Consider the following 42,483-nt stretch of genomic DNA (forward strand, 5'->3'; position numbering starts at 1 on the left):
CAATAACACTAAAACCCGATTTAGTAGCCGCATCGATGAGTTCAACTGTCCCAAGAGTGAAAAGCTCCCTTTCGAACACTCCAGCCGGGCCGTTCATAATTACTGTTCCCGCGTTCCTGATCTCTTTTGAGAATTTCACAATAGTCTCCAGCCCGATATCCAGGATAGGCAGATCAGGATGATGCTTCTTATTCAGGATATCGATCGACTCTTCCACCCTCACCCCATTCTTATCCAGTGCAACATCAACAGGAAGACCGATCCTATCACTGTACTTTTCAAGCAGCTTCCTGCCAAACTCTATCTGGTCGCCATATCCCTGTGACTGAATGAATTCCACATTAGGTTTGCCAATATTAACACCCTTAGCTGCCAGGAGGATATTTGCCACTACACCAGTTAGCAGTACCCTGTCAGCCTTTTCATTTTCCAGCACATATTCAGTGACCTTCAATGAATCATCCACCTTAGCACCACCCAGCACATAAACACATTTTCCACGACCGAGATCACAACTGCGGCTTAACGATGTTATCTCCTTTTCCATCAACCTGCCCGCTATACCGGGAAGTACATTAGTAAATCCCATTATGGACAGGTGTGAGCGATGGGAGACCGCAAAGGCATCGTTTAAGTAAAAATCTGCCAGAGGATACAGGCGCTGCACCATATGGGACCGGGCATGTTCCTCTGTAGTACGTTTCAGGCTTTCCTCTGAAAAGAACCTGACATTCTCCAGCATCAGGATATCACCGCTCTTAAGTTTCCTGATCATTTTGACAGCTTTGGAACCGAAAATATCATCCACATAGGTAATATCCTTGCCAATCAGATCTGACAGGCACCGGGCATGGGGCTCCATTGTAGTAAAATCGCTTTTTCCGGGCCGGCTCTGGTGGCTCATAAGCACCAATTTCGAATCATCCAGTTCTTTAAGTGTAGACAGCGAACCCTTGAACCTTTTATCATCCAGGATCTCATTTCCAGGGCTCATGGGTGAATTCAGGTCCAGCCTGCAAAGAATCGTTTTTCCTGAAAGGTCAAAATTATCAATAGTAAGGTAATCCTTTTCTGGCAAATACTATACCTCGATTGTTGATACCATATATCGAATTATAAATTATAAAGGATAGTAGTTTAAACTTTCGATGCCATGGAAAAAAGTTATATATTGAATATGTACAATCCACCCGCAATCCAAGAAAATGTAATATAATGGTATGTTGAGCGGAGTAAGGGGAGAGGGGGTGGGAGTTAGGGGAAAATAACCTTAACCGCTCAACAATAATTTATATATCTTACATAGTATAAAAATGTTGTGATTAATATACTTCGATAAAATCGAACAGTATATGTTTTACTATTAAAACCTTTATATGTCACCACCACATATAAAACCTGGAAGACCAGGAGTGTCCACAACTATGAACATAAACCGTGAGCAGGTATTGATAGAAGCCCTTCCGTATATTAGAGAGTTCCATGACTCCATCATGATAATAAAAGTAGGTGGACACGCCATGGTCGACCCAACCATCATGGCAGATATAGTCCAGGATGTGGTACTCCTGCGTTATGTAGGCATCCATCCCGTGCTCGTACACGGGGGCGGTCCCGAGATTACCCAAAAAATGGAAATGATGGGGAAAAAAAGCGAGTTTGTGGCAGGACTGCGCATCACAGATGATGAGACACTGGAGATTGCACGCATGGTGTTAGTTGGCAATATCAATACCAGGATCGTATCCCTGATAGGCACCTATGGTGGTAAAGGGCTGGGACTCTCAGGTAAGGACGGCCAGCTTATCATGGCAAAGAAAAAAGGCATCCAGCGCGTCACCTTTGAAGGCAGGGAGCATGAGGTAGACCTGGGGTGGGTTGGAGATGTAGAGGTCATCAATCCCGAGATACTCATGATAGCAGCCGGAAAGGACTACATACCGGTTGTGGCACCCATAGCAGTGGATGATAAGGGTAACAGCCTGAATATCAATGCCGATACTGTTGCCGGAGACATTGCTGCAGCCTTGAAGGCTAAAAAACTCTTACTCATGACCGACGTACCCGGAGTATTGGGCAACCCGGATGATGCCGCCAGTCGCATATCCCGCATCCGGCTGGACCGGATTGAGGACATGATCGAGGAAGGCACTATTGCCGGTGGTATGATACCAAAGATACGCTCGGCAGCAGTTGCGGTAGAACAGGGTGTTGAAAAAGTTCATATCATTGACGGTAGCAAGTCCCACAGCATCCTGCTGGAACTGTTTACCGATTCTGGTATCGGGACCATGATATATAGTTAGTATTGATGCCTTTTCCAGGATACCAGCACTTCCGAACAGCCCTATTATCTATTTAGTATCTTGTAAGATACTAATTGAAGGAATATATTTAATGTTACTTTTTATTTTATTTGACTAATATTTCATTTTATGTACAATCCATAATGTGAATCTTTTTATACTTGAAATACCACTAAGTTGTCATATAATTTATGGTGAATAGAATGACCACAGAAGAGAATACAACACGCATTATAGAGGTATTTAATAAAATTAGCAAGGTTTTTGCGTCTATGGAATGCTTTACTGGAGAAATAAGTTTAAGTAAACCTGAACTTCTGACATTGGAATCTGTTTCTAAACAAAAAGAGCTTACAATGAGCAAACTGGCCAAGAATTTAGACATTGGGTTTAGCACAGCAACAAGCATAATTGACCGTTTGATTGAAAAAAAGCTGGTTGTTCGGGAAAGAAATCATGGCGATCGAAGAGTTGTAAAAGTATTATTATCAAAGGAGGGGACGAAAATTATATCATCATATCAAGAACAGAAAATAATATTTTTCAAGAAGATGATTGAATTCCTCACTGAAGACGAACAGGAAAGCTTTATTTTAGTTTTGGAAAAAATCGCAAATAAAATGTAAAAAGAAGATGAAAACCAAATATGAAACAAAAAACAGTATTGATAACGGGAGCTACTGGATTTATCGGAAGTCATTTAGCTAAAAAACTTGTTGAAAAAGGAGAAAAAATAAGATGCCTTGTTAGAACTTCAAGTCCCAAAATTGCCGTAGATTATCTGAACAAGTTGGATGTTGAATTAGTCTATGGAGATTTGCTGGACTATGAATCTCTCAGAAAGGCTGTAGATGGTGTTGATACCATATTTCATTTAGGTGGTGGTGGAAGAGTAGGAATGAGTAAAGCGATATGCAACAAAATAAATGTTAATGGCACAGGAAATATACTTGAGGCCTGCATTGAAAGCGGAAAAGTCAAAAGATTTGTACATTTAAGCAGTTGTGCGGTTATGGGACATGTATCCGGTGGTGCTGTAGATGAGACATATCCTTACAATCCAAACAATATTGAATATTCCCGTGCAAAAACAAAATCTGAGAAGCTTGTATTGTCTTATTCAAACAAAATAGATATTGTTGTTGTAAGGTTTCCCGGTGTTTATGGAATTCCACTTATTAAAGGTGATGCTGATTACATACAGGGTGTGACTCCTGCGCTTATGATATTTTCTGCAGTAAAAAAAGGAGAGTGGATGTATGTAGGCAACGGGAAAAATCAGGTGCATATGTTTTATGTGGATGATGCCGTCAAAGGCCTGATTCTCGCTACTGATAAAGGAAAGTCTGGAGACATATATATCATTGGCGATAACACTTCAGTTAAAATGACAGAATTGGTGGATACTGTCGCAGATATACTCAAAGTCCCGGCTCCCAAAAAACATATACCTGTTTTTGTTGCCCGTTTCTTTGCAGCATTATTTGAACTTAAAGCCTCTGTTTTTGGAGGAACTCCAAAAATGTCAGGAGAAATGGTAACAGGCTTTATTTCAAATATGTCATTTAGCATTGCAAAAGCTAAGCGTGATTTAGAATATGAACCAAAAGTCGGTCTGGAAGAAGGAATGAGAAAAACTATTGAATGGTACGAAAAGAATGAATATGTATAGATATGCAAATCAATATGTAAAAGAGATTGTCGGAAAAGCCTTGTTTTTCAATATTTCAGCTTTACGGTCTAAACTCGACATGGCGCTGCATGATGATTTAGTTGGAATAATAATTTTGAAAGTTTCAATTTAAGCGCTTTTTAGGTACTTTTCCGACAGTCTCTAAAAAAGTAATATGAACACACAAGATAAAATTTTAAAATTATGAAAAATAATAAGGTGGTGGAAAAACTTATAAATATCACAAACATTGGACATTCAACATTTTTAATAGAATATGGTGAATTTAATATACTTACAGATCCCTTTTTCTCATCAAGCTTTTCAGGTTTGAAAAGAAAAATACTGCCAGCAATATCTGTTGAAAAACTACCTCGAATTGATTTGATATTAATTTCACATACGCATCTGGATCATTGCGATTATGATGCCTTAAATAAAATTGATAAATCCAGTATAGTTATAATGCCTAAAAAGACTTCTTCAAAAGTCAGAAAAATGGGATTTAATATTGTTGAACTTGATTGCTGGGAATCTAATAATATCCAACAACATAAAATAACTGCTGTTCCCGCCAAACATCAAGGCAAATGTGTTGGATTTATTATAGAAGGAAGTAAGACTATCTATTTTGCTGGTGATACTTTTTTTATTCCTTCCATGACTGAAATCGGTAATAAATATAAACTTGATGTAGCATTTTTACCTATTGGGGGAAACAGATTTTTTGGCTTTAAAATGGTAATGGACCCAAAAGATGCAGCACTCGCAACAGAAGAAGTTAAATCAAAGATTGTAATACCTATTCATTTTGGAACATTTGGGAAAATTCCGATGATGTTTAGCATGAATGGAACTACCCATAATTTTTTAAAATATGTGGGAAATAATAAAATCCAAACGTCTATAAAAATACCAAATATTGGAGAAACTTATGGTTTAGTTTGAATGGATATGAAAAATAAAAATATTAAATTGACATGCCTTGATAATACTTTGGATATAGGGGTAGTAATATGAAAAGCAAAATTTTAGAACATAAAATACTGATAATTCAACCGAAGGTGAACCAACCATAAAGGACACATTTCGAAAATTAGGCATTTTCATCGAAGACAACACCTTACCAATTGTCCTGTTAGCAATACTGCTCATAGTGATTTCAATACACGGCGCACAGAACATCGAAATGGAATCGGGTACAGAAACCTTTGTAGAAAAAACTTCAAAACTGTACCAGGACTATGACCACCTCTACCTGAGAATTTTTGCAACCGAATCAATAGCCGTACTTGTCGAGGGCGGGGACGTAACAAGACCTGAGTTGCTAAAAGCTATTGACAGGCTTCAACAGCAAGTAAAGAACATACCAGGGGTGGTGGGGACTGCCAGTGCGGCATCTGTTATCAAGGATACTAACTACCAGATGACAGGACAGCACATAATACCGGACAACCAGGGTGAGATACAATCCATCATAGCAAACCGGTCATCTGACATCGGCATGCTCCTCCCTGACGATACCCATACCATAGTATGGGTGGAGATGGCAGGTGACTCCACCGATAACGAAAGGATCGAGATACTGCGCGAGACCGAAATAGCAGCTGGACAATCGGGTTTTCCGCCTGCATATGGTGTCATTGTGACAGGAGACCCGGCGTTCTCGATTGCAATGAATAATGAGATGACAACAAGCATGGTTCCTTTGCTGATGATATCGGCATTGCTCATGCTAGTAGTGCTGTACCTGGCATTCAGGCATGTCCGCTGGAAACTCCTGCCCCTCCCCATTGTACTTCTTGGTATCATCTACACCTTTGGAGCCATGGGATATCTGAAAATCCCCCTTAGCATGGTCTCCATGTCAGCATTTCCGATTTTGATAGGCCTTGGCATAGATTACGCCATCCAGTTCCATAACCGGATAGAAGAAGAACTGGAACGGGGCGAGGATGAAGCACAGGCTGTTATCGAGACTATCAAACACACCGGTCCGGCAGTGCTTATCGCGGTTACGATTACAGGACTTGGCTTCTTTTCACTTTTCACCTCATCAGTCCCCATGATCCAGGATTTCGGGAAACTGCTGCTGATCGGTATAATCATGTGCTTTTTATCCTCACTGTTCCTGGGTGTGACTGTAATATACGGACTTGATACCCACATAAAAAAGAAAAATAACAAAAAAGGCGTCAATAATCACAATAGTAACTCCCCAAAATTAAAAAAACCATCACCAATTACAAGCTATGGTCCAAAGGAAAGCAAGATCGAACAATTCCTGAAAAAGACAACTGCCATTTCAATAAAACATCCCATCCTTGTCCTTGGAATTGCAGGGCTGATGTGTTTTTCCGGCCTGTATGTAGACTCATTCGTCCCCATACAGACAGATGTGAAAACCTTTGTGCCCCAGGATATGCCCGCACTTATCGATTTAGCTCATCTGGGCGACATTATCGGTGGGACAGATGCCTTGAATATCATAATAAAGGTGGATGATTCTGCCGACCCCGAAGTACTCAGGTGGATGGATGAATTCAGTGAACATGAGGTTGAAAGAAGGGCGCATATATACGATGCATCAAGCATTGTACCCATTATTAAATCAATGAACGGGGGTACCATACCTGATAACAGCGCTGATATAGAACGATTGTACCAGCAGGTACCGCCTATGCAAAAGGACCGCTATGTTCACGGCAAGAATATGCTGCTGCTGAACTTTGGCATAGGAAATGCCGTCACTGATATAGGCCTAAAAGGTGTCAGGGAATTAACAGGTATAGTACGGGAGGATATTGCATGGATGTCCCCTCCGCCTGGAGTGGAAGTGACAATAACCGGGAATTCAGTGGTATTTACCACTGTGATATGGTCACTCACTTCAGGCCGGGTGGCAATGACCCTTACCGGGCTTATATTGGTGTTTGCAGGTTTACTTGTGATATACCGGGACTGGCTTAAGGCCATTACCCCTGTTGTCACCATGTTCATGGTAATCGGATGGGCGGGCGGTATTATGTATTTCACTGGCCTGGAATATACACCCATGACCGCAACCCTGGGAGCACTGATCCTGGGAGTGGGTTCGGAATATGCCATACTGATGATGGAGAGGTACTATGAAGAAAAGGATAAAGGTGCAAACCCGGCTGAAGCAATGTGTGCTGCAAGTACCAAGATCGGAAAGGCCATATTCGCATCAGGCCTGACCACCCTTGTTGGCTTTTCTGCACTTATAGCTTCGCCGTTTTCCATGAACAGCAACTTTGGTCTTGTGACAGTGATGGATGTGGCACTGGCACTACTTGCGACCTTTATGGTATTTCCTGCCGTTATCGTGAAGCTGGATGAGTGGAGGGAGAGGAAAAAAGTAATCCATACTAATAATACCAGGCAGAGGGATAGATTTATGTTCAATTCAACGGATGTGGATGGTCAATGAGTAGAGTACATGATCGTGCATGTATAATGAGTAAAGTACGTAATCGTGCATGTATAATGAGAATATTATCATTTTCAATATTTACGGCAGTACTTGTGCTGTCTGCGCTTGCCGGCTGCATGCTACCAGCCGCTGCAGATGAAGATAATGATGATGATGATATTTTAGACCTGTTGCTTCCCAATTATGTCTTTTCTACGAACTATTATGACAGCTTTGGCACTCCTGACATATATGCCTCGTTACTGGGCGACCCTGAATTTGAACGGGGTGAGACTGTGCAGCTTAAAGTAAATCTTGTAAACAAAGGCGCCATATACGGCTTTAAATATGACACCAGTGTAGGAACAGACAAAGATGACTATTTGCTTTCAATGAAAGAACTGGAATATGAAATGCGCCGCACCACAGCAGTGGGAATTAAAGCAGAAATGATATCCGGGACACCATATATTGAAGTAAAACCGGATACCAGTATCCAGATAATGGAATCCCTTTTCCCAGGGAAAATGCCGAAACATCCGCTGACATTTACTATCACCATATCAAATAAGGCACCAGCAGGTGTTTATTACCTTCAGCTTCCCTTATCATACGAGTACCAGAGACAGGTACGTATAACCACAAACAACGTGGTGCGTCTTGGTCTTACTGGTATGGACCACATTACCCATTACGCCAGTGCAAACAAGACCTTGCTCATCCCCGTCCATGTAAAGGCATCTCCGGGATTCGAAGTGACAGGAATTTCAGGCAACCTTGTGACTGGTGAAAAACAGACCATTGATGTTACATACAAGAATACAGGCGAGCTCACAGCCGAAGATGCCACTGTCAGGATGGTTGTGATGCGCCCGCTAAGTATTGAGCAGTCGGTTGTGCGGTTGGGTACCATAGGGCCTGGCGAGAGCCAGACTGCAAGATTTAACATTCTTGCTGATTCCGATGCCGTAATTAAAACCTACGGTATTGATAGCGAAGTAAAGTATTATGATGAACAGGGAGAAATTACAATATCCGACAACCTTGAAGTAAGTGTACCCCTTGAAGAAGCAGAAAGAAAGATCGGGGCTTTCGAGCTGGCTTTGGCAGGAATGATAATCTTACTGATCTTCATTATCGTAAATGTTTTACGAAATCTTAAGAAATATGAATAAATATAGTAATTAGAGGAACAGGCATGAATTACAAAAAAGATGTTCAGATGATCTTACTCGCCGCTATATCACTACTGATCGTAACTGTGCCTGCACAGGCGGCCTTCCCGGAATATTTCGATGTAGGCGAAAACTACTATACAGTATACGGTGGACCTAATATCAGTGCATCCCTGCTTGGGGACGGAGAATTTTACAAAGGGGACACTGTAACTGTTAATATCAATCTTATGAACCGGGGACTGATCACAGGCTTCAAGTCTGAAAACAGTGTAGATGTTGATGATAACCTTGAAGTAAAACTGCAGAAGACCGAGATGAACTACGAAGCACAAAAGACCACAGCCATAGGAATTATAGCCACTCTCGTATCCCTTGACCCTGCAGTTAAAGTAAAGACCGGATACCAGGAGGCAGGTTCACTGATATCAGGCCAGCAAACCGAAGATCCGGTCCAATTCACCATAGAGATTGCCAAGAATGCCCGGGCAGGTGTGCATCCGCTATTGTTGAACCTGTTATACGGATACCAGGAAAATGTCCAGATCAGCGGGGAGGATGAGACCGAGAAGGGTGATGTGACGGATCTTGAAGTGGGGCTGTGGTACGAAATCAAGAGCCAGAATTTGACCATACCGGTAATCGTTAAGGATGAAGCCGATTTCGAAGTAGTGGAAATCAGCGGTAACATGGTGGCAGATGAGGAAAATATGTTGTATGTCACGTACAAAAATGTGGGTGAGCTGCCTGTTACTGATGCAACGGTGAGGATCAGTGTATCTGACCCTTTCAGCACGACAGATGACCAGGCATTTATCGGCTCACTTGCGCCGGGTGAGAGTGCTCTTGCCAGATTCAACCTGAAAGTGGATGATACGGCCACAACCAAGATGTATGGCATAAACAGTGAGATCAAGTATGAGGATGTGGACGGCCACGACAGGATCTCTGATAATATTAAGATACAGGTGGATACCTTGCCGGCAGTGTCCACTGTCGAAAAATTCAAGGACATACTCTGGATAGGGTTTGTGTTGGTGCTTTTGATAGTGGTTGTTCTGGGTGTGCGCTCATATAAGAATAAGCAAGAATAGACAAGAAGAAGATAAAAAATATAACAACTGGACCGACCAGGTCCAAGTGTTCATTTTTTATCCAGCACATCCCGCATGATCTTTATGGAGCACAGTTCGCCGCACATACTGCAGGTTTCTACGTCCTTGCACCGTGCGTGTATACTGATTGCCCGCTCAGAGTCGATCGCCTGGTTTAGCTGCTTCCCCCAGTCCAGTTCATGCCTGGCATTTGCCATTTTTTCATCCATTTCCCTTGCACGCTGCCGCTGTCCCGCTTTTACCAGATCTATGGCATGGGCAGCGATCCTGGTGACTACGGCACCTTCCCTGATATCTTCCGCATTCGGCAGTGCCAGGTGCTCGGAGGGTGTGGTCATACACAGGAAGTCGGCTCCCGCCATTCCTGCCACAGCACCGCCTATGGCGGCCGTAAAATGGTCATAACCCGGAGCAATGTCGGTGACCAGCGGTCCAAGCAGGTACAACGGTGCGCCATCGCAGATGTGCTTGATCGACCTTACGCCCGAAATGATCTCATCCAAAGGTACGTGCCCGGGTCCTTCCACCATGCTCTGTACTCCTGCAGCCCTTGACCTTCTCACAAGTTCGCCCAGGGTGATGACCTCCTGGAACATGGCACCATCCGAAGCATCTGCTATACATCCCGGCCTCATGCCATCGCCCAGGCTCAGGGTGACATCATATTCCTTTACAATATCGAGCAGGTAGTCGAACTCTGCATAATAGGGATTTTCACGATCGTTATGCAGCATCCACGATGCCAGGAACGACCCACCCCGGCTGACAATATCAAGTATCCTCCCGTGCGATCTTAACTGGTCCAGTGCATTGAGCGTAACTCCTGCATGGACGGTAATAAAGTCCACTCCATCCTCAACGTGCCGCCGGATGGCATTGAACATGTCGTCAGTGGTCATATCAGGAACTGATGTGCAATTGCTGGCTGCCTGGTATACAGGTACTGTACCTATGGGCACATCTATCTCCTTAATAAGCCTGCGCCTTACCTCATCGATATCATCACCTGTTGAGAGGTCCATAACCGCATCGACACCGTACTTAACTGCAGTCCTGGCTTTTTGCATCTCTTCATCCACATCAGTATGCGCCCTGGATGTGCCGATATTTGCATTCACCTTTGTAGAAACACATTCTCCCACTGCCACCGCCCGGACGTGTTCATGCAATATGTTTTTCGGGATAACGATTTTGCCTTGTGACACCAGGGTGGTAAGCCTGGCGGGTTTGATCCCCTCTTTTTGTGCGGCATTGCTTATTTCGGGAGTTGTATTCCCTTTCCTTGCCTGTTCTATTAATGTATCATGCATAATAATTGGACGATATACCATTCTGAATCGAGATAAAAGTTTGGTCTGCTAAATGGTTAAGTTAATCTTTAAGAACTTATAAACTAAGGCCTAAGATTATTGGAGGTCTTTTTATCGAAGACGAATCTACACCGGACACTTCCCAAAAAGAGGAAACCATCAAAGAAGTAAAAACAAAACCCTTCTACGCAATCCTTGGCAGTGGAGGAATGGGTATTGCGGTAGCCAAAGAACTGGACGATCAAGATATAAGCCTGATATTTATTGAAAAAGATGCCAGTAAAGCCGAAACCCTGAAAGAACAGGGATATGATGTGGAAATAGGCGATATCAGTGAGTTCGAAACAATAAAAGCACTGGATATGCCCAGCCTTGAAGTAGCCTTTATTTTAAGTTCAGACGGCAAGGCAAACCTGAAAGCTCTTGCACATATCAAGAAAATCAAACCGGATGTATATACGGTTTCCAGGGCCATTGACCAGAATAACAAAGATAAACTTGAGGCAGCCGGTGTGGATTCGGCCATACTGCCTACACGTGCTGCTGCCAATGTTATAGCCCAGTCAGCAAAAAGAGCAGCCAGCCTGAAGAAAGCACGCGAACTCAAGAGATGTATTGAAAAAATGGATGGCAAGAAACTTGCCATTGTAATGCATAACAACCCTGACCCTGATGCTATATCAGGTGCCATGGCATTAAGTGAGATCGCCAAGAATGTAGGCGTTGAATCCGAGATACTCTATCACGGTAAAATCGGGCACCAGGAAAACAAAGCCTTTGTTAACCTCCTGGATATAGACATTGAGCGGATGGAAAAATACGACCTCTCAAAGTTCTCCAATATTGCCCTTTTTGAATGCGCCATACCAGGCATGAACAATCTGGTACCGCCCGATACCAGGATCAATATAGTGATCGACCATCATCCATTTAACATATCTGAAGTGAAGGCTGATTTCATTGATATCCAACCCGATTTAGGTGCCAGTGCAACCATAATGGCCATGTATTTGAAGGAACTTCAGATCAATTTCAGTAGTGAACTGGCAACAGCACTCCTTTATGGTATCAGGGTGGATACTCATGAATTCAAGAAAAATGCCACCCAATCTGATCTTGAAGCCGCTGCATTCCTGTACCCCCTTGTTGACCATGATATATTAAGCCAGATCGAGACCCCGTCAATGTCAACAGAAACCTTTGACATTATGGGCTATGCCATCCAGAACAGGCAGGTCGTTGGCAGTTACCTTATATCCAATGTGGGGCCGATCAGGGACCGGGATGCCCTGCCCCAGGCAGCAGATTACCTGCTGAACCTTGAAGGCGTTACCACAACAATTATTTTCGGACTTACTGAAGAATCCATCCACATCTCAGGAAGGAGTAAGGATGTCAGGGTCAATATAGGTGAGATCATGCGTGAAGCCTTTGGTGAAGAGCATGGAGGTGGACACTCTACGTCTGCAGGAGCACAGATACCTCTTGGTGTGTTCAGCGGTACAAAGGATAAACAAACCTTAATGAAACTGGCAGAAGAGGCAATTATCAAAATGCTGTTTGATGTTATGGGCATGGAAGAAAAGGAAGAATAAAACGTTCTTCCCTTTCAATTTTCTTGTAGTATATCAAGTATAACTTGATGTACTCAAGAAAATCCGACCGAAGTGAGGATTTTGTTCCCGTATATAATCAATAAGATTATGTACTTATTTCTCTATCAGGCGCATTAATGACTCTTTAAAAGCCTGGGCCTTGCCTATTATAATGTCAAATGACAGTGTCCCCTGGGCAAAGCTATAGATAACAGCTGTGATGGAAAGTATGGCAATGATTGCCAGTACTACTATGGCTGTGGAACTAATCTGACTACCCATAACCTTGAAAGTATCACTACGCCCATCAACCTCAACCAGGTATGTGCCGGGCTTGGACCTGTTCATTGTAAATTCGATTGTCATGATCTCGCCAGGACCAAGGACCAGGTCTTCTGTTACTATTTCTTTACCATTTACTTTCAGAGTCATTGTATCTGCCTCACGGAGCGTACCGAAATTGGCTACTTCTACCGTGATGTTAACGTTCTCTCCCGGCTGCACACTTTTGGGCTCGATTGTCAGGTTCGAATATACAAGTCGTGCACTCGGGTCTGTGATATCAATATCCTTTGAAGCGTCCTGGTAACCTGATTTGGAAGCAGTGATCGTATGGGTACCGATCTGGTCAGGTGTGTGGGTGATATTTCCACTTGCGGGGGTTGTCCCCAAGTCATTGCTGCCGAACATAACTGTAACACCACTAACGCTTTTGCCTTCGGAAGTTACTGATATGACAATGGTCTCGTCTCTGTCCGCTAGCAATGGAGCACTTATTTCCAGCAATTTTGGCTGGTACAGGATTTCTATGTCCTCGCTGTCGCTCTCATACCCGGATTTGGAGGCAGTGACTTTGAACTCACCGGTTTCAACGGGTGTATAGATAAGCTCACCATTGGAATCGGTAGTACCGACCTCGGAATCATCAAAAAAGATAGAAACATCTTCCACTTCATCGCCGTCAGAAGTGACCGATATGGTGAACTCTTCATGTTCATATACACTGTCCGGGATGTCCAGGTCAAGATACAGGGGTTCTTTTACTATGATCTCCTGGAATGGGTAGAACCGGACATCACTATGATCAGCTACCTTGAACTTGATCTCCCCCATTATGTTTATGGTATCGTCTCTGTCGAGACTGAAACTATCTTCGTTTTTCAATACAATTGAAGATGAAGAAAATGATGTTACTTCCATGATACCGTAGGAATCCCCTTTTTCTACTGTGGTAAAACTATCAGATATCTGGAATAGACCGTCTATGAACACGGAATTCGTTTCCATGCCCCTGAATACACTGTCAATATGAGCTACGATTATAGGTATATCGGTCCCATCCACATCTACCTCATAGAGGTAGGTATCCCCTTCACTGGCGATATCAGTGGTAATTTCTTCCCCGTCCTTTAGGAGGGCAAGCATTAACGCACCACCGTCGCGGCTGATCTCGTCTATGCGGAGGCTGTATCCTTCCTCTAAGGTTAGCGAGTTACCGATATGCAGGGTGTGTTTTTTATCTTCGTCGATAAGTATCTTGGATAGCTTGCCTTCCTTGATGAGGCTCCTATCGCTGGAGACAAATGAATTGGACTCGTAGCCTGCAAAATATGTATACCCCATGAACCCGATGGACTGGAACGTATCCCATTCGTCGCCACTGTGTTCGAAGTTCTTTGAGATGGGGTTAGTGGTGTAGGTTAACTCACCGTCATCAACTGATCTCCCGCTACGTTCTATATGCAAGGTCTCATCGCCTTCTCCGGTGTCGATATCATAGAGCAGACCTTCAAAGTTGAAGGGCGTCCACTCGAAGGTGTTTTCCTCTGTCACCGTACCCCTTAGTTCGTAGGTACCGGGTTCTGACATATCAACATAGGGTGCGAACCGCAGTGTACTATCATCAGCCACTATGATATTGATCTTACCCATGAGGTTGAAGTCATCTCCTTTCCCCAGACTTACGGTATTGTCATTTTCCATTTCAATGCCGGTTGAGTCTGCGCTCGTAATCTCCATCAAGCCGAACTCATCCCCAGTACTGACATCAATATAATTATCAGATATCTGGAAGATACCCTCGATCACAATGGTGCTGGTTTCTGTTCCCACAAATACTTTATCAAAGTAGATAGCAATGATGGGAATATCCCTGGCACCCCCCATGTCTTTTTCATAGACAAAGGTGTCATCTTCTTCGACTATATCTTCAACCACCTTTTCGCCGTTCTTGAACATTGCCACCATCACAGCATCGCCACCTGAACCGAATTCAGCGATCCTTAATTCATACCCTTCTTCCAGTTCCAGGGATGTACCCGACCTTAGATTGTATTTCTTATCCGTATCCAGCAGTACCTTGCTTAGTTGTCTCTCGTCCAGCAGGCTGTCACTGTCTGAAGCAAAAGTGGTCTTGTCAGTGTAGCCTGCAAAGTAGCGGTCTGCCATGAAGCCGATGACTTCGTAGGTCTTCCAGATGTCCTGCTCGAAATCGATAGATATAGGGGAAGTCTCGTATATGATGTCGCCCTTGCCCAGTGACTTGCAAATATCCTCAATGGTCAAGGTCTCTTTACCTATGTCATTGTCAAGGTCATAGTAGAAGCCGCTAAAACTCTGGGGGTTCCAGGTGTAGGTGTCCTCTGACATGCCAGCGTCTTTATCCCAGATGCGGTTGCCTGATTCATATGTGGCAGGATTTACTTCAACAGACTTCTCTGTCGTAGCGGAGGCATCCGAGCCATTCACGTCCTGCGCAATGAAATGGTATTTGTATGTGGTAGATGAGGTGGTAGTGGTCAGTGTTTTGGAATAATTGTAAACAATCCCATCCTTTGGGTCGTTAGAGTCAATAGGTGACATATCATATGTGTCAACCTCGTCTATGACCAACCTAACATAGGTGGCAGATTCATTATCACTATCAGTATAGGTTACCTTGAACTCAAACTCCCGGGGTGTTATGCCACTGTCTGGCGTTGCTCCGTCCTCGGAAAGTTCAGGCAGGTTCTTATTATAAATGGAAAAGATACCGGTAGTATTGGTCTTAGTTCCGCTCATGTTATCGGTTGCAGTAGCCCTTATCTGGTAATTGACCCCATTATCTCGCAGAACGGTATTCCAATCACGTAAATAATTATCTCCACTTTTTGATGTATTTGATCCAAGTGAAATCCATTCAGAACCATCGTAGTATTCGAATGTAACGTCTGTGATAATGCCGTCTGCATTGGTAGCGGTTGCATTTAACTGGACCGTCCCGTTATAGGTTTGACCACCCTCAGGGACATTTATCGTTACCACTGGAGGTACATTTGGTGGATTATCCACTATTATACCTGATGTTGTGGTGGAATTTGTTGCACTGTCATCATCTGTTGCTTCAACCTTGATGTCATATGTCCCATTGGGAACACCTAAAGTATCCCAGTTTTTCAAGTAAAAATCGCCATTATTAACGTCGTATGAATTAAGTTCAGTCCATGAACTATCGGTGGAAAGTTTATATTCAAATGTAACATCCGATATTGAACCATCAGAATCAATAGCCGTTGCATTGAGGATAACAAGCTTATCGACTGTTTCCCCGCTACTTGGCGAAACAAGCGAAACTATGGGCTTCTGGTTATTGTCGATGGTAACTGCGGCATCGGAGGTGTCGTTGGCAGTATCTGTATTGTTATCAGTGGCTTCAGCTTTAAAGGAATAATTGTTTCCATTAGGAACACCTGTAGTATCCCAGTTCTCAAAATAATAACTGTCACCTGAACTGGATTTATTGAAACCAATGGATACCCAGCCATATCCGTTGTTGTTATGGAAGAACTCCACCTGGGTAATATTTCCGTCTGTATCTGTGGCAGTAGCCTCAAGTTTTATTGTTCCTGAAATTGAGCCACTGTTTGGAGTAACAACATTAACAGTAGGCGGTTCTGCCTGCACAGTACTTATTATTAAACCGATAAACAACAATCCAATTATTAGACTTCCTATCCTATTCATAATATCATAACCTTTTAATTATTCTAACTAATCATTTACTGACATAAATATATCATCATTCTTTTTGCCCACATCCATATATGCCCTATAAGCCGCAATCAGCGTACCCAAAAATATTGGTGCCATGAAGAACCCACCTATTCCACCCACAAGACCCCCGCCGATGAACGCCAGCATAACCAGAAGCGGATGGATACGGGATGCCCTGCCAATGATATAGGGTTTGAATATCAATTCAGTTGGTGCATACAGGATGAGGGCCGATACTATTACAAACACACTCGCATTCCCGGCCCCGAACTCCAAATACCTGAATATCGCAATAGGCAGCAGCACCATCCAGCCTGCGAATATGGGTATTAAGCCTGCGATCAGTATCAGTGCAGACATTGCAGGGATATGTGGCACCTTGAAATAATAGAACACCCCGACTGAAAGAATGCTGGTGATCATGGCGGCATAAATGTTACCAAGGAAGATGCCTGCCAGGATATAATCAAGGTGCTCCTTGAATGATTCAGCAATTACGAGCTTATCCTTAGGGACCGTATGCATTATGGCGCTTACGAACCTGGAGCCATCCATTAGCAAAAAAAAGCATACAAATACTGAAATGATAACATTGAGCACGAATAAGGCAATCTTCAAGCCCATCGAAAAGGGAATCTGTCCCAACATGGGCAGAATAGTAGAAGATAAGTTTAACACTGCATCCTGTATCAGCTGATATATAGGGTCAGGGATATCCAGTTCATTTATGAAAGTAATTGTCGAATTGACCAACTGCTGTTGGTTCTTGGCCATTATGATCAACTGGTTCACTATCTCGATCATACCCAGTCCCAGGATTCCCATAAGTGGTGTGATTATGGCAACAGTAGCAATCAATGCAGATATCTGCTCACCTACACCTCTTTTTATTAACTCTCTTCTTATGGGTCTGGCAATATAGGCAAACACCAATCCCAGGATGATACCATCCAGTAGCGGGAGGATGATATACCCAAAGGTGGCCAGTATCAATAACAGGACAATAGCTGCAATAATTATCCACCTGTTCTCAATAAGAACAGAAATACCATCCTTTTCTGGCATCCATCTCCTCCTCTTAAATTGTTTAATACTCTTTGCGCTAATAACTGTTAGTAAAGTAACAGCAGGTAATAATATTTATACTTGTCGATTTTTAGAAAAACATTTTAATAAATGTGTGGAGACTGTCTGTCAATCATTCCAGTTTCTTTAACCGATATTGAACCCGCCTGATAAGGCCACGGATAGTCTGTACTTCTCTTGATGTTAATCTTGCACGGCCCAGGATCCTATGTATCATCAATATAGTCTTATCCTTCTTATGCACAGGATAATCAATATCTCCCAGCAGTTGTGTGATATGAGCATACATCAGGTCCAGGTCCGGATGTTGGGCAAGTTTGATACTGCCTGCCTCCAGGTCGCTTAGTTCATAAAGTACTACAGCCACCGCGTGGGACAGGTTCATACTGGAATAATCAGGACTGGTAGGAATACTCATAATTATATCGCATAGCTTTAGTTCATCATTGTTCAAACCCTTATCCTCACGTCCGAACAGGATGGAAACAGAAGCGCTTTTTCCTGTAAGCAACTGCTTGACAGACTCAGGGGAATAAGACGGCATCCTTATATGCTTTTCAACCCTCACACCCGGGTTTCCTGTTGCAGCTATCACCAGGTTGGAACCGGCCACAGCATCCTGGATAGTTGAATGAACAGAAGCATTTTCCATTATCTCCCTGGCATGCATTGCAAAGGCCCTGGCTTCACCTCCCATCTCACAAGGATTGACCAGCGCCAGGTCTGAAAAACCGAAATTCTTCATAACACGGGCCGTGGAACCCACATTGCCCCCGTAAAGCGGTTCTACCAGTACCACACGTATATCCAGACAATCATTGACCATGGTATTTCGTTTGTGCTGTATGCATAAATCGGTTGTGATTTCAGCCCAAATCTCCTGCTGCTCCTGCTTCCCCCTCCAGGACGACATCAATTAATTTACGTGCCCATTCCAGCTTTTTCTTTTTAATGGCGTTTACATGAGGGTCGGAAAAATCAAACCCGATAAGTACTATAGCAGATGCCCCCATTTCCCGTGCAAGGAAAACACAACGATCCCCATCAGTAAACCCGCCAAAGTTGTGAACATTAGCCAGTGGTACAGTCTGGGTGGACCCCACCACATTGTAAAGTTTGGGGACTATTGACACTATAATCGGTATATTATCCCCGTGACCATGGACCACCATCAATGCTCCCATCCGGCTGGCCTTGATCTCGGCTTCCACATCCCCGTCCAGATCAGTCACAATAATGTGGGGCACGATACCCATATCCATAAGTACGGCAGCGGCACCATCGGCAGCAATGATGCAACAATCGTTAGGTTGGACCTCTTGTAGTTCACCTTTCAAAGTAGGTGCATTGCCGCATACAAGCACATCCCTGTCCCTGACCAGTTCTTCGAGCCTCCGGATAGATGCTATTTCAGAAGATGGCATACCTGAAATTATTCCGGACAACACCCTGGCAGATTCTTCATCCCGGACACGGTCATAACCCATATCCCTGATTATTTCCAGGTATAGCGGCTCCCAGTCTTCAAATCTCATGATATCTTTGAAATGCTCATCTTCATGCCTGTGCCTTCAACGTCCCATTCCTTAACCAGGTCACCTTCGGGCTCAATATCCATACTAATGACAAGCAGTTTTGTCCTGACCTCATCGGCAATATGCGCTTCCCAGTCCAGGACAAGATCCAGTATCCGCTCATCTTTTATCAGCACGACAGCCTTGATCCTTTCTTCTACATCCAGGTCAAGTTCCTTTCGCATATCCTGCAGACGCCTGATAACCTCACGGGCATATCCTTCAGATTCGATCTCCCTTGTCAGCATGGCATCCACGTACACAAGGCCGCCAGAGAACTCAGCAGATGCAATATGTTCAGGTATGGTCTCATTGAACCGGACCATCTCAGATGTTATAGTAACAGTTTCCCCTGCGATTTTAAGCCCATACTCTCCAATATCCTCGAGTGCATCCCGCATTGAAATTACATCAGCCGAACCAATGGCTGCAATGACTTTACCTGCATCGCCTTTGAATGCCGGACCAATAGCTTTTGGCTGTGGCACAGCTTCCAGTCCCAGTTCATCCCAGGTCTCATCAGTACCAAGGATCATTATTTCCTTACTGTTGGTTTGCTCAAGCAGTACTGACATCAAGGTTTCCACAGCCTGTGCTACCTGCTCATTTTCGGGGGCTACCACAATCTTGCGCACCGGCCACCTGAGTTTGCGTTTAACCTTTTGCCTGGCATTTGATGCTGCCTCTACCATATTACGGACAGTATCCATCTGCTTCTCAAGTTCAGTATCCACCAGGGCTTCCTCCACTTCGGGCCAGTCAGACATATGTATTGACTCCAGGCTGCCCGGGTCAAGATTGCGCACCAGGTTCTGGTAGATAGATTCTGACAGGTGGGGCATAAACGGAGCCATAACCTTGGCAATCTTAACCAGTACTTCGTACATCACCCAGTAGGCGGCCAGCTTGTCAGGGTCATCTCCTTCAGTCCATGTCCTGGGCCTGATCAGCTGGACATACCACCTGGACAGGTCCTCAAGTATAAAATCCGATATAGGCCGGGTGGCCCTGTGAAGGTTGTACTGGTCCATTGCCTCGTTCACATTAATTATAAGTGAATTCAACCGGCTCAGTATCCAGCGGTCCTCGGGTCTTAGGTGAGACTTTACCGAATCATAGGTTACGACCGAGGGGTCGAAGTTGTCCAGTGCCATATAGGGCAGTGGGAACCGGTACACGTTCCAGAAGATGTTGACCTTCCTGTTAATCGTGCTGACCTCGTCCCAGTTGAATTTAAGGTCATCCCAAGGCGCATTTGATGAGAGTACATAGAACCGTAGGGTATCGGCACCGAATTTTTCCATCACTACCTCAGGTGAAACTACGTTGCCCTGGCTCTTGCTCATCTTCTTGCCTGCATCGTCCAGCGTGAATCCGTGCATTAGTACGCTCTTGTATGGGGCCCTGCCAAAAGCCAGCATACTTGCACCCAGCTGCGAGTAGAACCAACCCCTAGTCTGGTCGTGCCCTTCAGTGATAAAATCAGCAGGCCAGAGTTTGTCAAAGGCCTCATGCTCCCGTGGGTAGTTCAATGTAGCCCAGGATGCCACTGCAGAATCGAACCAGACATCAAAGACATCAGGCACCCTTTTCATGTTCCCGCCGCATTTGCAGGTAATAGTGATATTATCAACACTTGGCCTGTGCAGGTCCAGGTCACCTTTCTGGTCTGAACGCTCCTGCAATTCTTTCATTGTACCTATAACCTCTTCTGCGGTGCACTCATCACAAATCCAGATAGGCAAAGGTATTCCCCAGTATCGCTGCCGGCTGATGCACCAGTCACGTGCGCCTGATACCCAGTCAGCAAACCTGGCAGAACCGGCCCAGTCCGGGTACCATGCCACTTTATCGATCTCGATTAACATCTCATCCTTGATATCCGAGATCTTCAGGAACCACTGCTTGGTTGCAAGATAAATAATAGGGGTCTTGCACCGCCAGCAGTGACCATACCTGTGACTGACCATGCCTTTTTTAAGCAGGTTCCCCCTTTCTTCCAAGTCACTAATGATAAGCTCGTCAACTTCCTTGACATATTTTCCTTCATATTCCCCTGCATCGGATGTGTACCTGCCGTCAGGACCAACTGGGCAGAAAATGGGCAGTTCATGCTCCACACCCAGCATAAAATCATCCATGCCGTGCCCTGGTGCTATATGAACGATCCCGGTATTCTCTGCTGTGACGAAATCCGCCATGTAAACATTATGATCAAATCCGGCCTGGGCCGGGACCTTGTCAGATAAGGGGTTGTCATATGAAAGTTCAAGCAGGTCTTCTCCGAGCATCTGGTCCAGTATCTCAAAGTCTGTATAACGTCCCTGTTTCAGTACATGCTCGACCAGGCTTGTTGCTACATAGAGTACTTCGCTGCCATCTTTGTTATCCTTCCATGCCCTGATCTTGCTGTATTCAAAACCAGGTTGGACAGCTACTGCAATATTTGCAGGTATGGTCCACGGTGTGGTGGTCCAGATAACGATATATGTATTCTCTTCACCCTTCACTTTAAACTTGATATAGACCGAAGGGTCCTCTTCATCCCAGTATTCCACTTCACTGTCTGCAATGGCAGTCTCGCACCTGGGGCACCAGTTGACCACTCGTTTGCCCCGTTCCAGCAGGCCCTTATCATGGCCCTGTTTCAGGGTCCACCAGGCTGCCTCAATGTATTCATCCTTCAGGGTCATGTAGGGGTCTTCCCAATCCAGCCACACTCCCAGGTCCTTGAACTGCTGGGTCATATCATCCTTATGCCTGATAGCGAACTCCTTGCATTTGGCAATAAATTGGTCTACTCCGTACTCCTCAATATCCTTCTTGGACTTGAAACCAAGCATTTCTTCAACTTTTACTTCTATAGGAAGGCCGTGCATGTCCCAACCTGCCCGGTCCCTGACATGGAAGTTATTCATGGATTTGTACCGCAGGATCGAATCTTTTATGATCTTGTTCCATGCCGTGCCAAGGTGGATGTGCCCGGTGGTATAGGGCGGTCCGTCTACAAAATAGAAGTCTGTACTGCCGGATCTATGCTGTCTGGACCTGGGATACGCATTGATGGAATCCCAGAAATTGTGGATGTCTTCCTCCAGGGTTTTTGGTTCATATTTATTGGTGATTTCCCGTATCATTCCCGATTCTCCGGATAAGATGGATAACAATAATTAACTGGAGTAGATAGTACTTATTATTTGAGTTAAAGATTTCTATCATGGGCAATGGATTCCCATGGTTGCCTGGAAGGCAAATGTGGATAAAGAAATATCAGGGATTAAAAAAAGGAAATTAACCAGGTATCATAATTAATTCTATGATACCCGGTCTATCGTGGATCAATACTTTGAAGGTGAATGGGCTTCACCATGGCATCCCTTACATTCACTTACATCTAATCCTGTTAACTGCGCATGGACTCCCTCATGGCAGTCTGCGCATGGACTTACTTGAAGGTGAACCGGGTGACATTCTACACAATTAATGTCTGAATGCTTGGATGGGTAATCCTGGAATTCCTGTGCAACATTAGGATGGCATTCAATACACAGTTCATTTGCCGTGTCAGAACCGAAATTGACACCTTTAGGCATATGCCCATTGTGACATTGTGTGCAGTCTTTATTTGCGATATTCCCACTATGGTCAATCCCTTCATGGCAGTCAAGACAATCCGGGATGCCCTTATGTTCTACATGACAGTCATAGCAACTACCAGAAAGTTCCAAATGGCTACCACCCTCGGTTTTCACATCATTGTATGCTTCACTATGGCATTTGTCACATGCATCGTCAGTCAGGAGGGAATGGCTTTCATGGCAGTCTTCACAAGGTTTCCCCTCGATATTTATTCTACCCTCTAATTGATGATAACTCCCGTGACATAGATCGCAATCCGAATACATAGGTTCTCCACCGAACTCGTGACACCTATCGCATTCACTTGGTATCATTTCTTTATGAACACTGAACCCGGCCATGGCTTCAGGATGGCATCCTATATCCACACATCCCGTTTCCATAGGATCTACAGATCCATGCATACTTAAGATGGAATCCTCAGTATGGCATCCACCGCAGTATTCCATCTCAATATCCTGATGCAAATGGGTCGGTTTCGCAATACTATATATCAAAAATATAAGTGCCATAATAGCTAACACTGTAACAATCTCTTTTCTCATACAATAATCCACCTTAAATCCATGCTAATCATTAGTTTAAATCAATAAAGTATAATTCCGTATACCTGCAATACACTTCCAAGAAAATCCTCCATTTGGTTGGATTAACTTGAGTACATAATCTTATAGATTATATACCTACTAAAAAACAATTAATGTATTTCAATATAAATATATCGATATGGTCTGCGGCTGTATAGTCACATAATTATTTCACATTGAACTCTTTTCGGGACTATACAATATAGTCTGTAGGTGAAAAATAAAGTCCCGCCTCCCAGATTCGAACCGGGGGCATCGCGGTTACTGCGCGTGTGCACATTTAGGTGTGCATGATCGAACTACAGCCGCGCACTCTAACCAGGCTGAGTTAAGGCGGGATTATGAAATATAAGCAAGTCTCAGCCATCCGGCGGCATTCAGGATATGCACGATAATACTTATCCTTTTCGTTGATATCTGCCGGATATCACCATTGCCCTATATCTTGGGTAAAGTAATAAGGGTAATTAGCGCAGTTGTGTGAAATCAGTGCTGAGGTTCTTTACTTTGTATCTCAAACAATCCTTGAAATCATCACCGTCAAAATCACATGGCTTCAAGTCATTTGCAGCACATTTCTGATGGGAATACATCGTACAATCTTCTTTCATATGATCAAAACCCAGGGTTTTATTGATACCTTGATTTAATACTATTATTAAGTATTATGGTTTATGGTTTGTGGTTTGCGAATTGTGGTTTATGATATCTATCTTAATCATATTTTGGCAGGATAATGTTAAAAGTACTGCCATTTTTATCACTTTCCGCCCAGATTATGCCATTATGCATTTCTATTATTTAGCATGAAAGTACCCTTGGGTTCTTTCATTTTTTGAGCATGTCATTCGAAGAATTTCATGTACGTTTTCTGCAATAATCCTGTCGGCATATTCAAGTGTCCTGATATTTCCAACACAGATAACCGGTACATCCACCACACTGCGTATCCCTTCTGTAAGGTTCACATGTACTCCTTCACCCATATCCTCTAATGGAGCCATATGGTTCATGCTTGCATATGTCCCGGCAGCCACACTGATCACATCGGCACCTGCTTTTACAAGTTTGGGAGCAATTTCCCTGGTCTCATTTAGTGTGACCCCGCCCTCAACAAATTCATCAGCACTGATACGGCAGGAAACGGGTGGGACTTAGACATATTTAAGAAAAAATAACTTGTACTGCCAGTATACAGACGTATTGTGGAAAACTTTAAAATCATATTCCTTTGACTGTATCAATTCCATCAATACAACAAACATCGTTAATGAACTCTTTAGATGACATAAATTTCACATGCTCTTTTATTTTCATTTCCGTCAATCTTCTATTTGCTGTAACAAAATATTCTGCTTCACCAGCAAAGTAACTGCAAATATGGGGTAGGTCATCAATGTCTGCTATAAAATACTTCCAATCATCAATAAAAACGTTCCACTCGAAATCATTGACCATTTCGGATGATGGTATGGACATCATGTAAAGTCTAACAAGAGAGGTAAAGTCTTTGCCCTTGGTGTATTTTAAACCATGATAGTACTTCATCGATCGGATAATCGCTCAGAACCACCTTGAGCTTCCCCTTTTTGATTTCCTGCAATATCAACTGGCTGTTGCTATTGGGCTGAAGGATGCCAGTGATAAAAATATTTGTATCAAAATACGCGGTGAGCATATCCTTCCCATAGCTTTTTTCTTATATCCTTTATTTCAGTCAAAAGTTTATCAACATCTTTATTGGTCGATGGCAAAGCTGCGCTACCTTTTTTTTCAAAATCATTTAAAATAACTTCATTAACGGCTTTCTTTACAGCATACGTTATAAATTCACTTTTGCTTTTGAACTCGCCTGCCTTTATAAAACGATTTATTAAGGCAGATTCCTTCGCCGGGAGCCTGACAACGAGACTGTCGGAAAAGTACCTAAAAAGCGCTTAAATTGAAACTTTCAAAATTATTATTCCAACTAAATCATCATGCAGCGCCATGTCGAGTTTAGACCGTAAAGCTGAAATATTGAAAAACAAGGCTTTTCCGACAATCTCACAACATCAACATTTGTGTTTATAATATAATGTAATTATGATTCATAGTATTTTAGTATTGTTTATTGGAGCACCTGCACCAGTTCCAGGACCAGCTGCTCTATATCAGCCATGGCCCGCCTGTATGATGACAGTCCCGGATACGGATGATGGGGGCATGGTGCTGCACTGTGTGCCCCGACAACAGTACCGCAGACAGCAAACACTTAATACCTATAATTTACAATTTTCTTTAGGGGAATTACAATGAAAGAGTATAAATTATTCATCAACGGAGAGTGGACAGACTCATCAACCAGCGAAACTTTTGATGATATCAATCCTGCAACCCTTGAGAAACTGGCAAAGCTGCAGATAGCATCTGAAGACGACGTGGACCGGGCAGTGAAAGCCGCATGGAACGCATTTGGAACATGGAGCGAAACCCCTCCGCCCAGCCGTGCACTCTTGCTATTCAGGGCCGCTCGTATGCTGGAAGAGAGAAAGGAAGACCTTGCGGCCCTTATGACAAAGGAGATGGGCAAGGTCCTGGCAGAGACACGGGGGGACGTTCAGGAAGCTATCGATATCACCCTGTACGCTGCCGGGGAAGGGCGGCGGATGTTCGGTGAGACCACCACCTCGGAGTTGAAGGACAAGTTCTGCATGACTGTGCTGCGTCCAATCGGAGTGATTGGTATGATCACTCCCTGGAACTTCCCAATGGCCATTCCTGCCTGGAAGATAATGCCTGCACTGGTGGCAGGGAACACCATTGTAATGAAACCCGCAAGCGATACACCGCTATTAACAATCAAGCTGGTGGAGATACTTATGGAAGCCGGACTGCCGCCCGGTGTGATAAACCTGGTGTTCGGGCCCGGGGGCACGGTAGGCCATGCGGTAGTCCATCATTCCGATATCAGGGCCATCTCATTTACAGGTAGCCTGGAAACAGGAAAATGGATAATGGGTGAATGTGCCAGGGACATGAAACGGGTATCACTGGAACTGGGCGGCAAGAACCCTATCATCATCATGGATGATGCAGATATCGACCTTGCCGTGGACGGTGTGGTCTGGGGTGCTTTTGGTACGACAGGACAGCGCTGCACTGCTGCCAGCAGGGTCATTGTACATGAAAAGGTGAAGGACGAGTTCACACAAAAACTCCTTGCCAAGACCAGATCCCTAAAACTGGGTGACGGGCTAAAACCTGATACCGATATCGGTCCGGTCATCAACCGATCCCAATTGGAAAAGATAGAAAAATATACTGTTATCGGGAAGAACGAAGGGGCAAAACTGTTAACTGGCGGCAACCTGGCAGATCCGGAACTTCCCGGACATTTCTTTGAACCCACAATATTCACTGAAGTGGACCAGGACATGTGTATAGCGCAGGAAGAAATATTCGGTCCGGTCGTGGCCTTGATTTCGGTATCCGGACTTAGTGAAGCCATTGAGGTAACAAATAACACTATTTATGGCCTGTCTTCATCTATATATACCAGGGATATTTCAAATGCATTCAAGGCAATCGAAAAGATCGAGGCAGGGATAACTTACATTAACTCATCAACCATCGGTGCAGAGGTACACCTGCCGTTTGGTGGAGTTAAGGGCACAGGCAACGGATTCAGGGAAGCAGGAACTGATGCTGTAAGGGAATTTACTGAAGTTAAGGCCGTGTATTTTGATTACAGCGGCAGGCTCCAGAAGGCACAGATCGAATAAGATATACAATCAGTACTGCATAATAAATTATAATCGGTGTATTTACTCAAAAATACATCAAAATAAACGACATATTCACATATCCAGCATCTCAAGCAGCTTGCTTACATTGTGGTTTGGTTCCCCATATCTCATACTCCTTAAGTTTCCACTATTTGCGGATGGACTTACATATACTTACTGCTATCGCCAAAATCTTCGAAACTACACACTGAACTCTTCACACATCAAAAACATCCATGCCGGAATAAAAGAAGTTCCAGAATACCGGTCATTCTATCTTTCGATATTGTGATCTTTGCCTCAATATCCTTAAATGCCGGTATTCCGTCGGGCGTTTCATCTGAAACCAATGCATTTACCCACGGCCCATTAACCATAAACCCCAGACCTTTTTGTTCTTCCCTGGGTGATGCCATGGCCCTGACAACCACACTGCCCCATTTTGATGTGAGCCTGACGTTTGCCCCGTCCAGGATACCCATATGCTTCATTTCGGCAGTGTCCAGCACTATCAAGGCAGACAGCTCCAGGCATTCATCACTAAAGCGGTCCTCTTCATATATACTGGCCTGGAACACATCCCTGCGGGTTATGATCTTGACATCATATTCCGGGGCCTTGATGAACTTACTAACATCCAGCGCCATCAGCTCACCTCATCTATGATACGTCTTATTATCATTTCATCAGATAATCCATCTCCCTGGATAAGGGGGGAAATGTCCATTTTCTTGCCGTCTAACCTGGTGGCAGTTCCACCCACTTCTATACCAGAGACCCCACATGGAATTGTCACATCCGCTACCCTGGTGGTCAGGTTTGAACATGGGTCCACCAGTATTAACGGAATATCCTTCAACCGCCTGGAAATGGATAAGGGTAAGCTTGCCAGTGGGTCAGAACCAACAACCATTACGGCATCGGCGCCGTGCTTCAACTGCTCTAATACGGAATATTCAACACCGGATACCGGACCATTTTTTGTGAACCATATAATTCAGGCTTTGCAGATACAAGCATAACCAACGTCATCACAAGAAAAAGCACAAAAATTGATATTGTTAATGTTTTCATATTCGCATTCGCATCAGCAAAAAAAAAGGCATCCGTAGGGATGCCTTACGGTGCCGCCTCTTTTCCCACCAGATATTTTGCTAGATAGAGCGCATCTGCAGAAGTTATCCTTCCATCACCTTCGGCAGGTGACATATCACTTACAAGCAATGAGGGGCTGGGTTCTTTACCTACCAGGTACTTTGCTATGTATAGTGCATCTGCAGAATTCAGGTCTTTGTCCCGGACAACATCGCCTCGCAAAAGTACAGTCAGTTCGATCACCGAAGTGTTTGTATTATTGGCCCCATCTGTTGCAGTAACAACCAGTTCATGAGTCAGGTTAATACCATTTTTAGCAGTTGTCGCTACTGTCCAGACATCTGTGCCAGTTATTCTCTCCATGACCTGGTCATCTGAACCTCCGATTCCAGAGAGATCAATAGTGACCTTAACCACACCAGAAGTGCCATTGAGTACAGTTGCATTCAATACTGTGACATTCGTGCCTGGTGTTCTGGGTCTGCCGTTGTCATTCAGGATTACATCCGGGGTGGCAATTGCATCTGTTATCACCGGTGGTTCATTGTAAATTATACTGAATGTTCCATTGGTTACACTGTGCCCGATACTACTATAGCTGGTATAATCGTACAATCTAGATATGATAGATAGTGGTGTTGAATCCGGGTATTTTCCTACGGCTTGGAAGGTAACAATAGCCAAAACCACATCACCATTGTGAGATTCAGATACATCCCATGCTGTTATTTCCACTAAGCCTGCTGTGTTATCTATATTCGAAGTCTGCATAGTAAGAGCATTTCCATCTCCTGAGGTTACATCAATTGCATGAACTACTGATGAGTTGTATGTAACAATGATATCACCTGAACCCAGTCCAGTTACATTATTAACCGTTATTGATGTAAAGGCATAGCTGTTTGGCACTGCTATGGCATCATCAATTAGTATGGTGGGGGCGGGGACTGAGTAGTGTTCATCATGAACCATGATGTTGGCTACTGTAAATTTTATTGGATATCCTTCATTCTCATCTCGATCATAGAAAGTAAATGCAATATTTAAAGGAATAGTCCATCCTGCGGCTATATCTGTTGGCCGAACAATCCATTCGAAAGTGACTGTTTCACCTGCGGTATGGCCAAATTCCCTGGCAGTCTCAGTAAATTCACTTGATCCTTCAATTACTTCAAATGGTTGGTCTACATTTTCAAAGCTAAAACCTGAAGCTGAAAGGGCTGTTGAAACATCAAAATTTTTTTTTAATTGTATTACTGCTTTAATTGTGGCTGGCTCGCCCACTTTTAATTCGGCATCAAGTACTGTGGTGACTTCTCCATTTTGATATACTTCATATTCAACCAGATTATTTTCTCCAGCACTAACATTACAAGTTAAATAACTCATCACAGATAATAACATTATTATTCTAACGAATTTCATATTTTCAATCCTTCCTTTATTGTTTCGATGAGATTGTCGTTTCAGTCCATCATTTTTACGTACTAAAGCTTGATTCACTACATATGTCCGTATTTACAAAAACATTTTACTGATTTTTGCACTATTCAATCAATTTCAGAGAATATTTCATTATTTATTGGCAGAAACTTAAGTATTTCGCTAACTACATAAATAAGCATTACATATTCAGAATTTATTAAAAAGTCTGGAGTAAGTGGGAATTTATCTTGTATCCATAATTGCGTATCATAATAAAAGAAGCTCCTGAATACAGGTTATTCCATCTTTAGATATTGTGATCTTTACCTCAATATCCTTAAATGCCGGTATCCCACCAGGCGTTTCATCTGAAACCAATGCATTTACCCACGGCCCATTAACCATAAATCCCAGACCTTTTTGTTCTTCCCTGGCTGATGCCATGGCCCTGACAACTACACTGCCCCATTTTGATGTGAGCCTGGCGTTTGCCCCGTCTTTGATACCCATACGCTTCATTTCGTCAGCGTCCAGCACTATCAAAGCAGACAGTTCCATGCATTCATCACTAAAGCGGTCCTCTTCACATACACTGGCCTGGAACACGTCCCTGCGGGTTATAATCTTGATATCGTATTCCGGGGCTTTGATAAACTTACTAACATCCAGCGCCATCAGCTCACCTCCTCCATGATACGTCTTATTATCATTTCATCAGACAATCCATCTCCCTGGATAAGGGGGGAAATGTCCATTTTTTTGCCGTCCAACCTGGTGGCAGTTCCACCCACTTCTATACCAGAGAACCCACATGGAATTGTCACATCCGCTACCCTGGTGGTCAGGTTTGAACATGGGTCCACCAGTATTAACGGAATATCCTTCAACCGCCTGGAAATGGATAAGGGTAAGCTTACCAGTGGGTCAGAACCAACAACCATTACGGCATCGGCGCCGTGCTTCAACTGCTCTAATACGGAATATTCAACACTGGATACCGGACCATTTTTTGTGAATCCGACCCTGTGAATATATCCTGTTTCCTCATGCAGATTGTGATTAAAACCCCGCATATTAAAATGACCTGCCATCGGGATAAGGAAAAAGTTTGAGAACCGGTTCAATGTGCTCATAAATTCTGAAATGAGGTCAAATTCTTCTTTAATGGAATAAACCAGCCCCAATCCAGCAAAAATTACCCCGAATTCTGCTTTTTTTAATACAGCTGCCAGTTCCAGGATGCGTTTAACATCAAAATCAAAGGATAACTTAGGTACACGACCGGCCAACCCATCCATCAATGCCCGCATGAACTCAGCATCACCACCGGGCGGAATGCTGAAGAACATACCTTTACATATCTTTGCGGTCCTGGACTGCGTAACATCAATGCAGATGGCTGTCCTGTCTTCTTCATATCCCCGCTGCCTCAACTCGCCTCTTGGAAAATATGAATACCTGGAAAGGTGACGGGGATGAGAACTCATGGGGTCAGCACCCCAGTAGATTACAACATCTGCCTTTTCCCTAACATCTTCCAGGGTGCAGGAAGGGACGCTGCCGTTTATTATCTCGTTAATAGTGATACCCTGGCAGAAGGATGAAGTGGAATCTATGCAGGCACCCAGGGTCTGTGCCAGTTCTATACCTGCAACCTGGGCCTCTGAAGTGGAATTACTCCAGCCGTAAAGCAACGGATTCTTGGCCTTTTCAAGTATCTCCACCGCCTGGCTAATAGCATTATTTACATCAACTTCCTCTTGATCCACTGTGGACGTGGCAGCATGTTTACACCCATATACCCTGGCTTTGCCCTTAAGGCAGGCATGTTCCACCTTCTCTACCCTGTTATCTTCGATATATACCAGAATATCTTCACATAACAAGGCGCATCCGGTGCAGGTCCATGTAATTGGTTCAGTCATTCCCATCTACCTCATACGAACTCAATAGCCTCGGTTGGGCATGGGTCTATGCATGCCCTGCATAGTATCCTGTCCTTACCAAAACGCCTGCATTCCTCTATATTGGCAGCTTTTACCTTTCCGTTTTCGACTCTGAAAATGACCTTTCCATTTGTCGGACCAAAGCCCTTGCCGGAACCGTACGGGTCATTGGCAACATTTACAGGGCAAGCGACTACACAGTTACCGCAGCCTGAGCAGAGTTCTTCATGTATAATGAGCCCGGTCTCCTCCGCACCTTCCATAGGTTTTAATATATTTTCCAGTTTCTGCCTTGAATCGATGTATTTTTCCTCTTCCATTAGCGGCGGGCATTCGGTGTACTGTTTGGTGCGTGAAAGTAATGCTACGGCAAATGCCATACAGGTGGATTCATTACATTTCTTGCAGTTGGTTTTTGGCAGTAATTGATATATTTCCATTGCGCTTGTCATATTATAACCACGTAGTAGGGAAGTAACGAACCTTGCATAGCTGTCAATTGAATACAATTGTAGTATCCACTTCAAAAAGCATTGTATTTTGACAGGATTTACAGGATTTACAGGATGTTGACGTTGCGATATATCCTGTCGATCCTGTTGATCCTGTCTGATAATTTTTAAATTACCCTTAAATTTGAAGTGGATACCAATTATAGATAGTTCGGAACATAAATAAAAACTTCCTGTGACCTGGAAAGTTGATGTTAAGAAAATGCTCACTTGGTTCGTATTTTCTATAGCTTGCAGGAAAGTATATACTTTCCTATACGTTAAAAAAGCAGCAGAAGTAAAAAAATAAAAACAAGAAACTGTTCACTTACGCTCGCAGTTACTTGAGTACACAATCTTATAGATTATACACAAAAAGAAAAAACAAACTGATGTTTTCACACCAGTTTATTGATCGGATGGTTCGGATCCATTATTTCCATGCCAAGATCTTTTGCAGTCTCAGCCAGCATTATGTCTACTAATGCGACAGCCGGGAACACTGCATTGACATTCTCAATAGGACCATACAACAGACAATCCGCACCCAGGACCTGGTTAACCAGGTTTGTTCCGATATCTGTGGGCATATAGGCTTCCTTATGTTCTTTCTTGAATTTTTTAAGCCAGTCCCATGCAGATGCCATGTTGTGGAAACCGCCGCCAGTAGGCAGACCAAGATGTCCTTTCACTGCCATAACAGATCGTACGGTAGCACCGGCACCCGAACCAGGTGGCATAGCAGCCACATCAATGATCGGACGCGTGATACCGCATTCCTTTGCTATTTCCAGCATACCTTTAGCCTGGCCTGAACCGCCAATTTCAAGGATATCCATCTTACCTTTTACTGTTGGGTCAGTAGCATTGAATGCCAGTACAATAGCAGCATCCAGATCGCTTTCTGTCACAGCCGCGATCTCTTGTTCCTCAACACTGGCATTGATAGAGTTATGTATAGCTCTATCTGCAACACCAATCTCAGTACAATACTTAGCTGCTGCTGCTCTCACATCACCTGCTGATGAATCTATTAAAAATGCAGTTTTATCATCGATCTCTATGAACCAGTCAATGAACTTTACAATAGCTTCAGGAGTCTCACCTACGATCTGGTTGATATAGGGAACACCTGTCTGGTCTCCCATTTCCTGCTGCGTATGCCATAGGTTATCTGCTGCATTCTTATCAAAGATACCCTTATCTTCATCACTTACGATCTTATGCTTGCCATAGAACATGGTACTGATGAGAACAGTCGGATACTGTCCGGGCTGTCCGCCCATTTTGACACCGCCAAACTCAAAGACCTGCTGTTCTTTATCATATCTAAACATCTATTATCACCTCAAATTTGAAAAATACTCTTCATTATTATTAATAAATCTGTTTCATTCATGTTGATAGCTAATAGCAGATATATCACGACGATCATTAGTCCGATACAAAGGCCATATAGTGTACCAATATCCCTGCCCATCTTCGTTCCGATCTTTTGCTGCATCTCACTGTGAGTGAATTCAACTTTCTCCTCAACAAGATCCAGTTTCTTAAGAACTTCCTGGTAGTCAGACGGGTCTACAATAACTTCCGGAACTTTTTCAGTCATATTAGATCCCTCCTGCAAGAACAATAGGCAGTCCTATCATAATGACCGCAAATAGAAATCCGAGTATAACACCCTTAAAGCCACTTACGGTTACTCCAGAATCCAGTTTCTGGTTTCTGGCAATAAGCTGGCCTCTGTATTTCATATCTTCAAGAAGTTTTTCGAATATAGTTATCGCAGGCGGATTGACCACCATAGGTACACCCTGGTCATATACATAATCATCTACATGCACCTCTTCTTCCGTGGTTTCTTCAACTTTTTCTTCAGTTGCTGCTTCTGTGGTTTCTTCAACCTTTTCTTCAGCTACTGCTTCCGTAGTTTCTTCAACCTTTTCTTTATCAGCCATATCTATACACCTCCTCCGAGAATCAGCAGTCCCAATAATCCAAGAGATAGTACTATTCCGATCATGGCACCTTCGATCTTGCCTGAATACACACCGGATGCGAACTTATTCAGATTACCCATATCAGCGATCTGGGTCTGGATCAGTCGTGTCCTTGCCTGTATCATGGCAACTTCGGCAGCCATTGGTCTAATACCCTCGAATTCTTCGCCTTCTTCGTCTCCTTCGGTTAGCTCAACAACCATTGGCTCTACATCAAGAGCACCCGGGTCTTTACCTGCCAGTTCCTTGATCTTGGAAGTGATCTGGGCCTCATCTTCCGTACCTACCATATCAACAGCTTCTACCTGTTCCTGGAACCTGGCAATATTTTCCTCACTCAGGTTTTCTATATAAGGAATAGCTCCTACAGCACCAACGATCCTGTTCTCTTCAGTTCCGTTGGCATGTATTTTCATTATAGCATCACCGGTAAGGTGACCTTTGACCTCGGAACCTGTAACAAGTAAAAACCTGATATTAGGATTTGAAATGATATTGGCAACAAGCTTCTCGATCCCAATGTTCTCTGTCTTACACGGACCTGTAATACAAGCTCCTGCTGCAAGATGAGGTTCACCTGAAAGATGTGATCCGAGAGTGGCCACAGCAACCGGACTATTAGGGTCTCCAATTTCATATTCACCTTTTAGGACAGGCCATCCTTCAGCCGGTTCTTTTTTATCAGCCATTTCAGATCCCTCCTTGTAACTGCATCATTATTGTTACCATGAACATAAGGATACATCCTCCGATAAAACCGTAGAAAATATTTGTCCATACACCTGCTGTCCTGGCAGCGTTCTTACGACCAGGGAAACTGGTTAAAAATTCTTCATCAGGTCCAAGAGAATTCATCATATCATCTGCTATTTTATCCAGTTCATCCACCAGTGTATTGATCTCATCAAGAGAATATTCCAGTACATCATCGCGTTCTTCTGCCATGATACCTGACATTGGTTCTAAGACCAGGTGAATCTCAGGTGCAACTCTTATATGACTCATTGCAATTCCTCCTCTGTCGGAAGCAGACCTGTTCCAATGACCTTATGTGCATCTCTTTTCGTTAGATTAATAAACTTCGTAAAGTAAACAATCCATATGAGAAGACCAATTAAAATGGTCAACGCCGCCGGAATTACACCTATCACCATAAGTGAAGCAACTCCCGAGAGTGCCATAATTATTCCTCCTTTTTCAACACCGACATATAGCGTCCTGTCCTGTGATTCATCAGGACCAAGACAGGCATTGAAAGGATGCAGTATTATCATTGCACCGCCAATAAAGATCAGTGCGATAAAACCAGTCTGGACAACACTTGAAAGGATAGTAACATCAGTTCCTATATCACTTGTGAATATTAAGGTTCCTGAAATGGTTACGCATAGAGCTATCATCACAAGGCAGCCTGCACCTGCAATTTCAACCATGCATCTTTCCATGATCGGTATGTTCATATTCAATATCTTGTTTGCCATAGTACCCATGATCAGGCCAATAATAGCTGCTACAATAAATGCAATTATAGGTCCTAATACTACTGGTATATTGATTACATAACAAAGTGCTAATCCGAATATGGCAGCTACAATACCCATACCCAGAGCAACCATGCCAATGGACGGTACACCTGTACCAAGACCATAACTGCATACTCTGCGTACTGCATCAGCTCCCCATACTCCTGCTAATATTGCACCTATCCCGCCAAAGAACGAGAAATATGTAGTAGTAGTTATATCGTTCAATATACTGGCAAGATATATTCCGGCCAGTCCGCCTACTATTCCTAAAATAGCTACATTAGTTGCAGAGATACCTCCGCCTGCCGGTCCTCCTTCTACTGCTGACATTATATAAGACCTCCCATGATTGGAACAGCTATCGCAGCACACAATAGTGAAGCGATCAAACAACATATTATAGCTTTAGGTACTCTTTTAAATTTAGGGTCGTGGAACCCTTCGATAGTACCACCGATGTTATATGAGGCTACCACTGCATTCACATAGAATACACCTGCAGAAAATATACCAGCAAGAGCAACGATCTCAGGGTTAGGACCTAAACTAGTTTGAATTTGTTCAGGATATCCTGCATTCATCAATATGGCATAGATGAGCGATCCGCCCATTCCACCAAGTAGTCCGCCTATGACTCCGCTCACAAAGCTCACTGTAGGAATTCCATGACCTTCCGTACCTTTTGATACGTAGATATCCTGGATATCCCCGGTTATAGGGTCCTTATCAACCTTTGCAGATACAGGTGGAACGCCTACACAGTAGACATATACTAACTGACCTATAAACATAGTAACTGCGATCATGATCATAGCACCAACGGCACCGGAAACCATTACCTGAATAAGTTCAATGTTTGTAAGTCCATCATTACCTAAGAAACTGTACATGAATCCGGCACTGATAAGACCGGTTAGACCGGCACCTGCAGCTAACTGCACTGTACCTGTTCCGACACCTGTTGCCTGGGCCATAGCTGCCGGAGCGCCGCCCACAGGTATGAAATGAACACCCATTCCTATTAATATGCCTCCGATCGTAATAAGTACGATTGATATCGGATCAAAAAGGCCTATTAGATCGGTCATGCTGTTGCGCCTCCTTCTTCTTCGTCCTTGTATGGACCGTATGCATTTCTTCCGTCTACTTCAACAATCCTGTTTAAGAGTATTAATACCACAACGATTATTAATCCTGCAACGATCGCAAACCACTCGGCATTAGCGCCTGTGAATATTGTCGATCTCCAGTTATCGAGAAATACTGTAAGACCAAGTGCGAGTCCTGTAACAGGTCCTCCGAATTTTGCACATGCCCATACATTATCCATACCATTACGCAGACCTACTTCTCCTTTTCGAACAATGTTCCCTGAAAAAGAAGCATTTAAACCACAGCCAAATGGCTGGTTCTGGAATTCCCGCTCAGCACCGTAGTGAACATCACCTGTTGATGAGCCTATAGCACCGGCAGTCACACCCCAGAATAATGCCAAAAGCGGCAATGGGAAGGGGTGTCCCATAATAGTGTTCATAATATATGAAAAAGATATTATGCAGAATACTGCGACATATCCATGTGCCATGATGGCAGGAGTATGTCCTATTACCATGTCCATATAGACCGGTTGTTTAAACCGGCTCTGACTGGCTGTACGTCCCAAATGAGCTGTTACCGAGAACATACCAAGTAGTATTGCACCAACTAAGGAGCCGATTGCAAGAGCAAAAAAAACTGACATGCTTTCAAGCAATACAGCGGCTACTACAGCAGATGATGCACACCACAGACCATATGCAGGGGGCTCGCCTGAGATAGCTTTATTAAATATTCGATGAGGAAAGTCCATTTGAGCAGCTAACTGCACCTGGGAGTTCGGATTACTCTGTGAACCGACATCTGATTCCAGATCCTCGGCCGCACCACCAATGGTAGCAAGAGCTCCTGTCAACGCAACAATTCCCATATCGATAATTATTGGATCAGTCATCCTATTATTCATCCTCCTATACTTTTTATAATGATTACTGATGAAATTAAATTATTCATAACAAATAACTTAATTACACTAACAGTCATATCCTAAATCTAGCATTTTGACTAGTTTATAATGGATTACCAAAACCCCATATAAATGTTTCTAAATTTATATGTAGTGAATTAGTTAAGGGTATAGGATAGCATAAATTTAATCAATTTGCTTAAAAAGTAAAACGGATCTAATAGCAGATGTCATGTGGAATTGGAAAATACCACATGACATCTGCCAGGTTAATGGGTCGGTTATGTGCCGGTTTCCCACCCTTCCATATATTCGAACTGGTGTGGTTTTATCTTGTCGATACTTATCCCCAGAGCCTCAAGTTTCAAACCAGCCACCTTCATGTCAATATGTTGTGGCACAGGATGAACCCCGGGTGTAAGCTTGTGAGAAGCTATATGTTCCACGCACAGGGCCTGGTTGGCAAAGCTCATATCCATGACCTCGGCAGGGTGCCCGTCCCCGGCTGCAAGATTAACCAGCCTGCCGTCTGCCAGTACATTGATGCGACGCCCGTCTATGTTGTATTCCATGATGTTGTTACGTACTTTTTTAGTTGATGTTGCCATGGCCTTTAACTCATCGAGGTTGATCTCCACATTGAAATGACCTGCATTGGCAAGTATTGCCCCGTCTTTCATCACCTCGAAGTGTTCCCTGGTAAGTATATCCACATTACCTGTAGTGGTGACAAATATCTCACCGATTGCTGCTGCTTCGATCATTGGCATTACCCTGTAACCATCCATCCTGGCCTCCAGTGCGCGTATCGGATCGATCTCGGTCACAATGACATTAGCTCCCAGACCCACTGCCCGCATTGCCGTCCCCCGGCCACACCATCCATATCCTGCTATGACCACGTTCTTACCAGCGACCAGCAGGTTGGTGGTACGTATTATACCATCCCAGCTTGACTGGCCGGTACCATAGCGGTTATCGAACAGGAACTTGGTCAAGGCATCGTTTACGGCTATCACCGGTATCTTCAGTGCCCCATCCCGTTCCATGGACTTGAGCCTGTGCACACCAGTAGTGGTCTCTTCACATGCACCAAGGATATCCGGCATCATATCCTGTCTTTGTGTGTGAAGCTTAAAGATCAAGTCCCCGCCGTCATCTATGGTAATGTCGGGCTTGTGATCAAGTACCGCATCAATAGCAGTATAATATTCGTCATTGGAACAGGCATGGATAGCATAGCACTTGATATTATTCCTGGTATCCAGGGCCTGTGCCACATCATCCTGTGTGCTTAAAGGATTACAGCCGCAAATTGCCACTTGTGCACCCCCGGCTGCCAGGGTTTCCACCAGCACCGCGGTCTTTGCCTCAACGTGCAGCGCCATTCCCACAGTGTGGCCGGCAAGAGGCTGTCCTGTTCTGAATTCTTCCCTGACATGAGCCAAAACCGGCATATGGTTCCTTGCCCATTCAATCTTCATGTTACCTGATTCGATCATATCTTCTGTCATTCAATTAACTCCATAAATAGAAATATCAATTAGCCTTGGCTTTATCAGCAAGTCTCCTTGCCGCAATGGAAGCTTGCTCTATTACCTTTTCCTGGTCTATTGACAGGACTATACCATCTTCCATCAACACCTGTCCGTTTACGATGGTGGTCTTCACATCCGAACCCCTTGCAGCATATATTAGATGCGATATTGGTTCATGGACCGGGGTTAAGCCTGGTGTGTGCATATCTACCAATATAATATCTGCTGCCATACCCTGCCTTAATATCCCGGCAGGAATGCCCAGTGCCTTTGCACCATTGGACGTACCCATCTTCAATACCTCTCCTGCCGGCAAAGCAGACGGGTCCATTGCATTTACCTTATGCAGCAGGGCTGCAGTCTTCATCTCGCCGAACATGTCCAGGCTGTTATTGGAGGCACACCCGTCCGTACCCAGTGCAACATTTACGCCCCTGCTTAACAGTTCAGGTACCGGCGCGATCCCTGATGCCAGCTTCATATTGCTGATAGGGCAATGCACCGCATTGACATTCTTTTCTGCCATGATATCCATATCTCCTGCAGATAGCCATATACAATGGGCAGCAAGCACATCAGGTCCCAGGAACCCGATCTCATCCAGCATGTTCACGCTGCACATTCCATATTGGTCTTTCATCTGGTTCAGTTCGGCCTCGGTCTCCAGCACATGGATATGGATTCGGGCATAATCTTCAACTGCCTGCTCTTTGACCTTTGACAGGAACTCACGACTGCATGTATTGGGTGCGTGGGGGCCGTACATAGTAGTAATTCTACCATCGGCGGCATTGTTCCATTGTCTCACAAACCTGCTACCTTCCTGTAATTCGGTCCTGGCCTTAGCTTCATCAAACAGTTCTATCATACCATAGGATAAGGATGCACGTATGCCTGATTCTTCTACTGCCCTGGCCGCATGGTCCATGTGGAAATACATATCAGCAAATGCTGTGGTACCTGAGCGTATCATTTCCAGGCATGCCAGCATTGTTCCGGTATACACATCATCATCTGTAAGATGTGACTCTACCGGCCAGATATGTTTTTCCAGCCACTGTTGCAGAGGCATATCATCTGCATAGCCCCTGAATAGTGTCATTGCAGCATGGGTGTGGGCATTTACCAACCCCGGCATAACAGCACAGCCCTTTGCACTTATAATATGGTCCGCTTTTTGCGCTTCACGGCCCACATAGGCTATCCTGTCATCCTCCAGTAGGACATACCCCCCTTCAATCGGCGGGCCGTCCATAGTAATTACATAACCATCCTTGATGAGTATTCGAGACATATAATCCGTGTTACTGTTTCAATATTCTATAAGGTTTACCATAGATGATTTCAATAAAAAAAACACGTATGCGCCGATCGGGATTCGAACCCGAGTTCATGGCTTGGCAAGCCACGGTGATAACCACTACACTATCGGCGCACAGTGGAATCAGAGGAATCCACATACGAGAATATAGTATATAGGTTTTTGGTTTGCAAAATCACACAATTATATCTGCAAGGCAGGACAACTGATCGCAATACAGGACAACTGATGCACTTGGCTGCATATCTTGAAATATATCCCCTCCTATTTACACCCTGATATGAGGCTCAACTCAATCCAGTTTTTTACCAGTGCATCCATGATGATGTCCATAATGTTCATCCCCCTCCTGGCTGAGGAGATGGGTGCAACTTACACCCAGGTGGGCATTATAATGAGTGTGTACGGTGCATGCCTGTTCTTTTCATCCTACATCTTTAGCAAAGCAGCAGATGTATGGAACATTAAAAAACTACTGCTTTTTGGACTTGCATGCTCGGCCATAGCTTATTTCCTGCAGATATTCGCATACGATCCATTGGGCCTTGCACTGGTGCGTGGATTTCTGGGCATATGTGTGGGTATGTATCCGGCTGCCTTTATCATGCATGTCTACGGGCTAAAACGCAGCATTGGGAAATTCAGCTCATTTGGTGCCCTGGGCTGGGCGTTCGGGTTCTTCGGAGCAGGGTTGATAGGGGACTTTGACCTGATATTCCTTGTCAGTTCATTTATGGTGATATTGTCCCTCATCATCGCAATCCGTATGCCTGAGGTACAGTTAGATAAGATAAAAGTGAATTATTTTTCATTTTCCACAATTAAAAATAACTGGAGTATTTATCTTGCGTTCTTCATCAGGCATACAGGTGCAGTTGGATGCTGGACCATATTCCCGCTGTACATGGTCAGCCTGGGAGCAGATATGTTCTGGATAGGACTGCTATTTGCTGTAAATCCGTTAGTCCAGTTCTTAACAATGCGGCGGTTGGACGGCTGGAACATGGAACTTGTAGTAAAAGCTGGATACCTGTTGTCCATACTGGCATTTATCAGCCTGGTTCCTGCCACTATCTATTACCACATCATACCCAGTATGTTCCTGGTGGCCTTATCCTGGTCGTTCCTGTTTGTGGGTTCCACTGAGCTGCTTCTCATGCGCAATAAGGATAAGGCTACTTCGGCTGGATATATTAATTCGGTGATCGCCATGTCTATGATAACAGGGCCTTTGTTGGGGGGCATTCTCTCAGGCATGTTCGGGTTTACTGCAATGTTTATTGTCGCGGCAGGACTAAGCCTTGTCAGCCTGCTGATATCCCTTACCAGTCTAACTCACCGGCCTGTTCAGGATTGAAATGGGAATAAGATATATTATCATGCAGCATCGGATTTGTATTTGATTAGCTCATGCACAATTCTTGCCAGAGTAGTTGCTCCGGTTCTTCTAAATCATTTTTGCCCTGTAACCTCCAGTCAGCCAATAAAGATGCAATATGCTGATAATTCTTAACCTCATTCTCTTAAGGGAAAAAACCAATGATCCTTCCTAGTGTCGAGTCAACCTTTAACAATACCTTCGCCATATTCGTTGTGATACAATATATTTTTTGTTACATAGTCATTCCAACACTACCCAAAATCCAGTGATTCTTTTCCATTTAATAACCAAACTTATTTAATATATGTGTGCATACAGTATCTTATGGGCCGGAATAGGGCATATTATGTCGCCAAAAAAATAAGTTATGGTGATTTAGAAAAAACAATCAAAGGAAAAGAAAAGGAACTTCGAGTACTGAACAGGCTTTACTTCATACGTTTTCTTTATCAAGGATACGTCATAGA

Annotated in this window: 38 protein-coding genes and 2 tRNA genes; 10 read left to right on the forward strand and 30 right to left on the reverse strand. The window is 43.8% G+C overall.

The window, feature by feature from the left end; all coding sequences use genetic code 11:
• Positions 1-1,078: phosphoglycerate kinase (gene pgk, locus HF974_09245; GenBank protein ID MBC2698493.1), on the reverse strand; the 1,078-nt coding region annotated here is incomplete at its 3' end.
• Positions 1,079-1,424: 346 nt separating this feature from the next.
• Between pgk and argB the strand changes: the two genes are divergently transcribed.
• From argB to HF974_09280, 7 genes are all read left to right on the forward strand, one after another.
• On the forward strand, positions 1,425-2,306 hold the full coding sequence (gene argB, locus HF974_09250; protein MBC2698494.1) for an acetylglutamate kinase: 882 nt from the start codon (positions 1,425-1,427) through the stop codon (positions 2,304-2,306).
• A 203-nt stretch (positions 2,307-2,509) separates the two neighbouring features.
• On the forward strand, positions 2,510-2,932 hold the full coding sequence (locus HF974_09255) for a MarR family transcriptional regulator (GenBank protein ID MBC2698495.1): 423 nt from the start codon (positions 2,510-2,512) through the stop codon (positions 2,930-2,932).
• Positions 2,933-2,952: 20 nt separating this feature from the next.
• On the forward strand, positions 2,953-3,978 hold the full coding sequence (locus HF974_09260; GenBank protein ID MBC2698496.1) for an NAD-dependent epimerase/dehydratase family protein: 1,026 nt from the start codon (positions 2,953-2,955) through the stop codon (positions 3,976-3,978).
• A gap of 204 nt (positions 3,979-4,182) precedes the next feature.
• Positions 4,183-4,926 carry an MBL fold metallo-hydrolase gene (locus HF974_09265; protein MBC2698497.1) on the forward strand — a complete coding sequence of 248 codons (744 nt, stop codon included), beginning with the start codon at positions 4,183-4,185 and terminating at the stop codon, positions 4,924-4,926.
• Positions 4,927-5,053: 127 nt separating this feature from the next.
• Positions 5,054-7,429, forward strand: coding sequence for an RND family transporter (locus tag HF974_09270; protein MBC2698498.1), 2,376 nt, complete (start codon positions 5,054-5,056; stop codon positions 7,427-7,429).
• 26 nt (positions 7,430-7,455) lie between these two features.
• Entirely contained in the window at positions 7,456-8,586 is a 1,131-nt protein-coding gene (locus HF974_09275; protein ID MBC2698499.1) for a hypothetical protein, read from the forward strand.
• A 23-nt stretch (positions 8,587-8,609) separates the two neighbouring features.
• Positions 8,610-9,680, forward strand: a complete 1,071-nt coding sequence (locus HF974_09280) for a hypothetical protein (GenBank protein MBC2698500.1) — start codon at positions 8,610-8,612, stop codon at positions 9,678-9,680.
• Positions 9,681-9,730: 50 nt separating this feature from the next.
• On the opposite strand, the gene thiC is transcribed toward HF974_09280, so the two are convergent.
• Complete coding sequence (gene thiC, locus HF974_09285) at positions 9,731-11,011, reverse strand: phosphomethylpyrimidine synthase ThiC (protein MBC2698501.1); 1,281 nt, start codon at positions 11,009-11,011, stop codon at positions 9,731-9,733.
• Between the two features lie 209 nt (positions 11,012-11,220).
• Here thiC and HF974_09290 point away from each other — a divergent pair, with 209 nt between their 5' ends.
• Positions 11,221-12,606, forward strand: coding sequence for a potassium transporter TrkA (locus HF974_09290; GenBank protein ID MBC2698502.1), 1,386 nt, complete (start codon positions 11,221-11,223; stop codon positions 12,604-12,606).
• A 114-nt stretch (positions 12,607-12,720) separates the two neighbouring features.
• Here HF974_09290 and HF974_09295 read toward each other — a convergent pair whose 3' ends face one another.
• The 11 genes from HF974_09295 to HF974_09345 form a co-directional block, all read right to left on the reverse strand.
• On the reverse strand, positions 12,721-16,608 hold the full coding sequence (locus tag HF974_09295; protein MBC2698503.1) for a hypothetical protein: 3,888 nt from the start codon (positions 16,606-16,608) through the stop codon (positions 12,721-12,723).
• A gap of 27 nt (positions 16,609-16,635) precedes the next feature.
• The gene (locus tag HF974_09300; protein ID MBC2698504.1) at positions 16,636-17,703 is read right to left on the reverse strand and encodes an AI-2E family transporter; all 1,068 of its coding nucleotides are present in this window, start codon (positions 17,701-17,703) and stop codon (positions 16,636-16,638) included.
• Between the two features lie 133 nt (positions 17,704-17,836).
• Positions 17,837-18,550, reverse strand: a complete 714-nt coding sequence (locus HF974_09305; protein ID MBC2698505.1) for an RNA methyltransferase — start codon at positions 18,548-18,550, stop codon at positions 17,837-17,839.
• A 40-nt stretch (positions 18,551-18,590) separates the two neighbouring features.
• Positions 18,591-19,259, reverse strand: a complete 669-nt coding sequence (locus HF974_09310; GenBank protein ID MBC2698506.1) for a DUF115 domain-containing protein — start codon at positions 19,257-19,259, stop codon at positions 18,591-18,593.
• Entirely contained in the window at positions 19,256-22,435 is a 3,180-nt protein-coding gene (locus HF974_09315) for an isoleucine--tRNA ligase (protein MBC2698507.1), read from the reverse strand. Before HF974_09315 ends, HF974_09310 begins: the two co-directional genes overlap by 4 nt.
• A 201-nt stretch (positions 22,436-22,636) precedes the next feature.
• Positions 22,637-23,482: a hypothetical protein gene (locus HF974_09320; GenBank protein MBC2698508.1), complete on the reverse strand. Its 846-nt coding sequence runs from the start codon at positions 23,480-23,482 to the stop codon at positions 22,637-22,639.
• 268 nt (positions 23,483-23,750) lie between these two features.
• Positions 23,751-23,862: transfer RNA gene (locus tag HF974_09325), tRNA-Tyr, on the reverse strand.
• 129 nt (positions 23,863-23,991) lie between these two features.
• Positions 23,992-24,135 (reverse strand): hypothetical protein, encoded by a 144-nt coding sequence (locus tag HF974_09330; GenBank protein ID MBC2698509.1) that lies wholly within the window; start codon positions 24,133-24,135, stop codon positions 23,992-23,994.
• A 186-nt stretch (positions 24,136-24,321) separates the two neighbouring features.
• Complete coding sequence (locus tag HF974_09335) at positions 24,322-24,570, reverse strand: hypothetical protein (protein MBC2698510.1); 249 nt, start codon at positions 24,568-24,570, stop codon at positions 24,322-24,324.
• 175 nt (positions 24,571-24,745) lie between these two features.
• Positions 24,746-25,072 carry a hypothetical protein gene (locus HF974_09340; GenBank protein ID MBC2698511.1) on the reverse strand — a complete coding sequence of 109 codons (327 nt, stop codon included), beginning with the start codon at positions 25,070-25,072 and terminating at the stop codon, positions 24,746-24,748.
• A 562-nt stretch (positions 25,073-25,634) separates the two neighbouring features.
• On the reverse strand, positions 25,635-25,778 hold the full coding sequence (locus tag HF974_09345) for a hypothetical protein (protein ID MBC2698512.1): 144 nt from the start codon (positions 25,776-25,778) through the stop codon (positions 25,635-25,637).
• A 40-nt stretch (positions 25,779-25,818) separates the two neighbouring features.
• Here HF974_09345 and HF974_09350 point away from each other — a divergent pair, with 40 nt between their 5' ends.
• The gene (locus tag HF974_09350; protein MBC2698513.1) at positions 25,819-27,288 is read left to right on the forward strand and encodes an aldehyde dehydrogenase family protein; all 1,470 of its coding nucleotides are present in this window, start codon (positions 25,819-25,821) and stop codon (positions 27,286-27,288) included.
• A 227-nt stretch (positions 27,289-27,515) separates the two neighbouring features.
• Here the strand turns inward: HF974_09350 and HF974_09355 are convergent, their stop codons facing one another.
• The 17 genes from HF974_09355 to HF974_09435 all read right to left on the reverse strand — a co-directional run bounded on the left by HF974_09355 (position 27,516) and on the right by HF974_09435 (position 40,749).
• Positions 27,516-27,932 carry a formylmethanofuran dehydrogenase gene (locus tag HF974_09355; protein MBC2698514.1) on the reverse strand — a complete coding sequence of 139 codons (417 nt, stop codon included), beginning with the start codon at positions 27,930-27,932 and terminating at the stop codon, positions 27,516-27,518.
• Positions 27,933-27,937: 5 nt separating this feature from the next.
• On the reverse strand, positions 27,938-28,228 hold the full coding sequence (locus tag HF974_09360) for a hypothetical protein (GenBank protein ID MBC2698515.1): 291 nt from the start codon (positions 28,226-28,228) through the stop codon (positions 27,938-27,940).
• A gap of 182 nt (positions 28,229-28,410) precedes the next feature.
• Positions 28,411-29,811, reverse strand: coding sequence for a sarcinarray family MAST domain-containing protein (locus HF974_09365; GenBank protein ID MBC2698516.1), 1,401 nt, complete (start codon positions 29,809-29,811; stop codon positions 28,411-28,413).
• Positions 29,812-30,078: 267 nt separating this feature from the next.
• Entirely contained in the window at positions 30,079-30,480 is a 402-nt protein-coding gene (locus HF974_09370) for a formylmethanofuran dehydrogenase (protein MBC2698517.1), read from the reverse strand.
• 5 nt (positions 30,481-30,485) lie between these two features.
• Entirely contained in the window at positions 30,486-31,736 is a 1,251-nt protein-coding gene (locus HF974_09375; protein MBC2698518.1) for a formylmethanofuran dehydrogenase subunit B, read from the reverse strand.
• An 11-nt stretch (positions 31,737-31,747) separates the two neighbouring features.
• Complete coding sequence (locus HF974_09380; GenBank protein MBC2698519.1) at positions 31,748-32,209, reverse strand: 4Fe-4S binding protein; 462 nt, start codon at positions 32,207-32,209, stop codon at positions 31,748-31,750.
• Positions 32,210-32,646: 437 nt separating this feature from the next.
• The gene (mtrH, locus tag HF974_09385; protein ID MBC2698520.1) at positions 32,647-33,585 is read right to left on the reverse strand and encodes a tetrahydromethanopterin S-methyltransferase subunit H; all 939 of its coding nucleotides are present in this window, start codon (positions 33,583-33,585) and stop codon (positions 32,647-32,649) included.
• Between the two features lie 11 nt (positions 33,586-33,596).
• Positions 33,597-33,857, reverse strand: coding sequence for a tetrahydromethanopterin S-methyltransferase subunit G (gene mtrG / locus HF974_09390; GenBank protein MBC2698521.1), 261 nt, complete (start codon positions 33,855-33,857; stop codon positions 33,597-33,599).
• Between the two features lies 1 nt (position 33,858).
• Entirely contained in the window at positions 33,859-34,206 is a 348-nt protein-coding gene (locus tag HF974_09395; protein MBC2698522.1) for a tetrahydromethanopterin S-methyltransferase subunit F, read from the reverse strand.
• A 2-nt stretch (positions 34,207-34,208) separates the two neighbouring features.
• A complete protein-coding gene (locus HF974_09400; GenBank protein ID MBC2698523.1) occupies positions 34,209-34,937 on the reverse strand; it encodes a tetrahydromethanopterin S-methyltransferase subunit A in 729 nt (242 codons plus the stop codon).
• A gap of 1 nt (position 34,938) precedes the next feature.
• Positions 34,939-35,253, reverse strand: a complete 315-nt coding sequence (locus tag HF974_09405; protein ID MBC2698524.1) for a tetrahydromethanopterin S-methyltransferase subunit B — start codon at positions 35,251-35,253, stop codon at positions 34,939-34,941.
• Entirely contained in the window at positions 35,250-36,104 is an 855-nt protein-coding gene (locus tag HF974_09410) for a tetrahydromethanopterin S-methyltransferase subunit C (GenBank protein ID MBC2698525.1), read from the reverse strand. The genes HF974_09405 and HF974_09410 overlap by 4 nt, the downstream gene beginning before the upstream one ends.
• Positions 36,104-36,862, reverse strand: a complete 759-nt coding sequence (locus HF974_09415) for a tetrahydromethanopterin S-methyltransferase subunit D (protein ID MBC2698526.1) — start codon at positions 36,860-36,862, stop codon at positions 36,104-36,106. The genes HF974_09410 and HF974_09415 overlap by 1 nt, the downstream gene beginning before the upstream one ends.
• Positions 36,859-37,764 carry a tetrahydromethanopterin S-methyltransferase subunit E gene (locus HF974_09420; protein ID MBC2698527.1) on the reverse strand — a complete coding sequence of 302 codons (906 nt, stop codon included), beginning with the start codon at positions 37,762-37,764 and terminating at the stop codon, positions 36,859-36,861. The genes HF974_09415 and HF974_09420 overlap by 4 nt, the downstream gene beginning before the upstream one ends.
• Positions 37,765-38,057: 293 nt before the next feature.
• Positions 38,058-39,290: an adenosylhomocysteinase gene (locus HF974_09425; protein MBC2698528.1), complete on the reverse strand. Its 1,233-nt coding sequence runs from the start codon at positions 39,288-39,290 to the stop codon at positions 38,058-38,060.
• A gap of 25 nt (positions 39,291-39,315) precedes the next feature.
• Positions 39,316-40,608, reverse strand: a complete 1,293-nt coding sequence (locus HF974_09430) for an amidohydrolase family protein (protein MBC2698529.1) — start codon at positions 40,606-40,608, stop codon at positions 39,316-39,318.
• Between the two features lie 69 nt (positions 40,609-40,677).
• Positions 40,678-40,749 (reverse strand) — tRNA-Gly (locus HF974_09435).
• 166 nt (positions 40,750-40,915) lie between these two features.
• Between HF974_09435 and HF974_09440 the strand changes: the two genes are divergently transcribed.
• Entirely contained in the window at positions 40,916-41,992 is a 1,077-nt protein-coding gene (locus HF974_09440; GenBank protein MBC2698530.1) for an MFS transporter, read from the forward strand.
• Positions 41,993-42,483: the final 491 nt, after the last annotated feature.

It is taken from the genome of ANME-2 cluster archaeon (assembly GCA_014237145.1).
In the GTDB taxonomy this organism is placed as follows: Archaea; Halobacteriota; Methanosarcinia; order Methanosarcinales; family Methanocomedenaceae; genus Methanocomedens_A.

Coding starts and splice junctions, on each gene's coding strand:
- HF974_09420 (MBC2698527.1), bottom strand. CDS start 37,764: ATGACTGATCCAATAATTATCGATATGGGAATTGTTGCGTTGACAGGA.
- HF974_09405 (MBC2698524.1), bottom strand. CDS start 35,253: ATGAGTCATATAAGAGTTGCACCTGAGATTCACCTGGTCTTAGAACCA.
- HF974_09340 (MBC2698511.1), bottom strand. CDS start 25,072: ATGAAGTACTATCATGGTTTAAAATACACCAAGGGCAAAGACTTTACC.
- HF974_09400 (MBC2698523.1), bottom strand. CDS start 34,937: ATGGCTGATAAAAAAGAACCGGCTGAAGGATGGCCTGTCCTAAAAGGT.
- HF974_09275 (MBC2698499.1), top strand. CDS start 7,456: ATGAGTAAAGTACGTAATCGTGCATGTATAATGAGAATATTATCATTT.
- mtrG (MBC2698521.1), bottom strand. CDS start 33,857: ATGACTGAAAAAGTTCCGGAAGTTATTGTAGACCCGTCTGACTACCAG.
- HF974_09425 (MBC2698528.1), bottom strand. CDS start 39,290: ATGACAGAAGATATGATCGAATCAGGTAACATGAAGATTGAATGGGCA.
- HF974_09315 (MBC2698507.1), bottom strand. CDS start 22,435: ATGATACGGGAAATCACCAATAAATATGAACCAAAAACCCTGGAGGAA.
- HF974_09410 (MBC2698525.1), bottom strand. CDS start 36,104: ATGTCAGCAGTAGAAGGAGGACCGGCAGGCGGAGGTATCTCTGCAACT.
- HF974_09440 (MBC2698530.1), top strand. CDS start 40,916: ATGAGGCTCAACTCAATCCAGTTTTTTACCAGTGCATCCATGATGATG.
- HF974_09295 (MBC2698503.1), bottom strand. CDS start 16,608: ATGAATAGGATAGGAAGTCTAATAATTGGATTGTTGTTTATCGGTTTA.
- HF974_09290 (MBC2698502.1), top strand. CDS start 11,221: ATGGGTATTGCGGTAGCCAAAGAACTGGACGATCAAGATATAAGCCTG.
- HF974_09265 (MBC2698497.1), top strand. CDS start 4,183: ATGAAAAATAATAAGGTGGTGGAAAAACTTATAAATATCACAAACATT.
- HF974_09375 (MBC2698518.1), bottom strand. CDS start 31,736: ATGACTGAACCAATTACATGGACCTGCACCGGATGCGCCTTGTTATGT.
- HF974_09300 (MBC2698504.1), bottom strand. CDS start 17,703: ATGCCAGAAAAGGATGGTATTTCTGTTCTTATTGAGAACAGGTGGATA.
- argB (MBC2698494.1), top strand. CDS start 1,425: ATGAACATAAACCGTGAGCAGGTATTGATAGAAGCCCTTCCGTATATT.
- HF974_09430 (MBC2698529.1), bottom strand. CDS start 40,608: ATGTCTCGAATACTCATCAAGGATGGTTATGTAATTACTATGGACGGC.
- HF974_09380 (MBC2698519.1), bottom strand. CDS start 32,209: ATGACAAGCGCAATGGAAATATATCAATTACTGCCAAAAACCAACTGC.
- HF974_09415 (MBC2698526.1), bottom strand. CDS start 36,862: ATGACCGATCTAATAGGCCTTTTTGATCCGATATCAATCGTACTTATT.
- HF974_09320 (MBC2698508.1), bottom strand. CDS start 23,482: ATGAGAAAAGAGATTGTTACAGTGTTAGCTATTATGGCACTTATATTT.
- HF974_09255 (MBC2698495.1), top strand. CDS start 2,510: ATGACCACAGAAGAGAATACAACACGCATTATAGAGGTATTTAATAAA.
- HF974_09330 (MBC2698509.1), bottom strand. CDS start 24,135: ATGAAAGAAGATTGTACGATGTATTCCCATCAGAAATGTGCTGCAAAT.
- HF974_09365 (MBC2698516.1), bottom strand. CDS start 29,811: ATGAAATTCGTTAGAATAATAATGTTATTATCTGTGATGAGTTATTTA.
- HF974_09260 (MBC2698496.1), top strand. CDS start 2,953: ATGAAACAAAAAACAGTATTGATAACGGGAGCTACTGGATTTATCGGA.
- HF974_09350 (MBC2698513.1), top strand. CDS start 25,819: ATGAAAGAGTATAAATTATTCATCAACGGAGAGTGGACAGACTCATCA.
- HF974_09310 (MBC2698506.1), bottom strand. CDS start 19,259: ATGAGATTTGAAGACTGGGAGCCGCTATACCTGGAAATAATCAGGGAT.
- thiC (MBC2698501.1), bottom strand. CDS start 11,011: ATGCATGATACATTAATAGAACAGGCAAGGAAAGGGAATACAACTCCC.
- mtrH (MBC2698520.1), bottom strand. CDS start 33,585: ATGTTTAGATATGATAAAGAACAGCAGGTCTTTGAGTTTGGCGGTGTC.
- HF974_09395 (MBC2698522.1), bottom strand. CDS start 34,206: ATGGCTGATAAAGAAAAGGTTGAAGAAACTACGGAAGCAGTAGCTGAA.
- HF974_09280 (MBC2698500.1), top strand. CDS start 8,610: ATGAATTACAAAAAAGATGTTCAGATGATCTTACTCGCCGCTATATCA.
- HF974_09305 (MBC2698505.1), bottom strand. CDS start 18,550: ATGGTCAATGATTGTCTGGATATACGTGTGGTACTGGTAGAACCGCTT.